This is a genomic window from Nocardia sp. NPDC051911 (assembly GCF_040681035.1).
In the GTDB taxonomy this organism is placed as follows: domain Bacteria; phylum Actinomycetota; class Actinomycetes; order Mycobacteriales; family Mycobacteriaceae; genus Nocardia; species Nocardia sichangensis.
In genome coordinates, this window is the sequence record NZ_JBFAXY010000003.1 from 286,780 (window position 1) to 330,079 (window position 43,300).

At 68.2% G+C, this 43,300-nt stretch carries 32 protein-coding genes and 1 pseudogene (1 of these 33 cut by a window edge); 24 read left to right on the top strand and 9 right to left on the bottom strand.

Features of this window, described 5'->3' with window-relative positions:
- The 4 genes in view from AB0L97_RS05895 to AB0L97_RS05910 are tightly spaced (at most 58 nt apart) and all read left to right on the top strand, a layout consistent with a single transcriptional unit that may run on beyond the window.
- Positions 1-8,651, top strand: partial view of a thioester reductase domain-containing protein gene (locus tag AB0L97_RS05895; protein WP_364425654.1) — the 3' portion only. 3,262 nt of this gene lie to the left of the window's left edge; 8,651 of the gene's 11,913 nt are visible here — the last part of the coding sequence; its start codon lies off the left edge, out of view; it ends in the stop codon at positions 8,649-8,651.
- Entirely contained in the window at positions 8,648-10,471 is a 1,824-nt protein-coding gene (locus AB0L97_RS05900) for a thioesterase domain-containing protein (protein WP_364425657.1), read from the top strand. Before AB0L97_RS05895 ends, AB0L97_RS05900 begins: the two co-directional genes overlap by 4 nt.
- A gap of 15 nt (positions 10,472-10,486) precedes the next feature.
- Entirely contained in the window at positions 10,487-10,900 is a 414-nt protein-coding gene (locus AB0L97_RS05905; RefSeq protein WP_355077954.1) for a hypothetical protein, read from the top strand.
- A gap of 58 nt (positions 10,901-10,958) precedes the next feature.
- Entirely contained in the window at positions 10,959-11,684 is a 726-nt protein-coding gene (locus tag AB0L97_RS05910; RefSeq protein ID WP_364425659.1) for a hypothetical protein, read from the top strand.
- On the opposite strand, the gene AB0L97_RS05915 is transcribed toward AB0L97_RS05910, so the two are convergent.
- The gene (locus AB0L97_RS05915; RefSeq protein WP_364425661.1) at positions 11,662-12,390 is read right to left on the bottom strand and encodes a polyprenol monophosphomannose synthase; all 729 of its coding nucleotides are present in this window, start codon (positions 12,388-12,390) and stop codon (positions 11,662-11,664) included. The genes AB0L97_RS05910 and AB0L97_RS05915 overlap by 23 nt on opposite strands.
- A gap of 116 nt (positions 12,391-12,506) precedes the next feature.
- Between AB0L97_RS05915 and gmd the strand changes: the two genes are divergently transcribed.
- From gmd to AB0L97_RS05955, 8 genes are read left to right on the top strand one after another with little or no spacing between them, the layout of a single operon-like run.
- On the top strand, positions 12,507-13,529 hold the full coding sequence (gmd, locus tag AB0L97_RS05920; protein WP_355077957.1) for a GDP-mannose 4,6-dehydratase: 1,023 nt from the start codon (positions 12,507-12,509) through the stop codon (positions 13,527-13,529).
- Positions 13,526-14,779 (top strand): class I SAM-dependent methyltransferase, encoded by a 1,254-nt coding sequence (locus AB0L97_RS05925; RefSeq protein ID WP_356966203.1) that lies wholly within the window; start codon positions 13,526-13,528, stop codon positions 14,777-14,779. The genes gmd and AB0L97_RS05925 overlap by 4 nt, the downstream gene beginning before the upstream one ends.
- 1 nt (position 14,780) lies before the next feature.
- Positions 14,781-15,728 carry a GDP-mannose 4,6-dehydratase gene (locus tag AB0L97_RS05930; RefSeq protein ID WP_356966202.1) on the top strand — a complete coding sequence of 316 codons (948 nt, stop codon included), beginning with the start codon at positions 14,781-14,783 and terminating at the stop codon, positions 15,726-15,728.
- Between the two features lies 1 nt (position 15,729).
- Positions 15,730-16,914 carry a class I SAM-dependent methyltransferase gene (locus AB0L97_RS05935; protein ID WP_355077960.1) on the top strand — a complete coding sequence of 395 codons (1,185 nt, stop codon included), beginning with the start codon at positions 15,730-15,732 and terminating at the stop codon, positions 16,912-16,914.
- Between the two features lie 4 nt (positions 16,915-16,918).
- Complete coding sequence (locus AB0L97_RS05940; protein ID WP_364425665.1) at positions 16,919-18,097, top strand: nucleotide disphospho-sugar-binding domain-containing protein; 1,179 nt, start codon at positions 16,919-16,921, stop codon at positions 18,095-18,097.
- A gap of 55 nt (positions 18,098-18,152) precedes the next feature.
- A complete protein-coding gene (locus AB0L97_RS05945) occupies positions 18,153-19,721 on the top strand; it encodes a glycosyltransferase family 87 protein (protein ID WP_355077962.1) in 1,569 nt (522 codons plus the stop codon).
- Entirely contained in the window at positions 19,718-20,995 is a 1,278-nt protein-coding gene (locus AB0L97_RS05950; RefSeq protein WP_364425668.1) for an NAD(P)-binding domain-containing protein, read from the top strand. Before AB0L97_RS05945 ends, AB0L97_RS05950 begins: the two co-directional genes overlap by 4 nt.
- 11 nt (positions 20,996-21,006) lie before the next feature.
- Positions 21,007-22,356, top strand: coding sequence for a cytochrome P450 (locus tag AB0L97_RS05955; RefSeq protein WP_364425670.1), 1,350 nt, complete (start codon positions 21,007-21,009; stop codon positions 22,354-22,356).
- 125 nt (positions 22,357-22,481) lie between these two features.
- On the opposite strand, the gene AB0L97_RS05960 is transcribed toward AB0L97_RS05955, so the two are convergent.
- The gene (locus AB0L97_RS05960) at positions 22,482-23,435 is read right to left on the bottom strand and encodes an NmrA family NAD(P)-binding protein (protein ID WP_364425672.1); all 954 of its coding nucleotides are present in this window, start codon (positions 23,433-23,435) and stop codon (positions 22,482-22,484) included.
- A 134-nt stretch (positions 23,436-23,569) separates the two neighbouring features.
- Here AB0L97_RS05960 and AB0L97_RS05965 point away from each other — a divergent pair, with 134 nt between their 5' ends.
- A complete protein-coding gene (locus tag AB0L97_RS05965) occupies positions 23,570-24,082 on the top strand; it encodes a helix-turn-helix domain-containing protein (RefSeq protein ID WP_355077966.1) in 513 nt (170 codons plus the stop codon).
- Positions 24,083-24,323: 241 nt separating this feature from the next.
- On the opposite strand, the gene AB0L97_RS05970 is transcribed toward AB0L97_RS05965, so the two are convergent.
- Positions 24,324-25,247 carry an NADP-dependent oxidoreductase gene (locus AB0L97_RS05970; protein ID WP_364425675.1) on the bottom strand — a complete coding sequence of 308 codons (924 nt, stop codon included), beginning with the start codon at positions 25,245-25,247 and terminating at the stop codon, positions 24,324-24,326.
- 73 nt (positions 25,248-25,320) lie between these two features.
- On the bottom strand, positions 25,321-26,046 hold the full coding sequence (locus AB0L97_RS05975; protein WP_364425677.1) for an SDR family NAD(P)-dependent oxidoreductase: 726 nt from the start codon (positions 26,044-26,046) through the stop codon (positions 25,321-25,323).
- Between the two features lie 105 nt (positions 26,047-26,151).
- Between AB0L97_RS05975 and AB0L97_RS05980 the strand changes: the two genes are divergently transcribed.
- Positions 26,152-26,991, top strand: coding sequence for a LysR family transcriptional regulator (locus AB0L97_RS05980; protein WP_364425679.1), 840 nt, complete (start codon positions 26,152-26,154; stop codon positions 26,989-26,991).
- A gap of 36 nt (positions 26,992-27,027) precedes the next feature.
- Here AB0L97_RS05980 and AB0L97_RS05985 read toward each other — a convergent pair whose 3' ends face one another.
- Positions 27,028-28,149: an epoxide hydrolase family protein gene (locus tag AB0L97_RS05985; protein WP_364425681.1), complete on the bottom strand. Its 1,122-nt coding sequence runs from the start codon at positions 28,147-28,149 to the stop codon at positions 27,028-27,030.
- A gap of 104 nt (positions 28,150-28,253) precedes the next feature.
- Between AB0L97_RS05985 and AB0L97_RS05990 the strand changes: the two genes are divergently transcribed.
- A complete protein-coding gene (locus AB0L97_RS05990; protein ID WP_364425683.1) occupies positions 28,254-29,255 on the top strand; it encodes a YafY family protein in 1,002 nt (333 codons plus the stop codon).
- Between the two features lie 13 nt (positions 29,256-29,268).
- On the opposite strand, the gene AB0L97_RS05995 is transcribed toward AB0L97_RS05990, so the two are convergent.
- The gene (locus AB0L97_RS05995; protein ID WP_364425685.1) at positions 29,269-30,039 is read right to left on the bottom strand and encodes a helix-turn-helix transcriptional regulator; all 771 of its coding nucleotides are present in this window, start codon (positions 30,037-30,039) and stop codon (positions 29,269-29,271) included.
- A gap of 120 nt (positions 30,040-30,159) precedes the next feature.
- Here AB0L97_RS05995 and AB0L97_RS06000 point away from each other — a divergent pair, with 120 nt between their 5' ends.
- Positions 30,160-31,137 (top strand): zinc-binding dehydrogenase, encoded by a 978-nt coding sequence (locus AB0L97_RS06000; protein WP_364425720.1) that lies wholly within the window; start codon positions 30,160-30,162, stop codon positions 31,135-31,137.
- Positions 31,138-31,150: 13 nt separating this feature from the next.
- Here the strand turns inward: AB0L97_RS06000 and AB0L97_RS06005 are convergent, their stop codons facing one another.
- Positions 31,151-32,605: a serine/threonine-protein kinase gene (locus tag AB0L97_RS06005; protein ID WP_364425687.1), complete on the bottom strand. Its 1,455-nt coding sequence runs from the start codon at positions 32,603-32,605 to the stop codon at positions 31,151-31,153.
- 592 nt (positions 32,606-33,197) lie between these two features.
- On the opposite strand from AB0L97_RS06005, the gene AB0L97_RS06010 reads away from it, so the two are divergent.
- A complete protein-coding gene (locus tag AB0L97_RS06010; RefSeq protein ID WP_364425689.1) occupies positions 33,198-34,391 on the top strand; it encodes an FAD-dependent oxidoreductase in 1,194 nt (397 codons plus the stop codon).
- Positions 34,388-35,309 (top strand): annotated as a pseudogene (locus AB0L97_RS06015) (sigma-70 family RNA polymerase sigma factor). Before AB0L97_RS06010 ends, AB0L97_RS06015 begins: the two are co-directional and overlap by 4 nt.
- Before the next feature lie 289 nt (positions 35,310-35,598).
- Here AB0L97_RS06015 and AB0L97_RS06020 read toward each other — a convergent pair.
- Positions 35,599-37,965, bottom strand: a complete 2,367-nt coding sequence (locus AB0L97_RS06020; protein ID WP_364425691.1) for a beta-ketoacyl synthase N-terminal-like domain-containing protein — start codon at positions 37,963-37,965, stop codon at positions 35,599-35,601.
- A 107-nt stretch (positions 37,966-38,072) separates the two neighbouring features.
- Between AB0L97_RS06020 and AB0L97_RS06025 the strand changes: the two genes are divergently transcribed.
- The 4 genes from AB0L97_RS06025 to AB0L97_RS06040 all read left to right on the top strand — a co-directional run bounded on the left by AB0L97_RS06025 (position 38,073) and on the right by AB0L97_RS06040 (position 41,140).
- On the top strand, positions 38,073-38,576 hold the full coding sequence (locus AB0L97_RS06025; protein ID WP_355077980.1) for a GtrA family protein: 504 nt from the start codon (positions 38,073-38,075) through the stop codon (positions 38,574-38,576).
- Positions 38,577-38,696: 120 nt separating this feature from the next.
- The gene (locus tag AB0L97_RS06030; protein WP_364425693.1) at positions 38,697-40,058 is read left to right on the top strand and encodes a M20/M25/M40 family metallo-hydrolase; all 1,362 of its coding nucleotides are present in this window, start codon (positions 38,697-38,699) and stop codon (positions 40,056-40,058) included.
- A gap of 22 nt (positions 40,059-40,080) precedes the next feature.
- Positions 40,081-40,614, top strand: a complete 534-nt coding sequence (locus AB0L97_RS06035; RefSeq protein WP_364425695.1) for a YbhB/YbcL family Raf kinase inhibitor-like protein — start codon at positions 40,081-40,083, stop codon at positions 40,612-40,614.
- A gap of 16 nt (positions 40,615-40,630) precedes the next feature.
- Entirely contained in the window at positions 40,631-41,140 is a 510-nt protein-coding gene (locus AB0L97_RS06040; protein WP_364425697.1) for a hypothetical protein, read from the top strand.
- Positions 41,141-41,302: 162 nt separating this feature from the next.
- Here the strand turns inward: AB0L97_RS06040 and AB0L97_RS06045 are convergent, their stop codons facing one another.
- Entirely contained in the window at positions 41,303-41,872 is a 570-nt protein-coding gene (locus tag AB0L97_RS06045; protein WP_364425699.1) for a TetR/AcrR family transcriptional regulator, read from the bottom strand.
- 41 nt (positions 41,873-41,913) lie between these two features.
- On the opposite strand from AB0L97_RS06045, the gene AB0L97_RS06050 reads away from it, so the two are divergent.
- Positions 41,914-42,423, top strand: a complete 510-nt coding sequence (locus AB0L97_RS06050) for an HXXEE domain-containing protein (RefSeq protein WP_364425701.1) — start codon at positions 41,914-41,916, stop codon at positions 42,421-42,423.
- 361 nt (positions 42,424-42,784) lie between these two features.
- Positions 42,785-43,204, top strand: a complete 420-nt coding sequence (locus AB0L97_RS06055; protein ID WP_364425722.1) for a hypothetical protein — start codon at positions 42,785-42,787, stop codon at positions 43,202-43,204.
- Positions 43,205-43,300 lie beyond the last annotated feature (96 nt).

The window sequence follows — 43,300 nt, forward strand, 5'->3', positions numbered from 1 at the left end:
GCCTGCTCGACGGCGAATGCGACGCGGCGCTCGTCGGCGGGGTGAACCTGTTGCTGCACGAGGACAAATTCCTGCTGCTGCACAGCCTGGGCATGATGTCCGAGAGTGGCCGGTGCAGGCCCTTCGCCGCGAGCGCCGACGGCTACGTGCCCGGCGAAGGCGTCGGGGCGCTGTATCTGAAGCCGCTGTCGGCCGCCCGCGCCGACGGCGACACCATCCACGGCCTGATCCTCGGCAGCGCGGTGAATCACGGCGGGCAGACCTCCGGGTACAGCGTGCCGCATCCAGGGGCGCAAGCCGACGTGATCGGCGAGGCCCTGCGCGCCGCCGGGGTCGACGCCGCCGCGATCGACTACCTCGAGGCGCACGGAACCGGGACACCGCTCGGCGATCCGATCGAAATAGCCGGGCTTGCCGCCGCTTTCGGCAGGAACGACGGCGGCCGCTCCCGCGCACTCGGGTCGACGAAGTCGAACATCGGGCACCTGGAAGCGGCTGCGGGCGTCGCGGGTCTCACCCGCGTGCTGTTGCAGCTGCGTCACGGCCGGATCGCGCCGACATTGCATGCCGCACAGGTCAATCCGGCCATCGCGTTCAACTCGGTGCCGTTCCGCTTACCGCGTGAACTGGAGGATTGGCCGCGCCGCACCGTCGACGGCGTCGCGGTGGCGCGGCACGCGGGTATCAGCGCCTTCGGGGCGGGCGGCGCCAACGCTCACGTGGTGCTCGCGGAGTTCATCGACGACCGAGTGCGTCCGGGCGCCACCGGTGAACCCGAGATCTTCGTGCTGTCCGCGCGCACTCCGGAGCGGCTGCGCCGCTATGCCGAAATCATGGCACGGCACTTCCGCACCCTCGACCCCGCGGATTTCCTCGACGCGGTGCGCACCTTGCAAGTGGGCAGGCCCGCACTGGCCCACCGGCTCGCGGTGGTCGCGTCCTCGCCGCTCGAGGTGGCCGACGCGCTCGATCAGTTCGGCGCCGACCAGCTCGGCCCCGTGGTCACCGGCAGCGTCGACGCACACACCCGGCCACCGCTGCACGCGCCCGCGGCGGACGACCGAGAGCTGGCCAGGCAGTGGGTCGCGGGTGCCGACGTCGACTGGCGTGGACGCGGCGGGCCGCGCCAGCGAATCCCGCTGCCCGGCTATCCGTTCGAGCGCACCGACTACTGGATCATCGCACCGCCGCGTGCGGGGTTCGATGCCGCGGTGGAGCGGTTCGACGCGTCCATCCAGCCCGCGGGCACAGTGGAGCCCGGTAAGGCCGAACTCGGCCGCTACGCGGCGATGCTGCTGTTCGCCACCTTCGCCGGAATGGGGCTCACGCCGGGGGAGTGGACCACGCGGTCGCTGGACGCGCGCCTTGGTGTGCGGCCCGAATTCGACCGGCTACGCACCAACTGCCTGGATATCCTGCGGCGACATGGGCTGGTGCGATGGCACGACGACCGGATCGAAGTGCCTGGTCCGCCACCCGGTACCGGCGGGATGCGCGCCGACCTGCTCGCGCGCTTCCCGGAGACCGAACCATACGTGGCCTTGCTCGATGCCTGCCTGGCCGCCTATCCGCGCGTACTGCGCGGCGAGATGTCCGCGACCGAGGTGCTGTTCCCCGGCGGGGACCTCGAACTGGTCGGCGCGATCTATCGCGGCAACGCCGCCTACGACTTCACCAACGGATTGCTCGCCGGATTGGTGTCGGACGTGGCGCAGCGGCATGGCGAGACCCGGCCGCTGCGGATCGTGGAAGTCGGCGCGGGCACCGGCGGTTCCACGCACGCGGTGCTCGACGCGCTCACCGAACGCGGGATCGCGTTCGACTATCACTACACCGACGTATCGCACAGTTTCGTCGCGCACGGCCGACGCACCTTCGGTACGCGGTCGAACGTGCGGTTCGGCGTGCTGGACATCGAGACGGATCCGATCGCGCAAGGCTTCCGCGCACACCAGGCCGATCTGGTGATCTGCGCCAACGTCCTGCACGCGACGCGGTCGATCGACGCGACGTTGCGCAACGTCCGGCGGCTGCTCGCGCCCGGTGGCGTGCTCGCCTGCACCGAAGCGACCGCCGACCTCGAGGTTCTCGCGCTGACGTTCGGCCTGCTGGAGGGCTGGCACGCGTATCGCGATCCCGAGGCGCGTCTCCCGTATTCGCCGTTGCTGTCCGAATCGCAGTGGCGGGACGCCATGAGTGCGGCGGGTTTCTCTGAAATCCGCGCCTGGGGTCCCGGCCTGTCGGAGGACCCGGAGCCGAGTTTCCGGTTGCTGGCAGCGGTCAGCGCCACCACGCTGCCCGCTGTCGCCTTACCCCCGGCCGATGTGCAGCCCGCCACCGCGCGAGTCGGCCTCGCCGATACCGAGAACCCGCCCGCCGGTGCGCGGCCGGACGCGGAACCGGCCACCGTGAGTGGTGCGGCCGCCCTGGAAGCCGAACTCGTCGCCCTCGTCGCCGAGGGCCTCGGTGTCGGGCGCGGCGAGGTGCGCGCGGAGCTGCCGCTGTCGGACTACGGCGTCGATTCCATTCTCGCGGTGAAGATCATCGATCGAGTCAACGCCCGCTACGACTTGGCGCTGCGACCCACGGTGGTGTTCGACCATCCGTCGGTGCGGCTGCTCAGCAGGCACATGGCCGAACAAGGCGCTTCCGCTCCTCGAACCGCCACCGCGCCGCCCGCACGGCCCAGCGAAAGGTCAACATCGATGGACATCGCCATCATCGGCATGTCCGGGCAGTTCCCGGGCGCGGCGAACCTCGAGGAGTTCTGGCGCGATCTCGCCACAGGGCGGGACGCGGTGACCGAGATCCCCGCCGGACGCTGGCCGATCGCTGAGCATTTCCGTCCCGGCCTGGCGACGCCGGGCAAGACCTACTCCAAGTGGGGCGGCTTCCTCGACGGCGTCGAGGAGTTCGATCCGGCGTTCTTCGACATAGTGCCTGCCGAAGCCGATTACATGGACCCGCAGCAGCGGCTGTTCCTGGAACACAGCTGGCTGGCCCTGGAAGACGCCGCCATCGACCCGAAGTCGTTGCGGCGCACCCGCTGCGGCGTTTTCGCCGGGTCACCCGGATCGGACTACGCCACCCTGCTGCGCAACCGCGGAACGGTCGGCTCCCATCACGTGTTCACCGGTAACAGCCCGGCCATCCTGCCTGCCCGCGTGGCCTATCACCTGGATCTCACCGGCCCATGTCTCGGTCTGGACACCGCTTGTTCCTCGGCGCTGGTCGCGTTGCACCAGGCATGCCGCAGTCTCACCGCAGGGGAGTCGGAGCTGGCGCTGGCCGGGGGTGTCGCGGTGTTCGTGACACCCGAATACCACCTGCTCGCCTCCTCGATGGGCATGCTCTCACCACGCGGGCGATGCGCGAGTTTCGATGCCGACGCCGACGGTTTCGTGATCGCGGAGGGTGTCGGCGTGGTGGTGCTCAAGCCGTTGGCCGCCGCCGAACGCGACGGCGACCCGATCCACGGGGTGATCCGCGGGATCGGCGTCAACCACGACGGCCGCACCAACGGCATCACCGCACCCAGCGTTCGTTCGCAGACCGAACTGGAACTGGCGGTGTATCGCGACGGCGGGATCGATCCGTCCACCATCGGTTACGTCGAAACGCACGGCACCGGAACGCGGTTGGGCGACCCGATCGAACTCGAGGCACTCACCGCGGCGTTCCGTCGCTACACCGACGCGGTCGGCGTCATCCCGGTGGGATCGGTGAAATCGAACATCGGGCACGCCTCGCACGCCGCGGGCATGGCGAGCCTGTTCAAGGTGCTGCTGGCCATGCGCGCCGGACAGGTGCCGCCGTCGCTGCACGTCGCTTCGGTGAATCCGCTGCTCGGATTGGAGCAGTCGCCGTTCTTCGTCAACACCGAACTGCGGGCCTGGGACGGCGCGCCACGCCGAGCCGCGATCAGTTCCTTCGGTTTCAGCGGCACCAACGCGCACCTGGTGGTCGACGGCGCACCGGCCGTAGCGACCGCACGGCGTGCGGGGCCCGGGGAACCGCAGGTGGTGGTGCTCTCCGCGCGCAGCGCTACGAGCCTGTCGCGGATGGCGCGGACGCTGCGCAGGCAGCTCACGGCGCATCCGAATCTGTCGCTCGCCGACGTCGCGCGCACGCTCGCGGTCGGGCGCAGCGAATTCGAGCATCGGCTCGCGGTGGTCGGGGATTCGGTGGATGCGGTCGTGGCCCGGCTTGCCGCCTTCGCCGACGGCGACCGGCCTGCCGGGGTCTACACCGGAACGACCGACACCCCCGCCGCGGACCGCGACACTGCCACCGTGCTGGACGACCCGGAGGCGGTGGCACGGCAATGGGTCGAGGGCGGGCACGTCTCACATGCGGGCTGGGCCGACCCGGCCGCGCGCCGTATCCATCTGCCCGGCTACGAGTTCGACCGGGAACGGTGCTGGGCACCGGACATGAGCGCCCCTTCGTCCGAGCACACGGCGCGCCCGTCGCACAGCTCCGTTGTCGGCGAAGCCCAGGACCTCGCCGCGACGCAGCGCACCGCAGCCCCATCGACCGGCGCGGCGCCCCGCGAGCTCAGCACCGCCGCAGCGGTGGCATCCGGCACGTCAACGGTCGAGACGGCACTCGATGGACCCGCGACATCCTCGCAAGCTGTCGGAGGCTCGTCGGTGCCCGCGACACAGACGGCCGCTGCGCTCCAGGACAACAGCGCGCTCCAGAACCCTGCCGACGATCGGGCTCGTGGACTTGCTGCGCCTGATCATGCCCAGCCCACACCGCCGGACCCCACGCAGCGACGGCAGTCCGCCGAGACCTACCTCAAAGGCCTGCTCGCCGAGTACTGCCGACTCGACCCGCAGCGGATCCGCACCCGAATCCCGCTGCAGGACTATGGCATCGACTCGGTGCTGATCAGCAAGATGAACGACCGGCTGGAAACCGACTTCGGACCGATGCCGAGCACGCTGATGTTCGAATACCAGACCGTTCGCGACCTCGCGGGCTACCTCGCCGACGAGCACGGGCCGCGTCTGGCCGCCATCACCGACGACACGACGACCGCAACCGCGGCATCCGGCGGCGCACCCGCGTCGGTGGGCTCGGTCGCCTCCGAGCCCACCGCTCCCGCCGAGCATTCCGCCGACGACGCGGACGACGCCGAGGACATCGCCGTCATCGGCATGGCGGGCAAGTTCCCGATGGCGGGGGACATCGAGGAGTTCTGGGCCAACCTGGTCGCCGGTCGCGACTGCATCGTCGAGGTGCCGCCGCAACGCTGGGATCACCGCGAATACCTGTCCGACGATCCCGACGAACCGGGCACCACCTACGCGCGCTGGGGCGGATTCATCGACGACGTCGACAAGTTCGACGCTCGCTTCTTCGGCATCACCCCCAAAGACGCCGAGGAGATGGACCCGCAGCAACGGCTGTTCCTCGAAACCTCCTGGGCGGCTCTGGAAGACGCGGGTTACTCGCCCGATCGGGTACGCCGCAGCGCCGCCGCACGCGGCCTGCCGGATGCCGGCGTCTTCGCCGGGGTCGGATACGCCGAGTACCAGGCGTTCGTCGGCGTGCCGATCTCGGGGTATTTCGCGGTGGCGAATCGGGTGTCCTACCACTTCGGCTTCACCGGCCCGTCTCTCGCGGTCGACACGGCGTGCTCGGCGTCGCTGACCGCGCTGCATCTGGCCTGCGAGAGTCTGCGCCGCGGCGAAGCGGCCTACGCGCTGGCCGGTGGGGTGAACGTGTCCATCCATCCCGGCAAGTACTTGCTGCTCGGCTACGGCCGCTGGGCATCCACCGACGGCCGCTGCCGGACGTTCGGCGCGGGCGGCGACGGCTACGTGCCGGGCGAGGGTGTGGTCACGTTGGTCCTCAAACCGCTGCGGCACGCACGCGCCGACGGTGACCGCGTTTACGGCGTGATCCGGGGCAGCACCGTCAACCACGGCGGACGCACCAACGGGTTCACCGTCCCCAACCCGGTCGCCCAGGCCGACCTCATCGGCCGAGCCCTGACCGCGGCACGCGTCGACGCGGCCGACATCGGCTACGTGGAAGCCCACGGCACCGGTACCGCGCTGGGCGACCCGATCGAGATCGCCGCCCTCACCAAGGCCTATCGGCGCTCGACAGCGGAGCAGGGCTACTGCGGCATCGGCTCGGCGAAATCCAGTGTCGGACATCTGGAAGCGGCGGCGGGCGCGGCGGGCGTGGTCAAGGCGCTGCTCCAACTGCGCCACGACACCATCGCGCCCAACCTGCACAGCGATCCACCGAACCCGGGAATCGACTTCGCGGCGACACCGTTCCACGTCATCGATCGGCCCACACCCTGGCCGCGCCCCGTCGACGGCACACCACGCGTCACCGCCGTCAGCTCGTTCGGCGCGGGAGGCTCCAACGCCCACATGATCCTCACCGACGCCGAGCCCGTGGCGGCAACGCCGGAAGATGGGCGGCCGAGGATCGTGGTGTTGTCCGCCCGCGACGCCGACCGGCTCGCGGAGCTGGCCGCCCGCACCGCCGATCGGCTGCGCGATCACCCTCTCGCCCTGCCCGATGTGGCGTGGACGCTGGCCGTCGGCCGGACACCGTTCGAACATCGACTCGCGGTGGTCGCCACCTCGACGGCCGAACTCGTCGAACTACTCGACAGCACAGCCGATGCCGGCGCACCCGCACCGGCGGAGGGACTACTGGTCTTCCGCGGCGTGGCCCGCACCCACCGCGACCTCGACGAGCTGCCCGGCGAATCGGATGCCGACCGCGCCGAAGTGCGCGCCCTGCTGCGGTCGGGCAACCTGCCGCGAGTCGCGGAACTGTGGGCAGGCGGATGGACCGTGGACTGGGAACAGGGCTACGAGCAGCCGTTCGGCCGGATCGTGGGTCTGCCCGGTTATCCGTTCGCCCGGCGCAGTTACTGGATCGTGCCCGAGGACTACCGCAGACGAACACCGCACGTGGTCGCGAAGACGGTGGTCACGCAGGAGATCGAGCCACCGCAGTCGGAGCAGCGCAACGGGCACTCACCGAACGGCACAGCGCTTCAGGACGTTGCGGCACCGCCGGAACCGGTCGAAACGCCCACCGCCGAAGTCGCCGCACCGGCCGTCGCCGAGTCCTCCGGTGACGAATTCGACAGCGAGTTGTGCGACCGGCTCGCCGAGCACATCCGGGAGATCTTCGCCGATCTGACCAAGTCCGACCCGGCCGAGCTCGACCTCGACGCGGAATTCGCCGACTTCGGATTCGACTCGGTGGCCACCGTCCGGATGCTCAACCGGCTGATGAAGCACTACGACGTCAAGATCCCGGCGGAATCGACCGAGCTGCATCCGACGATCGCGTCGCTGTCGCACTATCTGGTGGCCGAAGGCATCATCTCCGGCACGGCACACGACGACGCTCCGCGCCCGACCGTGGCCGCCGCGGCCACAGCGGCCCAGCAGGACATCCCCGTGGTGACGACAGAGGTCCCGATCCCGGTGCGGTCGGTCTTCATCACCGGCGTGACCGGCGTGCTGGGCGGCAAGCTGCTGCACGATCTGCTCACCCGCACCGACGTCCGGGTGACCTGCCTGGTGCGCGGCAAGACCGTGGACGCGGCCGAGCGGCGGATCAAGCACTTCCTGAGCACCTACGACCCGGAGTCGACCCTCGACGAGGCGTTCGCGCAGCGCGTCACCGCGGTGCTCGGCGACGTCTCGAGCGAACGGCTCGGCCTGGACGAGGTCACCTGGCGGCGGCTGGCCGACGACGTGGACTTGACCATCCACGCCGCGGGCCGCACCACCTTGGTCACCTTCTACGACGCCCTGGCCCCGATCAACGTCGAAGGAACCCGTCGCGCGGTGGAATTCGCGTTGCGCTCGCGCGGCAAGTACCTGGTGTACGTGTCGAGTTTCAGCGCGCTGGGCGATCGGCTCAATTTCAACAACCCGCCGTTCACCGAGCGGGATCTCGAACTGGGTCAGGGCTACGACCATCTGCCCTACCAGCAGACCAAATACGAGTCGGAGAAGCTGATCCGGGAGGCGAGCGAACGCGGACTGCTGTGGGACATCGTTCGCCCCGGCAACATCATGGGCGACAGCCGGACCGGCCGGTACCCGTTCTCCGAGGTCAGCGTCAAAGGCGCGTACTACGACATCCTCAAGACGATGATCGAGACCGGCGAGACGATGCTGACGCCGGTGCACTGGGACATCAGTCCGGTCGACTACGTCAGCGCCGCGATCGTGCACATCGCCACGCGCCGCGCCACCTACCGGGAGACCTACCACCTGACCAATCCGGACATCCGGCGCTACTACGACGTGGTCCGCTACGTCCAGCGTGCCGGGTACGAGGTGGCGTTGGTGCCGCTGGAGGAATTCCACCGCAGGGCCACCGACCGGCAGATCTACCGGCTGGGCACCGACGAGGTGTACGACAGCCAGACCCTGGAGATGTTCAAGTACGGCATCGAACTGTTCGGCACCATCCACTACGAGGAGAGTTCCTACGCCGACTGCACCTACACCCGGCGGGTGCTCGGCGCGGCGGGCATCGACTGCCCGCCGACCGAGGACCTGGTGCGGGTGTACCTGGCGCACTGCGCCGAGGTGGGCTACATCCCCGCACCCCGCGGGGCCGAGCCGACCGCGGAGGTGCTGCGGTGAGCTGCACGATCGTCTTCCCGGGGCAGGGTGCGCAGCGCACCGGGATGGGAGCGGATTTCTGCGCCGAATTCCCGCTCGCGCGAGACACTTTCGCCGAAGCGAGCGCCGCGGTGGGCGAGGACCTGCTGCGGATCTGCGTCGAGCGGGATCCGCGACTGCATCGCACGGAGTACACCCAGCCGTGCGTGCTGACGATGGAGATCGCCGCCTACCGGGTGCTGGTGAGCGAATCCGGCTGGCAGCCCGTCGCTTTCGGCGGGCACAGTCTCGGCGAGTACGCCGCGCTGGTCGCGGCGGGCGTCTTCGAACTCGCCGACGGGGTACGGCTGGTGCGCACGCGCGGCGCGCTGATGCAGCGCGCGGTGCCGGAGGGCGCGGGCGCGATGGCCGCGCTGATCCTGCCGGGCATCGCCGACTCGGGGGTGGCCGATCTGGTAGCCGAGGCGGGCGTCGAGGTGGCCAACGACAATTCCACCGATCAGCTGGTCATCAGCGGTGAACGCGACGCCGTCGCGGCCGCCCGTGTCGTGCTCGGCGAGCGCTTCCCGGAACTGCGGTTCGTCCCGTTGCGGGTCAGCGCGCCGTTCCACTCCCGCTGGATGCGCGGCATCGAGGACGAGTTCGCGGGGCATCTGGCCGAATGCACACCGCGCATACGGGCTGAGCGCGCGGTCGCGGTGACCTCGAACTACACCGGGGAGTTCCATCGGCCCGAAACCCTCGCCGAGCATCTGGTCCGCCAGATCTCCGCCCCGGTGCGCTGGACGGCGAACATGCGAGCGTTGCTGCGCTCGGGCACACCCCGCTACGAGGTGGGCCCGTCGGCACCGCTGTCGAAGTTCTTCGCGACGCTGGATGCCCCGGTGACCCGGATCGCGACGGTAGCTGATGTACGTGCGCTGCCCCTATCGAAAGCCGCTCCGGCTGAGACGGTCTCGGCGATTTCCTCGGCAGCCGCACTGACAGCGGCTGCGCCGGTCACACCGAGAACGGCTATGCCGGTCGCACCGGAATCCGCTCCGGCTGCGATGACCTCTCCGACGGCGGTTGCGGCGCAACCAATTCGCGAGGCGCAAGGGCTGACCATCCATCGCAAGAGCGCCGCGACGCCGAGCCTGCGGTTGTTCTGCTGGCCCTTCGCCGGCGGCAAGGCGGCGGCCTACACGCCGTGGCGGCGCCAGCTGCCCGACTGGATCGAGCTGTGCGTTCTGGAACTGCCTGCCCGCCAACGGCATCTGGCGCAGACGCCGATCCGGCGATTCACCGATCTGGTCGAGACGGCGTTGACCGCGGTGCTGCCGCTGACCGATCTTCCGTTCGCGTTCTTCGGCCACAGCCTCGGCGCGCTGGCCGCCTACGAGGTCGCCCGCCGCCTGCCCGAGGGGATCGCGCCACGCGCGTTGTTCCTCGGTGGTGCGGTGGCCCCGCATCTCCCCAGGCCGGGTCGGTTGTCGGAGCTACCGGACCACGAGTTCGTCGCGGCGGTAGGCCATTACGGCGGCATCCCGCCGGAAGTGCGCGAGACCCCGGAGGTGATGGCGCTGTTCCTGCCCGCGTTGCGCAGCGACTTCGAGATCTTCGACGACTACCGATTCACACCCGCCGCCGCGCCGTCGTGCCCGGCCCACCTGTTCGGTGGTCGCGACGACCGCCAGGTCGCGGTCTCCCAGCTGGAGGCCTGGCGCGACGTCCTGCCTGGACTGCGCTCCACCGAGCTGCTGCCCGGCGGCCACTTCTTTCTCGTCGAGCAGCGGGCAGCGCTGCTCGACTCGCTCGCGGACAAGCTCGCCGCTGTCCGCCCCGACGCGGTATCCGCCTGATGAAGGGATTCACTAATGAAGGTCGAAGTCCTCACCCCGTCGTGCAACCTCGACACCGTCCGCGACGGGCGCGGTGGCATTTTCACCTGGGTCCCGCCGGAACCCCTGCTCGAGTTCAACCTGATCTACATGCACCCCGGCAAGGTGCGCGGCCTGCACTACCACCCGCATTTCGTCGAGTACCTGCTGTTCGTCGAGGGCAACGGCGTGCTGGTGACCAAGGACGACTACGCGGATCCGGACTGCCCGGAGGAGTTCATCCATGTGGGCAAGGGCATCTGCACGCGCACGCCGATCGGGGTGATGCACACCGTGTACTCGATCACCCCGCTGACCTTCGTCGCGATGCTGACCAAGCCGTGGGACGAGTGCGATCCGCCGATCGTGCAGGTGGCGCCGCTGCCACACACCTTGGAAGGCAAGTCGTGAGCGGCCGAATATCGGTGCGGCCGACCAGCGCGGCCGCCCGTGCCGGGCAGGACCTCGCATGAGCGGGATGCGGGTGGCGGTGCTCGGCGCCGCGGGATACGTGGGCACCGCACTGGTCGAGGCGCTCGGCAGGACGCGGCGATGGGAGGTCGTGCCCGTGGTGCGCGACGACCACGAATCCCACTGCACAGCAGGTCGTTACGACGTGCTGATCAACGCCGCCTGCCCGTCGAAGCGGTTCTGGGCCGAGCAGCATCCCGGCGACGATCGCCGGGAGACGGTGGACAAGACGCGCCTGCTGCGCGAGCAGTGGCGCTGGGACCGGTTCGTGCAGATCAGCAGCATCTCCGCACGGACCCAGCTGGACACGGTCTACGGCCGCCATCGCGCGGAGGCCGAGCGAATGTGTTCCGGCCGCGACACTTTCGTCGTCCGGCTGGGCCCGATGTACGGCGGCGACTACCGCAAGGGTGTGCTGGCCGACATGGCCGCCGACCGTCCGGTGTTCGCCAGCGGCCGCTCCCGGCAGAGTTTCGCCCCGGTGGACTGGTGCGCCGACTGGATCGCCGCCCACCTGGAGGACACCGGCCTGCGCGAGGTCGGCGCACGCACCACCGTGACGCTGGCGGAGGTACGCGACGCGGTGGGCTCGTCCTCGCAGTTCGCCAAAAATGTTGTCGACGACCAGTTCCCGACCACCGCCACCGGCCCGGACTGGCCGGAGGCGGCGGCGGTGATCGACTGGCTGACCGGGCGGAGGGTCAGCGATGCGCGGGCGAGGTGACGCGATGCCTGCCGGGGCGCAGGTACTTCTCCGCGCACAGCACCAGCAGGAAACGCACGCTGGTCGCGACATCGCGGGTGCGCATCTTGGAGGCGCCCGCGGTGCGGTTGAGGACGTGGATCGGCACCTGTTCGATCCGGAAACCATTGGCGGCGAGGATGTAGAGACTTTCGAAGAAGAAGGAGTAGCCGTTCGAGCGAACGCGATCGAAAGCCGCCACCGGAATCGTGTCCAACCGGTAGTATCGGAACGCGCCGGTGGCATCGTAGGGCATCCGCAGCAGTGTCACGGTGAGAAAATGCCCGACCCGGGTGAGGACCTTGCGGAAGGGAGTCCAGTCGGCGAGGCTGTCCTCTTTCAGATAGCGCGATCCGACCACGATGTCGAAACCGTCGGAAGCGGCGCGCAATGCCGGAAGATACGACGGCGGATGCGCGAAATCGGAATCCATCGTGATGATGTGCGCATATCCCTGCGCGTATGCCCAGCGGATACCGGCCTGGTGTGCGGAGCCCACGCCCTGCCGTCCCGCCCTGTGCAGCACGTGGATGCGGGGCGCGTGCTGTCGGGCCAGCTCATCGAGCAGATCTCCGGTGCCGTCCGGGGAATTGTCGTCGACGAACAGGACGTCGAAATCGGAGCCCTGTTCCAGGATCTGAGCGAGCAACGGGCCCACGTTGCGACGCTCGTTGTACGTCGGAATCATTACCAGAGTTTTTTCGGAGGCCGCGCTCATGCAATCGAATTCTAATACCGGCGGCGGCCGAAAGATAGGTATTGCCCGCCATTTGACGACCGGTTAGTCTCGGGGCTGGAGGTTTGATGAGAAAGGCACTGATAACCGGCATCACCGGCCAGGACGGGTCTTATCTGACAGAATTCCTGTTGCAGCAAGGATATGAGGTGCACGGGATTGTCAGGCGTGCGTCGAATTTCAATACCGACCGCATAGACCACCTGTATTCCGATACCCATTCCCAACGCCGGCTGTTCCTGCACTACGGGGATCTGATGGATTCCAGCAGTCTCAACCGGATCCTGGAGGACGTACGACCGGCGGAGATCTACAACCTGGGCGCGCAGTCGCACGTGCACATCTCGTTCCAGATCCCGGAGTTCACCGCGGAGACCAACGCGATCGGCACACTGCGCATCCTGGACGCCATCCGCAAGACCGGCATCGCGACCCGCTTCTACCAGGCTTCGTCCTCGGAGCTCTACGGCGGCCTGCACGACGTGGCGCTCAGCGAGCGCACGCCGTTCCATCCGCGCTCGCCGTACGCGGTGGCGAAGCTGTACGCGTACTGGATCACGGTCAATCATCGCGAGGCCTACGGGATGTACACGGTCAACGGCACCTTGTTCAACCACGAATCACCTAGGCGCGGCGAGGTTTTCGTCACCCGCAAGGTGACAAGGGGCGCGGTGCGCATCGCGCAGGGCAAACAGGAGAAGTTGTTCATCGGCAACCTGGACGCCCGCCGGGACTGGGGATACGCCAAGGAGTACGTCGAGGCGATGTGGCTCATGCTGCAACAGTCCGAACCCGACGACTACGTGATCGCCACCGGCGAGACGCACAGCGTGCGCGAGCTGTGCGAGACCGCGTTCGCCGCCACCGGTGTCGAATTGATCTGGGAAGGAACCGGATTGACCGAGAAGGGGATCGACCGGCGAACCTCGCGAGTGCTCGTCGAGGTCGATCCGACCTATTTCCGCCCCGCAGAGGTGCATCATCTCACCGGTGACCCGAGCAAGGCGCGCGAGAAGCTCGGGTGGCAGCCCCGGACGAGTTTCACCGAACTCGTCGAGTTGATGGTCGCCCACGATATGGAGAACGCGTGACGCAAGCAGTGGCGGTGCAGGGCTGCCGGGTGTGCGGGAACACCCGGCTCGAAACGGTCGTCGACCTCGGCACGATGGCGTTGACGGGAGTGTTCCCGGCCACCGATCCCACCGAGGTGCCGCGCTACCCCTTGGAGTTGGTGCGCTGCGTGCCCGAAGGCAGCGAGGAGTGCGGGCTGGTGCAGTTGCGCCACACCGCGGACTTCGGCGAAATGTATTCGCCCGGCTACGGATACCGCTCCGGGCTGAATCGATCGATGATCGAGCACCTCGCCCACCGGGTGGACAGGATTCGGCAGCGGGTGCCGCTGTCACCGGACGACGTGGTGATCGACATCGGCAGCAACGACGCGACGTTGCTGCGCGCCTATCCGGAAGGGTCGGCGACGATTCTGGGCATCGACCCGCTGGGGGAGAAGTTCCGCCGGTTCTATCCGCCGCACGTGCGGTTGGTGACCGGCTACTTCGACCACGAGCTGGCCGAATCGGTGCTCGAGGGGCGGCGGGCCAAGGTGATCACCTCGATCGCCATGTTCTATGACGTCCCGCGCCCGCTGGAGTTCATGCGCGCGGTGTACGACAACCTCGCCGACGACGGCATCTGGGTGCTCGAACAGAGCTATCTGCCCGCGATGCTGGCCACCACCTCCTACGACACCATCTGTCACGAGCACCTCGAGTACTACACCCTCGACCAGATCGAGTGGATGGCGCGGCGGTGCGGATTCGTGGTGCTCGAGGTGGAACGCAATACCGTCAACGGCGGCAGCTTCGCACTCACACTCGGCAAGCAAGGGGTGGCCTCGCCTGCCGACGCCGCCGCGCTGGATCGGATGCGCCACGAGGAGTCCGCGCTCGGGTTGCACACCTCGCAGCCGTACGCGGAATTCGCCAAACGGGTCGACCAGCACCGCGAACAGGTCCGGGAGTTCTTCGACCGCTCCCGCAAGGCCGGTCTGCGCACGCTCGGGTACGGAGCCTCCACGAAAGGCAACGTGGTGCTGCAGCACTGCGGGATCGGGCCGGAGGATCTGGCGTGCATCGCGGAGGTCAACGACGACAAGTTCGGCAAGTTCACCCCCGGCAGCGCGATCCCGATCGTGTCCGAGGAGCAGGCGCGTGCCATGGCGCCCGACCAGTTCTTCGTGCTGCCCTGGCATTTCCGCACCATGATGCTGGAGCGGGAGAGCGCTTTCCGCGCGGCGGGCGGGCGGTTGGTGTTCCCGCTGCCGGAACTGGACGTGGTGTGAGATGACCATCGTCGTCACGGGCGCGGCCGGGCAGGACGGCACGCTGCTGTCGGACCTGCTCGCCGGGCGCGGCGAGCGCGTGCTGCGCATCGGCCGCGACGGCCCGGTCGACATCACCGACGCCGCCGCGGTCGAGGAACTCGTCGCCGCCGAACGCCCCCGGCAGGTCTACCTGCTGGCGGCGGTGCAACATTCCTCGCAGGACGACCACGGCGACCCGCACGAGCTGGCCCGCGCCTCGCATCGGGTCAACACGCTGCCGGTGCAGCATTTCGCGGAGGCGATCGATCGCCACCGCACCGGCACCCGCCTGTTCTACGCGGCCTCGTCGCACGTCTTCGGCTCCGACGGCGACGCGGTGTGCGACGAGAACAGCGGGCTGCGGCCGGACTCCATCTACGGGGTGACCAAAGCGGCCGGCCTGCTGGCCTGCCGCGCCTACCGTGCCCGCGGCGTCTTCGCGGCGGCCGGCATCCTGTTCAACCACGAATCTCCGCTGCGTGCAGAGAAATTCGTCACCCGCAAGATCGTGCGCGCCGTCGCCCGGATCCAGCGCGGTGAGACCGGCACGGTGGAGGTGGGCAGGCTGGACGCGGGCGCCGACTGGGGATACGCGCCGGACTACGTCGAGGCGATGACGCGGATCCTGGCGCTCGACGAGCCGGAGGAGTTCGTCGTCGCCACCGGCGAACACCACACGGTCGCGCAGTTCTGCGCGGCGGCGTTCGGGATGGCCGGACTGGACTGGCACGACCATGTCCGCGAACGGTCCTCGGTGCTCACCCGCGGCGGGCGACCGCGAGTGGGTGAGTCGAGGAAGTTGCGCGCGCGGACCGGGTGGCGCCCTTCGGTGGATTTCCACGGCATGGTGCGGGCCATGCTCGTCGCCGAGGGCGTGCGCCTTGCTGAGCAATCGAGGCCGGTACGCACCGGCGGAACGGATGGATGACGTGACCCTGAACGACGAGAACGTTCTCGCCGCCCACTTGATCTCCGTCGCCGACGGCGTCCCCGAGGAGACCGCCGCCCGGATCGGCGAGATCGGCACCGAGACCGTCGCCGACGCGGTGCTGAAGGAGATCGCCTGGCGCGCGGGCTACGGCGCGCGCCCTGGACAACCGGTGACCGCGGTGTTCGAGCTGACCCACGAGGGCAAACAGCTGGACTACCTGGTCACCTTCGGCGCCGACGACCCCGCGATCGCCCCGGGCACCCTGGAGGATCCGTGGCTGGTGGTGCGCCAGGATCTGGTGGAGTTGCTGCGCGCGGTCTACGGACCGCCCGACGCCGCCCTGGGCACCCGCGCCATCACGATCAAGGACGAGCCGGGGCCGGGCAGTTTCGCGCCCGACGACCCGTGGCGATTGGCCCGCGACGCCGCCGCCGTCGCCGCCGACCGCATCGTCACCGCCTGCCGTCCCCACCACTACGACCTCGACGCGCTGTCGCTGCACTTCGGTTCGGACAAGTGGGGCGGGCACTGGTACACCCAGCACTACGAGCGGCATTTCGCGCCGCTGCGCGACAGCCGGATCCGCATCCTCGAACTGGGCATCGGCGGATACACCGCCCCCGACGTCGGCGGTGCGTCGCTGCGGATGTGGAAGCAGTACTTCCGCCGCGGCCTGGTGTTCGGGCTGGACTACTTCGACAAGTCCGGCATCGCCGAGCCGCGCCTGCAACCCCTGCGCGGCGATCAGGGCGATCCGGCGTTTCTCGACGGGCTCGGCGACTCGCTCGGCCCGTTCGACATCATCATCGACGACGGCAGCCACATCAGTGGCGACGTGATCGCCTCGTTCGGTGCGCTGTTCGCCCACCTGCGGCCGGGCGGACTGTACGTGGTGGAGGACACTCAGACCTCCTACTGGTCGGGCTGGGGCGGAAGCAGCACCGCGACCGACGATCCGGCCACCACCATCGGTTATCTGAAAACCCTGGTGGACGCCCTGCACCACCAGGAATTCGAGAAGGAATCCGGCCGAGCGGCAGGCGCTTTCGACGACTGGATCGGGGCGCTGCACTTCTACCACAACATCGTGGTGATCGAAAAACGCCGCAATGCCGAGCAATCGGCTCCATCATGGGTGCCTCGGCACACCAATCCGATGGAGTGGATGAAGCCGAAGGAGTGATCGGATGAAGTTTCTAGTCGTGCCGGTGCCCTCGTCGGGCCATCTGCTGGCGATGGTGCCGTTCTGCTGGGCGCTGCGCCAGGCAGGCCACGAAGTGCTGGTCGCTTCGCGCGACGACGTGACGGCGACAGCGCTGCGCTCGGGGCTCAACGCCGTCGAGGTGACCGCGCTGAACGTGCCGATGGACCAGTTGCGTACCCAGGTGAACCCGGGCATGTTCCCGCTGCCGCTGTTCGCCGACCGCGACCGGTCCAGCGGACAGGGCCTGTGGCAGATCGCCGCGCAGAACTGGCACAACCACGCCCGCCAGTACCTCGAGACGTTCGCCGCGGTAGCCACCGACTGGGGCGCGGAGGTGATCCTCACCGACCCGCTGGCCACCATCGGCCGCGCGCTCGGCGCGCAACTGGATCTGCCGGTGCTGGTGCACCGCTGGGGCATCGACCCCACCGGCGGTCCCTTCACCGACCGCACCGCCGCACTCGCCGAGGAGGCGGGCACGCGGCTGGCCGACCCGGTCGCCGTGCTCGACATCTGCCCGCCGCGGCTGCAAGCGCCCGACGCCGCGCCGAGCATCCGGCTGGGCTACGTCCCGTTCAACGGCACCGGCGTGCTGCCGCCGTGGCACCGCAACGAGCACGGCCGCAAACGGATCGCGGTCTGCATGGGCGGCAGCACGCTCGGCCTGACCGGTCCCCGGCCGGTGGAGTCCGTGCTCGCCGCGCTGGCCGCCGTCGACGACGCCGAGGTCGTCGTCGCGCTCTCGGCACCGGACCGGGCCACGGTCGGCGAACTGCCCGACCATGTCCGTGTCGTGGAAGAGGTTCCGCTGAACCTCTTCCTGCCGGGCTGCGATCTGCTCGTGCATCACGGCGGCTCGACCACCGGCCTCACCGCGGGCTGGTTCGGCCTGCCGCAGTTGGTGCTGCCACAGATGTTCGACCAGTTCGATTACGCCAGAGGCCTGGTGCGCAGCGGGGCCGGGCTGACCGCAGAGACCGCTGCCGGGCAAGGCGACGTCGAGGCGCTCACCACCGCGATCCGCACGCTGCTGCGCGAGCCGCGTTTCCGCGCCGCCGCCGAACAGATCGGCGCCGACCTGCGCGCCGCGCCCGCACCGGGCGATGTGGTGTCCCAGGTTGTTCCGCTGCTGGCCGAGCACGCCGGAGCAGCGACCAGATAGACCGTCCGCGCGGCCCGAACCGGGCGGCGCGGGAACCGAAAGCCGTAGGTTGCAGATGATATCCAGGACATGGACCAGGTTCCGTGGTTCGCTCGACTACTACGCCGCGATGTACGCGGTGTTCGTGGTCGGCATTCTCGTCCCCGTCGTGATGATCGTGCTCGCGCTCACCGGCCTACCGGGCCCCGTGACCGCCGTGCTCGGCATCGTGTGCGCGGCGGTGCTGTTCGTGCTGTTCGTGCCGAGGGTGCCCGACGAGTGGCGGGAGGTGGTGCGCAGCAAACCGATCGTGGTGCGGGTGCTGTGGAGCCTGGTGATCGTGCTCGTCGTCGCGGTCCTGGCCCGGTTGACGCAGTTCATCCTCGACGCCGACAACGTGGACGCCTCGCTGTCGGCCGACGACGACTTCCTGGTCAAGAAGACCCACCTGTCCGGCTACATCAGCGGCGCGCTCATGGCCGAACACGACCCGGCCGGTCTCTACGACCGTCACCGCTACGAGTCGCCCCAGGCGGATTCGATCCTGCCCGCGGTGACACCACAGGATCGCGACGCCTACCTCTACCCGCCGCCGTTCCTGCTGCTGCCGCGATTGCTGCTGCTGTTCAGCCACGACTTCGCCACGCTGCGGGCGCTGTACTACTCGCTGTACGTGGCGATCGTGCTGGTGGCCATGTTCGCCATCGCCCGCTGGATCGGCGGCAGGCAGGGCGGGGTGCTGGCGGCGCTGACCCCGGTGGTGTGGATCAGCCTGCCGACGCTGGCGACCATGCAGATCGGCAACGTCCACGTGCTGGTGCTGTATGTCGGCGGTGCGGGCGCGATGGCGCTTTTCCATCTGCGGCGCAACATCTTCGGCGGCGCGGCGCTGGCGTTCGCGATCGTCGCCAAGGTGTCCCCGGCGATTCTGCTGGTCTATCTGCTGGTCCAGCGGCGCTGGCGGCCCGCGGCCTGGACGGCCGTGTTCGGCGGCCTGTATTCACTGGCGACGTTGGCGATCTTCGGTTGGGAGCCGTGGCGGCAGTTCTTGTCCGACGGCACCTGGAAGCGGCTGGCCAGCGGGGAGTTCCACCAGTTCGTGCTGGTCGAACGCGCCAATCAGCTGGTCAACTATTCGCCGTTCGGGCTGCCCTACAAGGCGAACATCATGGGCTGGGACATCGGCGATCCCGTCGGTCCCGCTCGCCTGATCACCAACGTCTACACCTTGCTGCTGCTGATCCTGGTGGCGGTCACCGCGGTGCGCATCCACCGGCGGCTGTCGGCGGGGGCCGAAGGGCCGCGGGTGCGCGCCGAGCAGCTGGCCATCTGGCTGGCGGTGCTGACGCTGGCGTCGTTCCGCGCGCCGTTCGGGCCGTGGGTGTACATCGCGGTGGGCGCGGTGTGGATGCTGGCGGTGTACGCGGGGCTGATGCGCGGCGGCAAACGCACCGTCGCCCTGCTGACGGTGGCCTGGCTGATCATCGCGGTCTACAACGAGAACGTCTACTTCACGCTGGTGGCGCAGACGATCATCTACGTGGCCTGCTTCTTCGTGGCCTGGCGGGCGAGCGCGGGCACCGAGCCGGAAGCAACGCCGCCGCAAGAGGACTCCCCGCGAACGGAACGGGTCTCCGCGGCATGAGCACCTATTGCGTGATCGGCGCGGGTGCGGCCGGTCTGGCGACCGCACGCGAATTCGCCGCGCACGGCTTGGATTTCGAGGTGCTCGAAGCGGCCGACGGTATCGGCGGGATCTGGGACGCCCGGCGCCCGGACTCGCCGGTCAGCCGCAACACGCACGTGATCGCTTCCAAAGGGGTGCAGGCGTTTTCGGGGTTCCCGATGCCCAATGACTATCCCGACTATCCCGGGCACGAACTCGTGCTGCGCTACCTCAACGCCTACGCCGACGCTTTCGAGCTGTGGCCGCGCATCCGGTTCAACACCGCGGTGCGGCACGTCGAGCCCGGCGATGACGGCTGGTCGGTGACGCTGGCCGACGGATCCGAGCGACGCTACGCGGGAGTCGTCATCGCCACCGGCCACGACCGCACCCCGCGCCGCATCGACATCCCCGGCTCGGGCACGGTGCCGGTGCTGCATTCGAGCGAGTACCGCGATCCCGAACAGGTGCTCGGCAAGCGGGTGCTGGTGATCGGGGCCGGGCAGTCGGCGGCCGACATCCTGTCCGACTGCGCGGTCAACGCCGCGCTGACCCTGCACAGCAGCAGGCGCGGGTTCTACTGCATGCCCAAGTACATGCTGGGCCGCCCGACCGACAGCATGCTGCAGGGCCGGATGTGGCGGCCGCTGCGCAAGCGGGCCTTCGAGCGGCTGTTCTCCTATCTGCGCGGCCGCTCCCGCTCGTTCGGGCTGCCGGTGCCCGATTTCGCCGAGGGCATCGTCATCCCGATGCTCGGCGACCAGTTGCACCACTACTACACGCACGGCGACATCACACCCAAACCCGACGTCACATCGATCGACGACGACCGGGTGACGTTCGCCGACGGCACCGAGGAGAAGGTCGACCTGGTGGTGCTGGCCACCGGGTTCGTGCCGAACTACCCCGTCGTCGACCGAACTCTGTTGAACTGGGCCGACGGCAGCCTGCGACCGGGTTTGTATCTCAACATCTTTCCGCCGCACACCCGGGACTTGTTCGTGATCGGGATGGTGCGCCCGATCGGCTCGCACTGGGACGTCTACGAGAAGCAGGCCGAGTTGGTCGCCGAATATCTGCGCGCCAAGGCGAACGACCCGGGGCGGGTCGAGCGTTTCGACCGCGCCACCCAGGGCCGCCAGCCCGACCTGTACGCCGGGCTGCGGCTCTATCACGCCGACCAGTACCCGCTGGTGGTGGAGAAACAGGACTACGTGAACCAACTGCGCAAGCACGCCAAGCTCTTGAAGTGAAAGGTCGGACCATGAAAGCACCCGGGCCCGGTCTGGTGGAAACCGGACGCATGCTGCCGAAACTGGCGAAGAACCCGCTGACGACGGTGGGCGCGTTGCTGGACGGCTACGGCGACGTCGTGCGGGTCAAGGCGGGCCCGATGCTGGTCTACCTCGTCGCGGATCCGGCGATGACCGAGTACGTCCTCAAGGACAACTACACCAACTATCGCAAGAGCCCGATCTACGACGAGTTCAGCATCCTGCTCGGCGACGGGCAGCTGACCACCAACAACCTGGAGTACTGGCGTAGACAGCGCAAACTCATCTCCCCGGCGTTCTCCCACTCGCACGTCAAGGGTTTCGCCGACGACATCACCGACAGCGCCGCGGCGATGCTCGACAGCTGGGACGCCGCGGCCGGAGAATTCCGCGACATCTACGACGACTACGTCAAACTGCTGCTCGCGGTGACCGGCCGGATCCTGTTCGGCATCGACCTGTCCACCGACACCACACAGGTGACCGACGCGATGCGCGCGGCGTTCGCGCTCATCATGAAGCGGGTGAACGCGCCGGTGAAGCTACCGCAGTCGTTCCCGACGCCGGAGGCCCGCCGGGTCGCGCGCAAGGTCGGCGAACTCGACGACGTGGTGCGCCATCTCATCGACGAACGCCGCCGCGGCGGCGACACCAGCGACGTGCTCACCGCGCTGGTGCGCGCTCGCGACGAGGGCGGGCAGGGCATGCGGGAGGAGGACTTGCTCAACGAGATCAAGACCTTGCTGGTGGCCGGTCACGAGTCACCGGCCAACGCGCTGTCGTGGGCGTGTTACCTGCTGGCCACCCATCCCGAGATCCAAGAGCGACTGGCCGAGGAGGTGCGCTCCGTGATCGGCGACCGCACGCCCACCTTCGCCGATCTGGGACAGCTCAGCTACTGCCGCATGGTGATCGAGGAGACGATGCGGCTGTATCCGCCCGCCTGGATCGTCGAACGCACGCCGATCGCCGATGACGAGATCGGTGGCTACCACGTGCCCGCGGGCGCGCGGGTCACGTTGTGCATGTACTACGTCCACCGCGACAAACGTTTGTGGGACGACCCGGAGCAGTTCCGTCCGGAGCGTTTCGCCGACGCCGCCGTGGCCGAACGGCACAAGTTCGCGTTCTTCCCGTTCTCCGGCGGCCCCCGCATCTGCCTGGGCAAGGACATGTCGATGACGGAGATGGTGCTGATCTTGGCCATGACGGTGCAGCGTTTCCGCCTCGAACTCGACGACACCCACCCGGTGGTGCCGCTGGCTTCGGTGAACCTGCGCCCGGAGTTCGGCATCCGCATCCGCCCGGTCCGCCGCGTCACCCAACCCGTCACGACCTGACCTCCCGCCGTGGCCGCACACTTCAGGAGCTTCGAGCACGCCTGACGGGGTGCCAGTGAGAATCGTGTCACCTGGTACATGAAGCGTTGCTGCCCACTAGTGCGCACACGCCGGGATCCGATGGATCAACGTCCGGGGGCCGCAACGAATTGGTGACTGTGTTCGCGGAGGAACTCGGCGAACGTCTGCGGCGAACGGCCGATGGCCTCGGTGAGTGCGGTGGTATCGACCGGCGGGGCCGAGGGCAGCTGGGAGAACATCGCGCCGATGGCCGAAATGTGCTGCGCCATGGCTGGATTGATGGATGGTTCGGTGCCGTTGTGTGCGAGGGCTTCCAGTTCGCGCTGCCATTGACCGGCAGGGATGGGGGTGTATCGGACCGGTGTTCGCGTTTCGGCTCCGATGAGAGCGGCGATCTCGGCGTGGCTGTGCACGGTCGCCCCCTGCGGGTAGAGCGTGGTGCCGCGAGGGTATCGCGCCGGGTCGGTCAGCGCCGCCACGGCGAGATCGGCGGCGTCGAGACCGCTGATCCACGGCACCGCCGCATCGCCGAAACTGTTGGCGAAGCTGCGGGTCTGGCGGATGGATCCGGCGTGCAACAGCACGATGTTCTCGTAGAACAGGGCCTTGATCCGTAAGATCGTCGGTTCCAGTCCCGCCCAGGACAGCACCTGTTCAGCGGCCCATTGCGCGCGTCCCAGCCCACTGGGGTTGTCGGGGGCCGAGACCGCCATGGACATCACGACCAGCCGCGGCGTGGTCTCGGCATGCCGGATCGCGGAGGCGAGATCGGCGGCGGCCTGCACGATGCCGGGAGCGACCGGATAGGTGAAATACACGGTGTCCACGTCCCGCACGGCCGCATCCAGCGTCCGGCGATCCAGCAGATCGCCCACGACGATTTGCGCGCCGAGAGCGCGAAGGCGTTGTGCGCGTGCGTCATCCGCGCGGACCAGCACGCGGACCGCGTGGTCGTGTTCACGAAGACGCCGCACGACATGTGAGCCGGTGCCGCCGTGTCGTCCGCCCGCACCGATGACGAGCGTGGTGGTTCGGGGGCTGTCGGGGGAGAAAGTCACAAGTGCGCCTTCCGATCGTTCACCAGGGTGAGATGTGGCAGCTCGTGGTCCGGCTGCGACGCCCACGCTAGAACCGGTAACTACTATTATGCAAGTTACTGTAGGGTTACTGTGGATGGCGAAAGGATCAGCAGGTGCGGCGAACGAGTTTCCAGGCGATGGGGTGCCCGATCGCGGGCGCTCTGGAGTATGTCGGCGACTGGTGGACGCTGCTGATCGTGCGCGACGCGCTGGACGGGTTCACCAGATTCGACGAGTTCGAACGCAACCTCGGCATCGCCCCGAATATGCTGACCAGGAGATTGCGCACTTTGGTCGAATCCGGGCTGCTCGAACGCAGGCGCTACAGCCAGTCCCCGCCCCGCTACGAGTACGTCATCACCGACAAGGGGCGAGACCTTTCTCCGGTCCTCGTCGCCCTGTACGCCTGGGGCCGCAAACACACGGGATCGGATGCGCCGAGCGTGGTCCTCACCGATCGCGACACCGGGGAGGAGGTCATGCCCGGCCTCGTGGACCAGCACAGCGGACGCCCCCTCTCGGCCGTCGACCTCGCCTTCCTCGCCGGCCCAGGGGCCGACGGTTTCATGCGTGAACGTCTCGACCCCGAGTTGCGGGAGGCGCGGCGCCGACGCGGCGCCAACTAAGCGCACGTCTCCTTTGACGGACTGATGCCAGACGGAAAAACCGCGCGGAGCAACGGCCTGATGTGCCGAGCCGCGACAGCCGCGGCTACCGCAACTCGATGCGGTTCGGCCCTTCGGACGCGTTCGAAGCCAGGACAGATCGGGATTCGCCTGGTCCGTCCGCGTTGCCCATCACCACGGAGGCACGCGCCGCGGCAATGAGCGAGGCCGTTCGGAGCAGGCTGCATTGTGTTGGCGCAGGTCAGGGCTCGAGCACGATCTTGCCGTGGGTGTGGCGGCGTTCGAGTTCGGTGTAGGCCTGGCGGACCTGCGCCAACGGGTAGACGTTCGCGATCGGGACTTCGAGGTGTCCGTCGGCGATCAGGGCGGCCAATTCGGCGAGCACCTCGGCGCCGGGCCTGGCGTCGGTTCCGGGTTCGGTTTTGACTCCGTACTTCGCGGCTGCCGCGAAATCGGCGATGGTGTCGATCCGTTCGACCGAGACGCCGAGAGCCAGGGCCAGTTCGACGTAGCCGCCGCCGTGGGTGTCGATGAAGGCATCGACGCCGCCCGGTGCGGCGGTCTCGATCCGTTCGGCGACGCCGGCTCCGTAGGCGACCGGAATCACGCCGTGGCTTTGCAGCCATTCGTGGTTGCGCTCGCTCGCCAGGCCGATCACGGTGGCTCCGGCACGGCGAGCGAGCTGTACGGCGAGCGAGCCGACTCCGCCGGCCGCCGCGGAGACCACAACGGCCTCACCCTGCCCGAGCTGTACGGAATGCACTGCCCGCCAGGCGGTCACGCCGGCGACGTAGAGGCCGCCCGCCACCTCCCATGAGACGTTGCGCGGTTTGGGTGTGAGGTTGTCGACGTCGACCAGGACCACCTCGGCCTGGGCGGCCCGCTTCTCGGAGAACCCGATCACCTCGTCGCCGACCGAGAATCGGTCGACTCCGGCGCCGACCTCGGCGACAACTCCAGCGAGGTCGCTGCCCTGCCCGGACGGAAATGTCGAGGGATAGATGTCGGCCATCGCGCCGGTACGGATGGCCGCCTCACCGGGATTGATGCCTGCCGCCCTTACCTGCACGAGGACCTGCCCGTCCTCGGGTACGGGCCGGTCGACGTCGTCGACCCGCAAGACCTCGATTCCGCCGAACTCGTCGTATCTGACTGCCTTTGTCATGGTCTTGCTTCTCCCTCGGCGCGCGGCGCGCAGCTGACGTCGAGAACGGGAACGGTGGGCACCGGTGTTCTTGTCACCAGGGCACTGTTCCGGCGTCGTCGAAGAATCCGCCGGTCGGTCCGTCGTCGGGCAGGGTCGCGAGGTGAATCGCGATGGCCGCGCCCTGTTGCGGTGTGCGGACGCCGCGAAAGCCGTTGAGGTCGGTGGCGGTGAAGCCGGGGCAGCCGGAGTTGATCAGGATTTTGGTGTCGCTGAGTTCCTTGACGTATTGGATCGTGAGGGCGTTGAGGAAGGTCTTCGACGCCAAGTAGGCGGCGGGAACCGGGCCCATGTCGATGCCGGGTGTGGTTTGCAGGGCGAGCGAGCCGACGCTGCTGGACATGTTGACGATTCGCGGTGAGGCCGAGGCGCGCAGCATCGGCAGCATCGCGTTGGTGACCCGAATGACCCCGATCACGTTGGTTTCCACGACGATTCGCACGGTCGCGGGATCGACGGTGGTCGGTGTCTGCGGCAGGTCGCCGGTGATCGCGGCGTTGTTGACCAGGACGTCGAGCCCGCCGGCCTGGTCGGCGATCATTTCGGCCGCCGCGGCCACACTCGCGTCGTCGGTCACGTCGAGCGGCACACCGAACGCATCGGTCCCGGCCGCGCGTAGCTTCTCCACCGCGGTGTCGCGGCGTCGCCGATCCCGCGCGCCCACACCGATTCGCCAGCCGAGCGCGCCCAGGCCGGCGGCGATCTCGTATCCGATTCCCTTGTTCGCGCCGGTCACCAGCGCGATCGTCTGTTCACTCACACCGTCGATCCTGCTGCGGCTGCGGGTGCGGCGTCCAAGACCGGTCGGGTTTGCGTCGATACCGCACGGGTATCGGTCGAGGTCATCGCCGGTTACCATGGCCCGGTGGAGACGCGGGAGATGCGATATTTCGTCGCCGTCGCCGAGGAGTTGCACTTCGGGCGAGCGGCGCAACGGCTCTCCATGGCGCAACCACCACTGTCGCGAGCCATCCAGCAGCTCGAGCGGCGGCTCGGAGTCGTTCTGCTGCACCGCACCGCTCGCGCCATCGCCTTGACCGAGGCCGGGACGGTGCTGCTGCGCGAGGCCCGGACCGCGCTCGACGCGGTCGAAGCCGCCGAGCGCCGCACCCGCCGCGCCGCGGCCGACCAGCCGGGTGTGGTGCTGGTCACCAAGGCCGGCGCGTCCAGGGAACTGTTGTCGAAGCTGCTGGACGCCTACGCCGCCGAACCGGGCGCCGTGGCCGTCGAGGTGATGCTGTGCGGGCCCGGCGAACCGGAAAGCCTGCTGCGCAACGGGCGTGCCGACGTTGCGCTGCTCCACCGGCCCTACGACTCGACAGCCGGATTCGACACCGAGGATCTGCATACTGAACAGCAGGTGGTGGTCCTGCCCGCGGGTCATCCCCTCGCCGACCGGGCGCATCTGTCGTTCGCCGAACTCAACGCCCAGACGGATCTGCCTCTGCCGCGCTGGCCGCGACGGGATGGAAGTTATCCGGACGGCCCCGGCCCGCGGGTGCGCGACCATACCCAACTGCTCCAACTGATCGCGCTCGGACTGGCCTGCGCGGTCGTGCCCGAGTCGCTGCGAACTCAGCTACGCAACGATCATGCCGTGGTGGCGGTGCCGGACGCACCTGTGGTCACGACCGTCATCGCCTGGCCGCCACACAGCAGATCCAAAGCCGTTGCCGACCTCGTCCACACCGCGACACGCCTCTGATCGGCACCACTGTTCGCCGACCGCATCGGGTTCGGGCTATCGCAGATGTTCGAAGAATGTTCGCAGATCAGCTGTTAGTTGAGCCGGCGCCTCCATGGCCGGGAAGTGCAGGCCGTGCTCGAATTCGGTCCAGTGCGCGTCCGGCGGCGCCGGGACTACCTTGCGCACGGTCTCGTCCGCACTGAACACCGCGAAGCCCTGCGGTACCGCGGGCGCGCCCCAATCCGAGGAGTGCGCTTGGTCATAGAGGGTGTGCGCCGCGGTGATGCCCGCTCCGGTGAACCAGTAAAGGCTGACGGTAGTGAGCAATTGGTCGCGATCGATCGGCAAGTCGGTCCATTCCTCGAACTTCTCGGCGATCCACGCCAGCTGAAGTAGCGGCGAATCGACAAGACCGTAACCGATGGTCTGCGGTCGGCTCTGCTGGATCGACAAGTATCCGGAACCCTCCTTGCGGAACACGTCCATGCGCTCGAGGATCAGCTTGTCGACCGGGTCGTCGGCATCGAGGCGCTCGGCCATTCCGGGAAGGAACGTCGCCACATTGGCGGCGGTCAGCGGATCGGTCACGACGTGGACGCCGATGACATGCTCGCTGTCGCGGGCGCCGACCAGGCCGGATATGCCTGCGCCGACGTCGCCGCCGTGAACCCCGTAGCGCTGGTAGCCCAGCCTGCGCATCAGCTCGATCCACGCGTTCGCGGTGCGGCCCATCGCCCAGCCGGTCGCGCTGAGCGGAGTGGAGAAGGCGTAACCGGGCAGCGACGGCGCGACCACATGGAACGCAGGCCCCTCGGCCGGGTCGACCAAAGGCTCGATGAGGTGGAGGAATTCGGCGACCGAGCTGGGATAGCCATGGGTGATCAGCAGTGGCGTCGCGTCCGCTCGGCCGGAGCGGACGTGCAGGAAATGAATGCGCTGGCCGTCGATCTCGGTCGTGAACTGCGGGTAGGAATTGAGCGCGGCTTCCTGCGCACGCCAGTCGTAGCCGGTGCGCCAATATTCGGCCAGCTCCTTCAGGTAGAGCTGCGGTATGCCGCGGTTCCAGCCGGCATCGGGCAACTCGGCCGGCCAGCGGGCATCGGCGAGCCGATGGTGCAGGTAATCGAGATCGGACTGCGCGATGTGGATGCGAAAGGGCTGGACTGCGTCACTCATTGGGGTTCTCTCTGTCGGCTCGGGCGAGCGTTTCGCGCTGGTGAAACATAAGGTAGTTGCAATTGCGGAAAGGTTGATTCCTCGATTCGGGAGAAGATCGATCAATGTTCGAAACCTCGGCACGACTGCTTCGTCTGCTTTCGCTGCTGCAAGCGCGCCGCGACTGGACCGGACCCGAGTTGGCCGCTCGACTGGAGGTCACCGTGCGCACCGTCCGCAACGACGTCGACCGCCTGCGACGGCTCGGCTATCCCGTCGAGGCTCGGCCGGGTGTCGACGGTGGATACCGGCTGGGTGTCGGAGGTGCGCTGCCGCCGCTGCTGCTCGACGACGACGAAGCGGTCGCGATCGCGATCGGGATGCGCAGCGCCGCAGCCGGTTCCATCGCGGGCATCGAAGAGACCTCGTTGCGTGCACTGACGAAACTGCAACAGATATTGCCGTCGCGGCTACGCCGTCGCGTCGACGCCTTCGGGTCGCACACCCTCGCGCTTCCCCCGCGCGGCCCGCTCGTCGACCCGGATGTGCTGACCGTGATCGCCGACGCCTGCCGCGACCATGAACGACTGCGGTTCGACTACCAGACGCATTCGGGGGCCGCCGGTCGGCGTTCGGTGGAGCCCTATCGCCTGATCAACGATCGACAACGCTGGTATTTGATGGCCTGGGACCTCGACCGCGTCGACTGGCGGACCTTTCGCGTCGACAGGATGCGGCCCCGCACACCGACCGGCCCCCGCTTTACGCCGCGGCCGCTGCCGCCAGACCATGAGATCACCGCACGAGTCGCCCGCGGAATCGGCGAGTCGACGTGGCGCTTCCGCGCCAGGGTGATCGTGCACGCGCCCGCGGATCACGTGCGCAGCCGACTCCCGATTCCCGTCGACGTCGAGCCGTTGAGCGAGGACCGGTGCGCGTTCGAACCCGGCTCCGACCATCCGGAAATGCTGGCGCTCTACCTCGGGCTGCTTGGCGCCGACTTCGAGATCGTGGACTCACCCGAACTGGTGCGGACCCTGCGGACGATCAGCGAGCGCTACCAGCGCGCGCTCGCCCCGTCGTCGGGTCGACGTCGATGGTCGCCACCGACGGGCGGGGCCTTGTGATGTGGTGCCGAGGTCATGGAGTGGTGCGGTAGCGGCCCGGGGTGGTGCCGACGAGGTTGGTGAAAGCGGCGATGAAGCTGCTGGGGTTCGCCCAGCCGCAGGCGTGGGCGACGCGGGTGGTGTCGTGGCCGTCGGCGAGCAGGACGAGTGCGTGGTAGACGCGGAGCTGGGTGCGCCACTCGTAGAAGGTCATGCCGAGTTCGTTGTGGAACAGGCGGCTGAGGCTGCGGGCACTGGCTCCGATCGTGCGCCCGAGTTCGGCCAGTGACGTGTTGTCCGCGGGGTTCTCGGAGAGGATCCGCGCAATCGCTTGCAACCGGTCGTCATGGGGTTTCGGCAGCACGAGTGGCTGTTCGTGTGCTTCCTGGAGTTCATCGACGAGGACGCGGCGAAGGCGAGCGCGCGCGGCGCGGTCGTGGTCGCGTGGGCTCGTGAGGGTGAGCAAGATTTCGCGGGCGAGGCCGGAAGCCAGGAACACGGCGGGACGGTCCGGCACGAGCCGCGCCTGGGATGGGGGTAGGAAGACGATCCGCATGTCGGTGTCGCCGTGCGCCCGATGGTAGTGCGTGAACTCGGCAGGGGTCCACGCGATTCGATTGGCCGGAACGATCGATGTGCCCTGTTCGGTGTGCACGGACAGGACGCCGCGAGCCGCGTAGACCAGGTGTCCACGCGGATGGGAGTGCACCGAGCTCGTTCCCCCCGACGGCCACAGGTGCACCCCTCCGGACGGCCACAGCTGGGATGTCGGGCCGAGCCGGGGAAGTTGGCGGCCAACGGGCATGGGTTGGCATTCTATCGGTAGACGGCCACACGATCGGCTGGCGACAGTGGACGCATGCGCAATGACCTCCATTCAGACAGCACCGCCGCCCCGATGCGGCGTGAGACGACGAGTACGACGATGCGAGCGGCCGTCTGTGTACGGGCGGGTGACCCGGAGGTACTGGAGATCCGTGAGCTACCGGTACCAGCGATTCGGGAGGGCTGGAGCCTGGTGCGGGTGAAGGGCGCGGGCTTGAACCGATCGGAGCTGCGAACCCGTCAGGGACATTCCCCGAACGTCCGGTTCCCCCGTGTGCTCGGGATCGAATGTGTGGGAATCGTGGCAGCCTCGACCGATCCCATGTTGCCGGTCGGCGCGACCGTCGCGGCGGTGATGGGTGAGATGGGCCGGGAGTTCGACGGCGGCTACGCGCAGTACGCGTTGTTGCCGAATTCGCTGCTGATGCCGGTCACCACCAGGTTGCCGTGGGAGGTCTTGGCCGCACTGCCCGAGACATACTTGACCGCGCAGGGCTCACTCGACGCATTGGGCATCGTGGCGGATAGCCAGGGGCGGTTGCTGATTCGCGGTGGGACATCGTCGGTGGGTATGGCGGCAGCGTCGATCGCGTCCGGTCGCGGCATCGAGATCGCTGCCACGACCCGACGGCACGACAAGATCGACGCGCTGACCGCGATCGGCGTCGACCACGTACTCGTCGACGACGGCGGGTCGCTGGCGGCCGGCGTGCAGGCGGTCTGGCCCGAAGGGCCCGACTACGTGCTGGATCTCGTCGGAGCGCGCACGGCGGTGGACTCGCTGCGCCTGGTCCGCCGGGGCGGCACGGTATGTGTGGCGGGTTCGCTGAGTGGGTGGCTGATCTCGGACTTCGAACCGATAGCGATGATCCCGTCCGGAACCAAACTGACGGCTTTCCACAGCGACAACCTGAAGGGCAGCGCGGGCGCGGCCGTGCTGCAGCGCGTCGTCGACGAAGTCGAGGCCGGTGTCTATCGACCCAACCTCGACCGTGTCTTCGGTCTGGACGACATCGTCGCAGCCCATCGGTACATGGAGGGCAACCGGGCCACCGGAAAGATCGTGGTGGTGCCCTGAGCGCTCTGCGGGCTCATGGCCGGTTCCTGGGACGCTTGTCAGCGAGCCAGCGCCTGGTCGCGGGGGACAGGGTGCACAGCAGCCCCGTACAGGAGAAAAACAGGAGCGTGCCGACGAAAACCAGGTCGCTGGTACGGCTGTCGCCACCCAGACCGGCTCCGGCTCCGACCAAGCCGACCAGCGTGAGGATCCCGGTACCCAACGCCACGGCGATGCGGCCCGCTCGCTTGCGCCGGAACAGTGCGATCGAGCCGCCGAGCAGCACCAGTGCCATCGTGGTGGAGATCGCCATGGGGGCGAGAAGTTCGAGGGCGACCTCGCGCAGCGTCTGGCGGTGACCGTATTCGATGTGCGGGGTCGTCAGCTCCATCACCCCGTTGGCGATGATCAGACAGAAGACCAGCCCGAAGCCGAACGCGACGACAGCGCCGATCCTGGGAACGACGCCGGATGGCCGGGCCGGATCGTGGATGGGCGTGAGCGGTTGCAGCGGCGGTAGGTGTTGGGCGCGCCACCGGGGCTCCGAAGGCTGGTTGAGCAGGGTCGGGGCCGAACGCGGCCACGGGTCGACCGCCGTGGCGGGGTGGGCCGAGCGTTGGTCGACGAAAGCCGGCGCGGGTGCCACGGCGGGAGCGTCGCCGCGCAGGGCCGCCGCCGCGGCCGCGGCGAAGTCGCCGCAGCTGGCGAATCGTTCGTCGCGGTGCTTGGCCAGGGCACGGGCGATCACCTCGTCGAGTCGTCGTGGCAACTCGGGGCGGGTGTCGCTGAGGCGCGGCACCGGCTTGGCGATGTGTCCGGCGACGATTTGACCGGGATTGGTCGAGGGGAACGGTGGTTGCCCCGCCAGCATCGTGTAGAGGGTGCACCCGAGGGAGTATTGATCGGCGCGGTGATCGACCGGCTCACCGGACAGTTGCTCCGGCGAGGCGTAGGCGAGTGTGGCGGTGAACGTTCCGGTGGCGGTCAGTTTGGTATCGGCGTCGAGTATTCGCGCGATCCCGAAATCGGTGAGCAGAGCATGTGTTTCGCGCCCGGCTTCCGGTTCGGCGATCAGGATGTTGGCCGGTTTGATGTCGCGATGCAGCACACCTCGGCTGTGGGCGTAGTCCAGCGCCTTCGCCGTATCGCCGACGATCTGCAGGACCTGTTCGGGGCGGGTGCTCCGGGGATCGAGCCGCGCAGCGTCGGTGCCACGGATGTACTGCATGGAAATCCACAGATGCCCGCCCTCGGTGCCGCGGTCGTAGACGCCGACGATACCCGGATGCTCCAGGCGCGCAACCACATTGGCTTCCTGTTCGAACCGCCTGCGCAGCTCCTGGTCCTCGGACACCGCGCGATTGAGCAGTTTGAGCGCCACCAGCCGCGGCAGGCGCGGGTGCCGCGCCAGATAGACGGTGCCCATACCGCCTTGCCCGAGCACGCCCTCGATCACGTAGCCGGCGAACGACTCGTGCTGCCTCAACACCTATGGCCCCCTTCTAGACCCGGCCACCCGGACCGCAGGCAGCATAACTCCTGGTTTCCGGGCACGGCTTCGCGACGGGGACCTGCCGCACGGTCCGTGGCCGTCGCCGAAGGTCGACCGGTTCGAACCGATCGCGGCCAAGTATGCCGAGGAGTGACCGCGCGGCGTCCTCGCACTCTTCAGATACCCGGATCAACAGATCGGCCCCGACGCCGCCGATCTGCCGGTGGGCCGTGCGCCACGACCTGCTCGCGGCCAACCCGATGGACAAGGTCGACACGATCACCGTGCCCAAGACGCTGCCGGGCGACCAGTGCCGAACCGCGGCGTCGAGGTCTGTGGTTCTGCATTCGTCATCGGACCGCCCTGCGGCGGGGCTGGGGGCCGCCGGAAGCCGTCATCCTCTGAGTGAACATGTTCCAGATCGGCGACGCGATACCTGCGTTGGGAGGACCCGCAGGCCGCCCTGTACCGCCGATTCGTGCACTCCGCCTGTACGCGAGCCGACGATCTCGGCGGGCTGGCGACGGGCTGCGAATGTGACGGCTGTCACTTCGTGTCAGATCTGGACGGTGTGGCGTGTCTGGAGGGCATGACTGATTTCAATGCCATCACCAAAGTGGTTGTGATCGGCGGCGGTTACGCCGGTACCGTGGCGGCCAATCGGCTGCGGCTGCGGCGCGATGTCGAGATCACACTGGTCAATCCGCGTCCGCGGTTTGTCGAGCGCATGCGGTTGCACCAGTTCGTGGCCGGTACCCATGAGGCTGCCGTCGACTACGACACACTGCTCGGCGCCGGGGTGCGGATGATCGTCGATCGTGCCATCCGCATCGATACCGCCGCCCGCCGGGTGGAACTGGGTTCGGGGCGCGCGCTCGACTACGACTACGTGGTCTACGCGGTCGGCAGCACCGCCGCCGTGCCGGCGTCGGTGCCCGGTGCCACCGAATTCGCCTTCCCGATAGCCGAATTCGAACACGCCCAGCGGCTGCGCGCGGCGCTGGCGGACGTGCCGGTCCAGGCGCCGATTGTCGTCGTCGGCGGCGGGCTCACCGGCATCGAGACCGCCGCCGAACTCGTGGAGCAGGGCCGTACCGTGACACTGGTGGGTGGCGGTAAGTTGGCGGCGAACTTCTCGAATCCGGCCCGGCGATCGGTGGCGAAGTGGTTATCAGAGAATGGAGTCGAGGTGCGTGAGCAAGCGCGGGTGGGCGAGGTGCGACGCGACGGGGTCGTCCTGACCGACGGCGATGTGCTGCCCGGTGCGATCACGATCTGGACCGCCGGATTCGGGCTGCCCGAACTGGCGGCACGCAGTGGGCTGCGCACCGATGACCTGGGCCGGCTGCTGACCGACGAGACGTTGACCAGTCTCGATGACGAACGCATCGTCGCCGCCGGAGACTCGGTCGCGCCCTCGGGCCGCCCACTGCGGATGAGCTGCTATGCCGCCCAACCCTTGGGCGCGCAGGCCGCCGACAATGTACTGGCCCGCATCGCCGGGGACGAACCTGCTGTGCTGGACGTGGCCTTCACCGCCTGCACCGTGGGTTTGGGTAGCCGCGCGGGTGCGATGCAGTTCAGCCGTCGTGACGACACACCCGTGCCGATGTATCTCGGCGGGCGAACTGCCGGGTGGATCAAGGAACGGGTGGGTCTCGCGGGCCCGATCGGGACCATCCGCAAAGAAGCACGCAAACCCGGCGCGATCCCGACCTTCCTGGGCTTGGGCAGGCGTAAGGATCTGAGCGCAGCCGAGCCGCAGGGAGTTCCGAAGCCGTGACCTCCACCGACGAGCACACCGAGCGTTTCGTTCACCTGCGACCGCTGCTGTTCACCATCGTCTACGAAATCCTGGGCTCGGCAACCGAAGCCGACGACGTGCTGCAGGACAGCTATCTACGGTGGCGGGGGGGTGGACCTGGCCACGGTCCGGGATACGAAATCTTATCTGGCCCAGCTCGTCACGCGGCAGGCATTGAATGCGTTGCGGGCCGGCGCCAGTCGTCGCGAGGAGTACGTCGGACCGTGGCTGCCCGAGCCGCTGCTGCTCACCGACGGTGACGCCTCGAGCGATGTGGTACTCACCGAATCGGTCTCGATGGGGATGCTGATCGTGCTGGAAACGCTCACCCCCACCGAGCGGGCGGTCTTCGTGCTGCGTGAGGTCTTCGGCTTCGACTACGACGAAATTGCGTCCGCGACAGGGAAATCCGTCGACGCCGTGCATCAGACCGCCCGCCGCGCCCGCAACCATGTCCATTCCCGGCGCAAGCGCTACGGCCCCGTCGACACCGTCCGAACCGCCGCGGTCACCGAACGCTTCATCATGGCCGCGACCACCGGGGACATGGAAGGCTTGCTGTCGCTGCTCGCGCCGGACATCACCTGGACCACTGACAGCGGCGGCAAGGTGACCGCACTGCCGGAGCTGGTCATGGTCGGCGCCGAACGAGTGGGCGCGATTCTCATGGCGGTCTTCAAATACGCTCAGCGGCGACCGGAAGTACGCATCGAGACAGTGAACTGCAACAGTCAACAGGCACTCGCGTGCTATATCGGCGACAAACTGGAAGCCGTCCTCGTGTTCGACATCGCCGACGACCAGATCGTCAGCGGCTACGGCATCCGCAACCCCGACAAACTGGCCGCTCTCGAAATCCCGCGCGCCATCAGCCGCACTGAAGCGCCCACGGCGTAGTCCCGCCCCACCTGGTGCATCCCATAATGCCGGGGACGGTGTCGGTAGTGGTGTAGCTGAGGAGTGCGTCGATGTGTGGACGCAGGGCGCGCCAGGTGGTGGGATCTTCCCGCGAGGGCACCTGTCGGCACCCACGCGCACCACCCGAACCCACTGATCGGACCACTGGGAGGACGTCGCGCTGTCCCACCTCTCCGGCTGATCTCCCGCAGGCCGGACGAGCGTGCGATCGACCGCAGCGAAAGCGCGAATCGACTGCACCGCAGATGCTCTCGCTTGCGATTTCGGTTCAGCCGAGCAATTCCCGGCTCAATGCGAGCAGTTCAGCGGTCGACAGAGCTTCCTCCTGCACCGGCGGTCGCGGGTCCGCCGCCGACGCAGTGGGTTCCGGGGGCACCGTCGCCGGGTTCGTGGGTTCGAGGCGGGCGTGGAGTTCGGCGGCCAACAGCTCCACGGTGGGGCAGCCCCAGATGACGGCGGCGGGGACCTCGATGCCGAGGCGGGCTCCGAGTCGGGCCGACAGTTCCACGGCGTGCACCGAGCCGATTCCGAGCTGTTCGAAGTTCTGCCGGGCGGCCACCCGGTCGGGCTCTATGCCGACGACTTCGGCCAGTTCGGTGGTGACCAGGGCGGCGAGCGCAGCGACGCCGGGCGCGGAGGAACGTGTGGGGTCACTCGACGCGATCGCCACGGGGCGCGCCGCCGAGTCGTCGATCATCGCGATGGAATCGACCGATTCGGCAGTTGTGCCCGACGCCGCGACCGCCGCGGACTGAGATCTTGGACTCGAAATGCCAGTAGTGGCAGCGATTTCGATGGGCACCGCGTCCCACGAGGGCGACCCGGGTGCCTCGCCGCGGGCCTGCGGGTCGGCCCAATGCCGTTCGCGCTGGAACGGATAGGTGGGCAGCGAGACCGGGCGGCCCGCCGCGTTCACGGCAGTCCAGTCGGGTTCGATGCCACGCTCGAACAGCCTTCCCACCGCGTGCAGTAGGTCGCGGTGGTCCACTGTGCCGGGACGCAGAGCCGCCGCCAGCAGCAGATTCAGCGCCTCGTGGTCGTCTCCGTCGGGGTCCTTCCCAGCGCGGGCGAGGTAGGCGTCGAGGAATTCGACAACCTGGCCCACGTTGTCGGCGACCGTCGAAATTCGATGCTGGAAGGCGGTTCTCGTGGCAAGCGTGTGCGCGAGGTCGCTCAGGCGGATGTCCGGGTCGCGCACGAGGCGCTCACGCAGCCGATGAGCGTGTTCCCGCAGCGCGGCTTCGGTGCGGGCGGACAGCACCACCAGCCGCTGCGAGACGTCGCTGTCATCGACCGGATCGTGTGCGGGTGCCGCTTCGGCGATGACGTGGGCGTTCGAGCCGCCGAAACCGAACGCGCTCACCGCGGCGCGCGCGGGGGCGTCGTGCCGCGGCCACGCCATCGCGGTGTCGGCCACGCGCACTCCCGTCGCGGCGGGATCGAATTCCGCGGGTGCGTGGTCGAAGTGGAGGCTGCGCGGGATCCGGCGATGCGACAGGGCGAGCGCGACTTTCACCAGTCCGGCCATGCCCGCGGCCGCTTCGGTGTGTCCGATATTGGTTTTCACCGAGCCGACGATCAGCGGTGCGCCGGGCGGCCTGCCGGTGCCGTAAACCTCTGCCAGTGCGGTCAATTCGGCGCGGTCACCGACGGCGGTGCCGGTGCCGTGCGCCTCGACGTAGTCGATCGTCGCGGCGTCCACACCCGCTCGCGCGCAGGCCCGCCGCAACAGCTGCCGTTGACCGTCGGCGCTGCTGGCGGGCATGGAGCGGTGCCTGCCGTTGTTGTTGGTGGCACTGCCCAGCAGGGTGCAGTAGACGCGGTCGCCGTCGCGCAACGCTTGTCGCAGCGGCTTGAGCACGACGACCGCACCGCCTTCGCCGCGCACGTAGCCGTCGGCGGAGGCGTCGAAGGTGTGTGACCGGCCGCGTGCGGACAGCACACCCAGCGCGGACAACCCGATCGCGGTCTCCGGTATCAGATTCAGTTGCACGCCACCGGCGACGGCCAGGGCGCTCTCACCCGTCCGCAACGCCTGGCAGGCCAGGTGCACCGCCACCAGCGATCCGGCGCAGGAGGCGTTCACGGTCATGCTGGGACCGTCGAAACCCAGGAAGTACGACACCCGGTTGGCGATCACACCCTCGACATCTCCGGTGCTGGTGAACGGGGTGATGGCGGTGGCGCCCCTGGCGAGTTTGACGGCGCGATAATCGTTGAATTTGTTGGCGAAATACACGCCGGTGTCCGGCACCCGGTCGGGCCGGATCGCTGCGTCTTCGAAGGCTTCCCAGGCCAATTCGAGCGCCAAGCGCTGCTGCGGATCCATATCGGCTGCCTCACGGGGGGTGATCCCGAAGAATTCGGCGTCGAAACCGGCGACATCCGCCACATACCCGCCCGCGACCGACACCGTCTTGCCCGCGGCGGCACGATCGCGCCCGCGGTGGTCGCCGGACCAGCGGCCCGGCGGCGGCTCGTCGGCGATCGCGTCGGTCTCCTCGATCAGCAACCGCCACAACGCTTCCGGAGAGTAGGCGCCGCTGGCGAAGCGACAGCTCATGCCGATCACGGCGATCGGCTCCGCGCCGACGCGGTCCGGCCGAGAACCGTTGCGCCGCTTGGTCTTTTTCACGCTACTCACCTGCCCGCGATCCACCGACCGTGCACTCGCGCAACAGGCGGTGCGGTGAATCTGCCGATCTTGTTGTGGGGTCGGGACATGTGTCGGAGACTTTACCTGTGCTGTTTTCCGAACGCCCCGTTTTCGCCCGGGTGACGTCCGCGCTGGGGGGCGAGGCACGGCGTCGAGAACTATTCCGATTCGCTTCCGTCGGTGTCGCAGCGTTCACGCTGGACACCGCGGTGTTCCTGACCTTGAAGAGCACTGTGCTCGAGCCGCATCCGGTGACGGCGAAAGTGGTCGCTGTGCTGGCGGCGATCACGCTGTCATATGTGCTCAACAAGCAGTGGTCCTTCGATGAACGCGGTGGGCGGCGCGGTCATCACGAGGCCGCGCTGTTCTATCTGGTCAGCTTCCTTGCCGTCGCGATCAACACCGCGCCGCTGTGGGTGTCGCGGTACGTGCTGCATCTCGAGGTGCCCGAGGTCTCCCGCTTCACCCAGAACGTGGCCGACTTCGTGGCCGCCCAGTTGATCGGCACCGCGCTGGGGATGGTGTTCCGGTTCTGGGCCTTCGTGCGGGTGGTGTTCCCCGACAAGGTCCAGCCGCCCGATCCGGTGTGAGTTCCGATCACTCTGATGACAACCCTGTCGAAGGTGATCGCGCACCGTGCGGGCCGCGTCGCCTCGCCGTGACACCCGTCCGCGCGTTCGCCCTGCCGCGCGGGTGGTAGGAAAGGGAGCGTGTCCGCAACTGGCGAAGGATTCGACCCGAACAGAAACTCCCGCGCGGTGTCGGAAGTGGTGGAGCTGGTCAGCACGCTGATCCGCTTCGACACCTCCAACACCGGCGACCTGGCCACCACCAAGGGGGAGCGCGAGTGTGCGCAGTGGGTGGCCGACCAACTGCATCAAGCGGGGTATGTCACCGAGTACGTCGAGTCCGGCGCGGAGGGGCGCGGCAACGTCTTCGCGCGACTGGAGGGAGCCGACCCGAGTCGCGGCGCGCTGATGATCCACGGGCATCTGGACGTGGTGCCCGCCGAGGCCTCGGACTGGAGCGTGCACCCGTTCTCCGGTGCGGTGCGCGACGGCTACGTGTGGGGTCGCGGCGCGATCGACATGAAGGACATGGTCGGGATGGCGCTGGCGGTGGCCCGCCAGTTCAAGCTCGAGGGCACGGTGCCGCCGCGCGATCTGGTCTTCGCCTTCCTCGCCGACGAGGAGAACGGCGGCAAGTGGGGTTCGCAGTGGCTGGTGGACAACCGCCCCGATCTGTTCGACGGCGTCACCGAGGCGGTGGGGGAGGTCGGCGGGTTCTCGTTGACCGTGCCGCGGCCCGACGGCACCGAACGCAGGCTGTATCTGGTGGAGACCGCCGAGAAGGGCCTTGGCTGGATGCGGTTGCGCGCCAAGGCCCGCGCGGGCCACGGCTCATTCCTGCACGAGGACAACGCGGTCACCATCCTCGCCGACGCGGTGGCCCGTCTGGGCAAACACACCTTCCCGTTGGTGCTGTCGGATTCGGTGGCCGCGTTCCTCGCCGCCGTCGCCGAGGAGACGGGTCTGGAGTTCGATCCGGCGAGTCCCGACATCGAGGGCCAGCTGGCGAAGCTGGGCACCATCTCCCGCATCATCGGCGCGACCCTGCGCGACACGGCGAACCCCACCATGCTGCAGGCCGGTTACAAGGCCAACGTGATCCCGCAGACCGCCGAGGCGGTGGTGGACTGCCGTGTGGTTCCCGGACGGCAGGCTGAGTTCGAGCGGGAGGTGGACGAGCTGATCGGCCCCGACGTCGAACGCGAGTGGATCACCAAGCTCGACTCCTACGAGACGACCTTCGACGGCGATCTGGTCGAGGCGATGAACAACGCCGTGCTGGCCCATGACCCGCGCGGCCGCACCGTGCCCTACATGCTCTCCGGCGGGACGGATGCGAAGGCGTTCGCCCGCTTGGGTATTCGCTGCTTCGGTTTCGCGCCGTTGCAGTTGCCGCCGGAGCTGGACTTCACCGCCCTGTTCCACGGCGTCGACGAGCGGGTGCCGGTGGAGGCCCTCGAATTCGGCACCCGCGTGCTGGAACACTTCCTGCTGCACAGCTGATCCGATCCGGAAGAGAGGTTTCATGACCTACAACCCCTACGACGCGCTTCCGCAGGTGCCGTCGTTCACGCTCACCTCCGACGACGTCACCGACGGGCAGCCGTTCAAAAATGAGCAGGTCAGCGGCATCTTCGGGGCGGGTGGCCAGGACATCTCCCCGCAGCTGTCCTGGTCGGGTTTCCCTGCGGAGACCAAGAGTTTCGCGGTGACGGTGTACGACCCCGACGCGCCCACCGCCTCCGGCTTCTGGCATTGGGTCGTCGCCGATATCCCCGTGAGCGCGACCTCCCTGCCCGCGGGCGCGGGCAGCGGCGAAGAGGGCGGCGCGATGCCGACCGGTTCGATCACCCTGCGCAACGACGGCGGCTTCCACGGCTTCGTCGGCGCGGCCCCTCCGCCCGGGCACGGCCCGCACCGCTACTTCATCGTCGTGCACGCCGTCGACGTCGACAGCCTGGGCATCGATGAGACCGCCAGCCCCGCCTACCTGGGCTTCAACCTGTTCTCCCACACGCTGGCTCGTGCGACCCTGGTCGCCACCTACGAGCAGAAGTAGGAACCGCCGCACGATCGTGGCCCTGAGCGAATCGCTCGGGGCCACGGTGCTTTCTGCCGGCAGCGCTCATGCAACAGGATTTCGCGGGCGCGAATCGGCCTGCGCCGTCGAGAATCACCCTATGGACATCTCTGAAGCGGTCCGAGGCGCGCACCTGCTCGCTGCCGACATCGAACGGTCCCTCGGCTTCTCGGCAAAGGTCGGCACCGAGTACCCCGAACAGTGGCGCCGCTTCCACGAGCTGGCGGAGCGTGCGATCCCGACGGCGTGGGTGAGCATTTCGGTGCCGGAGGTCGGCACGACCATAGCCCTGGATCCCAGTGACCCGGGCAGTACAACTGCCGAAGGGTTCGCGATGGAGCTCGTGCAGGTTCTGCAGGACGATATCCAGATCCACCTGCGCGAGCCGTGGCCGAGGGATCCCGCCGCAAGCGGCCACGCGCTGGCGGCGACCGAGCGGGGCTGGCAGAGCACGGTGGATCGCGACCATCTGGTTCCGTATGGCGAACTCGGGCTTGCGACTTGATCCGGCCCGTCGGCAGTTCCAGTGTCGACTCGTTTCTCGTCGGCACATGGATTCAGTGGTGCACGGAGCGCTTACTGCCGCCGCAATCGGGCGGATATGGCTCAACAAGCTCGGGAAGTGCTGGTTCTCGGGCATCCGGGTCTTCACCGATGACTGGTGGCCTCAGTTACTGATCGCGCGACGTGTTGCCGCGACCAGGGTATCCGCGGTGGTCCGGTCCATGGGTTCGCTGGTGATCAGCCAGTGATAGACCAGTGGGCCGAACACGAGGTCGCGGACAGTCTCGGTCGGCAGGTCGGGGCGCAGCCCGCCTTGTTGGCGGGCACGCTCGATCACGGCGGTGATCACGTCGTTTCGCGGTCGCAGGTAATGCTCGCGCAGCTGACCGGCGAGCGTGGCGTTGCGGCCGACGTCGGCGTGCACCGCGAGCACCACTCGCCCGAGTGGTGACGCGGCCAGTCGGGTCACGAAGGTGACGGCGAGTTCGGCGAGGTCGCGCAACGCGTCGCCGGTGTCGGGCGCCTCCAACGGCGGAACCGCCTCGATGAGCGCGCGCACTACGAGTTCATCCTTGGTCGGCCAGCGCCGATACACCGTGGGCCTGCCGATCCTCGCGCGGGAGGCGACCGCCTCGATCGTGAGATCGGCGTAGCCCGATTCGATCAGCAGGTCGATCGTCGAGGCGATGATCGCCTGGTCTATCTCACTATTGCGGGGTCGCCCTGTCACCATATAGTTACGTTACATCACGTAATGAAAGTGGGTAGATCGAGATGCGGAAGTCAGTGACGTGGGGGCTGTTCCTGGCCTGGTTGGCCAACGACGCCGAAGAGTGGTTCACGATGTCGCGGTGGTCGCGAACCAACGCAGCCAAGGGCGGCAAGCCGCTGCCGGGGCCGGTATGGCTACGAACGGAGGTCTCGCCCGCGCACTCGCGGGTGGCCATCTCACTGATGGGGCTGATCGTGCTGACGGCCTCGGCCGCAGGCGCGCGGACCGGCGGCGGCTCCCGGTTCTTTCAAGCCACGCTGCTCGGCTTCGGCGTCCACGGCGTCGGTCATCTCGCGCTCACCGTGGCGCACCGAGGCTATACGCCCGGGGTGGCGACCGCGCCGACGGTGGTCATCCCGTTCTCGCTGTGGGCCTGGCGAACGTTGGGCCGGGCCGGAGTTCGGCGCGACGACGCCCACACCTGGCTGGGCAGCGCGGTATTGCTGCCCACCACGCTCGCGGCCGTGCACGCCGTCGCACGGGCCGTCACCGACCGGCCGAATCGGCCCTGAAGGCCGAGCCGGATTCGCCTGCGCCCTCGGGAATTGTTGTCAAGTGCGGTCTTTCACGCACTCTAATGGCACGAGCTGGCATTCCAGTGGTCTGTCTCCGCCCTGGGGGCCGGGCGCGGGCAGCCCTGCCGCCGTTCTCGCCTGGCCCGTGACGAGAAGCTCGGGAACGAGCGCGGGTCAGTTGCGGGCGGAACTCATGATGCCCATGCTGTCAGGTCCCTTAAATCGGCGTAGCCAGAGCGCGCCGCCCCGGACAGGACTGCGCCGCCGCGGTATTCCCAGGGGGTTATCCAGGCGCTACGCTGCCGCTGGACAGCCGCCCAGGTGGGCGCGACGGATTGATGAGGGTTAGAACGTGATCATTCGCACGGAAACGGCCTGGGTGCTCTTCTTCGCCGGGCTCATCTTCCTGTGGGCGCTGGTGCTCGGCGTGTGGAAGTGGCAGGCGATGACCACTTCGCCGGACGGCCTGGCCCACCCCTACGTCGACATCGCCCACCGGGCAGCGTTGCTGTATTCGTTCGCGACCGGATTGATCGCGTGGTTCGTCGAGCTGTCGGGCTGGCCGACCGCGGTGAATGCCACCGCGGCAGGGGCCATCATCCTGCTGTTCGTGGTGACGATCGCGAACTACATCCGGCTCGGACTGCAGCGCGAGACCGACAACCAGATGCGCAACCCGCCGCCGTCGATGCGTTTCGTCCTCGCCGCCTTGATCATGGGGGAGATCGGCGGATTCGCCGTGCTACTGGTCGGCTTCGCTGTCGAGCAATTGGGCTAGCTGTGATGTCCAGGGAGGTTGTCCGGCCTACTCACTGTGGTGAGTCCGGCTGACAGGTGAAGGCCTCCGGCTGTGAAGTGGAGCTGTCTAGGAACC

Excerpts from the sequence above, each read along its gene's own strand:
- AB0L97_RS05915 (WP_364425661.1), bottom strand. The coding sequence starts at position 12,390 with ATGATTCCGACGTACAACGAGCGTCGCAACGTGGGCCCGTTGCTCGCT.
- AB0L97_RS06045 (WP_364425699.1), bottom strand. The coding sequence starts at position 41,872 with ATGGTGACAGGGCGACCCCGCAATAGTGAGATAGACCAGGCGATCATC.
- gmd (WP_355077957.1), top strand. The coding sequence starts at position 12,507 with ATGAGAAAGGCACTGATAACCGGCATCACCGGCCAGGACGGGTCTTAT.
- AB0L97_RS05945 (WP_355077962.1), top strand. The coding sequence starts at position 18,153 with ATGATATCCAGGACATGGACCAGGTTCCGTGGTTCGCTCGACTACTAC.
- AB0L97_RS06035 (WP_364425695.1), top strand. The coding sequence starts at position 40,081 with ATGACCTACAACCCCTACGACGCGCTTCCGCAGGTGCCGTCGTTCACG.
- AB0L97_RS05995 (WP_364425685.1), bottom strand. The coding sequence starts at position 30,039 with ATGCCCGTTGGCCGCCAACTTCCCCGGCTCGGCCCGACATCCCAGCTG.
- AB0L97_RS05985 (WP_364425681.1), bottom strand. The coding sequence starts at position 28,149 with ATGAGTGACGCAGTCCAGCCCTTTCGCATCCACATCGCGCAGTCCGAT.
- AB0L97_RS06010 (WP_364425689.1), top strand. The coding sequence starts at position 33,198 with ATGACTGATTTCAATGCCATCACCAAAGTGGTTGTGATCGGCGGCGGT.
- AB0L97_RS05970 (WP_364425675.1), bottom strand. The coding sequence starts at position 25,247 with ATGACAAAGGCAGTCAGATACGACGAGTTCGGCGGAATCGAGGTCTTG.
- AB0L97_RS06050 (WP_364425701.1), top strand. The coding sequence starts at position 41,914 with ATGCGGAAGTCAGTGACGTGGGGGCTGTTCCTGGCCTGGTTGGCCAAC.
- AB0L97_RS06000 (WP_364425720.1), top strand. The coding sequence starts at position 30,160 with ATGCGAGCGGCCGTCTGTGTACGGGCGGGTGACCCGGAGGTACTGGAG.
- AB0L97_RS05930 (WP_356966202.1), top strand. The coding sequence starts at position 14,781 with ATGACCATCGTCGTCACGGGCGCGGCCGGGCAGGACGGCACGCTGCTG.
- AB0L97_RS05940 (WP_364425665.1), top strand. The coding sequence starts at position 16,919 with ATGAAGTTTCTAGTCGTGCCGGTGCCCTCGTCGGGCCATCTGCTGGCG.
- AB0L97_RS05990 (WP_364425683.1), top strand. The coding sequence starts at position 28,254 with ATGTTCGAAACCTCGGCACGACTGCTTCGTCTGCTTTCGCTGCTGCAA.
- AB0L97_RS05955 (WP_364425670.1), top strand. The coding sequence starts at position 21,007 with ATGAAAGCACCCGGGCCCGGTCTGGTGGAAACCGGACGCATGCTGCCG.
- AB0L97_RS05910 (WP_364425659.1), top strand. The coding sequence starts at position 10,959 with ATGAGCGGGATGCGGGTGGCGGTGCTCGGCGCCGCGGGATACGTGGGC.
- AB0L97_RS05905 (WP_355077954.1), top strand. The coding sequence starts at position 10,487 with ATGAAGGTCGAAGTCCTCACCCCGTCGTGCAACCTCGACACCGTCCGC.
- AB0L97_RS05950 (WP_364425668.1), top strand. The coding sequence starts at position 19,718 with ATGAGCACCTATTGCGTGATCGGCGCGGGTGCGGCCGGTCTGGCGACC.